59 protein-coding genes (2 of these 59 only partly in view) are annotated in these 56,322 nt (G+C 39.3%); 39 read left to right on the forward strand and 20 right to left on the reverse strand.

The window, feature by feature from the left end; genetic code table 11:
• Positions 1-389, reverse strand: partial view of a DMT family transporter gene (locus AC59HZ_RS14300; protein WP_496546474.1) — the 5' portion only. It extends 37 nt beyond the left edge of the window; 389 of the gene's 426 nt are visible here — the first part of the coding sequence; the start codon lies at positions 387-389; its stop codon lies off the left edge, out of view.
• Between the two features lie 216 nt (positions 390-605).
• Here AC59HZ_RS14300 and AC59HZ_RS14305 point away from each other — a divergent pair, with 216 nt between their 5' ends.
• The 3 genes from AC59HZ_RS14305 (at position 606) to AC59HZ_RS14315 (ending at position 1,678) form a co-directional block, all read left to right on the forward strand.
• On the forward strand, positions 606-866 hold the full coding sequence (locus AC59HZ_RS14305; protein WP_496546475.1) for a hypothetical protein: 261 nt from the start codon (positions 606-608) through the stop codon (positions 864-866).
• A gap of 204 nt (positions 867-1,070) precedes the next feature.
• Complete coding sequence (locus AC59HZ_RS14310) at positions 1,071-1,202, forward strand: hypothetical protein (protein WP_496546476.1); 132 nt, start codon at positions 1,071-1,073, stop codon at positions 1,200-1,202.
• Between the two features lie 146 nt (positions 1,203-1,348).
• A complete protein-coding gene (locus AC59HZ_RS14315; RefSeq protein WP_496546477.1) occupies positions 1,349-1,678 on the forward strand; it encodes a hypothetical protein in 330 nt (109 codons plus the stop codon).
• A 172-nt stretch (positions 1,679-1,850) separates the two neighbouring features.
• Here the strand turns inward: AC59HZ_RS14315 and AC59HZ_RS14320 are convergent, their stop codons facing one another.
• Positions 1,851-2,036 carry a hypothetical protein gene (locus AC59HZ_RS14320; RefSeq protein WP_496546478.1) on the reverse strand — a complete coding sequence of 62 codons (186 nt, stop codon included), beginning with the start codon at positions 2,034-2,036 and terminating at the stop codon, positions 1,851-1,853.
• Between the two features lie 120 nt (positions 2,037-2,156).
• A complete protein-coding gene (locus AC59HZ_RS14325) occupies positions 2,157-2,474 on the reverse strand; it encodes a hypothetical protein (protein ID WP_496546479.1) in 318 nt (105 codons plus the stop codon).
• A 371-nt stretch (positions 2,475-2,845) separates the two neighbouring features.
• Between AC59HZ_RS14325 and AC59HZ_RS14330 the strand changes: the two genes are divergently transcribed.
• The 6 genes from AC59HZ_RS14330 (at position 2,846) to AC59HZ_RS14355 (ending at position 5,824) form a co-directional block, all read left to right on the forward strand.
• A complete protein-coding gene (locus AC59HZ_RS14330; protein WP_496546480.1) occupies positions 2,846-3,388 on the forward strand; it encodes a GNAT family N-acetyltransferase in 543 nt (180 codons plus the stop codon).
• A gap of 154 nt (positions 3,389-3,542) precedes the next feature.
• Entirely contained in the window at positions 3,543-3,977 is a 435-nt protein-coding gene (locus AC59HZ_RS14335) for an SRPBCC family protein (RefSeq protein ID WP_496546481.1), read from the forward strand.
• Positions 3,978-4,087: 110 nt separating this feature from the next.
• Positions 4,088-4,909: a pentapeptide repeat-containing protein gene (locus AC59HZ_RS14340; RefSeq protein WP_496546482.1), complete on the forward strand. Its 822-nt coding sequence runs from the start codon at positions 4,088-4,090 to the stop codon at positions 4,907-4,909.
• Between the two features lie 110 nt (positions 4,910-5,019).
• Complete coding sequence (locus tag AC59HZ_RS14345) at positions 5,020-5,220, forward strand: hypothetical protein (protein ID WP_496546483.1); 201 nt, start codon at positions 5,020-5,022, stop codon at positions 5,218-5,220.
• Positions 5,221-5,388: 168 nt separating this feature from the next.
• Positions 5,389-5,613: a hypothetical protein gene (locus AC59HZ_RS14350; protein WP_496546484.1), complete on the forward strand. Its 225-nt coding sequence runs from the start codon at positions 5,389-5,391 to the stop codon at positions 5,611-5,613.
• 79 nt (positions 5,614-5,692) lie between these two features.
• Positions 5,693-5,824, forward strand: a complete 132-nt coding sequence (locus tag AC59HZ_RS14355) for a hypothetical protein (protein ID WP_496546485.1) — start codon at positions 5,693-5,695, stop codon at positions 5,822-5,824.
• A 14-nt stretch (positions 5,825-5,838) separates the two neighbouring features.
• On the opposite strand, the gene AC59HZ_RS14360 is transcribed toward AC59HZ_RS14355, so the two are convergent.
• Entirely contained in the window at positions 5,839-6,348 is a 510-nt protein-coding gene (locus AC59HZ_RS14360) for a DoxX family membrane protein (protein ID WP_496546486.1), read from the reverse strand.
• Between the two features lie 189 nt (positions 6,349-6,537).
• Between AC59HZ_RS14360 and AC59HZ_RS14365 the strand changes: the two genes are divergently transcribed.
• Genes AC59HZ_RS14365 through AC59HZ_RS14375 form a run of 3 tightly spaced genes read left to right on the forward strand, consistent with a single transcriptional unit; the run spans position 6,538 to position 8,906 of the window.
• On the forward strand, positions 6,538-7,494 hold the full coding sequence (locus tag AC59HZ_RS14365; protein ID WP_496546487.1) for a heme-dependent oxidative N-demethylase family protein: 957 nt from the start codon (positions 6,538-6,540) through the stop codon (positions 7,492-7,494).
• On the forward strand, positions 7,491-7,937 hold the full coding sequence (locus tag AC59HZ_RS14370; protein ID WP_496546488.1) for a hypothetical protein: 447 nt from the start codon (positions 7,491-7,493) through the stop codon (positions 7,935-7,937). The genes AC59HZ_RS14365 and AC59HZ_RS14370 overlap by 4 nt, the downstream gene beginning before the upstream one ends.
• A 12-nt stretch (positions 7,938-7,949) precedes the next feature.
• Entirely contained in the window at positions 7,950-8,906 is a 957-nt protein-coding gene (locus tag AC59HZ_RS14375) for a PDR/VanB family oxidoreductase (protein WP_496546489.1), read from the forward strand.
• 216 nt (positions 8,907-9,122) lie between these two features.
• Here AC59HZ_RS14375 and AC59HZ_RS14380 read toward each other — a convergent pair whose 3' ends face one another.
• From AC59HZ_RS14380 to AC59HZ_RS14390, 3 genes are read right to left on the reverse strand one after another with little or no spacing between them, the layout of a single operon-like run.
• Positions 9,123-9,512, reverse strand: coding sequence for an SRPBCC family protein (locus AC59HZ_RS14380; RefSeq protein WP_496546490.1), 390 nt, complete (start codon positions 9,510-9,512; stop codon positions 9,123-9,125).
• Between the two features lie 31 nt (positions 9,513-9,543).
• Positions 9,544-9,999 (reverse strand): SRPBCC family protein, encoded by a 456-nt coding sequence (locus AC59HZ_RS14385; RefSeq protein ID WP_496546491.1) that lies wholly within the window; start codon positions 9,997-9,999, stop codon positions 9,544-9,546.
• Positions 9,980-10,306 (reverse strand): ArsR/SmtB family transcription factor, encoded by a 327-nt coding sequence (locus AC59HZ_RS14390; RefSeq protein ID WP_430064325.1) that lies wholly within the window; start codon positions 10,304-10,306, stop codon positions 9,980-9,982. The genes AC59HZ_RS14385 and AC59HZ_RS14390 overlap by 20 nt, the downstream gene beginning before the upstream one ends.
• Positions 10,307-10,485: 179 nt before the next feature.
• Between AC59HZ_RS14390 and AC59HZ_RS14395 the strand changes: the two genes are divergently transcribed.
• The 3 genes from AC59HZ_RS14395 to AC59HZ_RS14405 all read left to right on the forward strand — a co-directional run bounded on the left by AC59HZ_RS14395 (position 10,486) and on the right by AC59HZ_RS14405 (position 12,480).
• Entirely contained in the window at positions 10,486-11,193 is a 708-nt protein-coding gene (locus AC59HZ_RS14395) for an MBL fold metallo-hydrolase (protein WP_496546492.1), read from the forward strand.
• 13 nt (positions 11,194-11,206) lie between these two features.
• Positions 11,207-11,773 (forward strand): TetR/AcrR family transcriptional regulator, encoded by a 567-nt coding sequence (locus AC59HZ_RS14400; protein WP_496546601.1) that lies wholly within the window; start codon positions 11,207-11,209, stop codon positions 11,771-11,773.
• A gap of 89 nt (positions 11,774-11,862) precedes the next feature.
• On the forward strand, positions 11,863-12,480 hold the full coding sequence (locus tag AC59HZ_RS14405) for an exonuclease domain-containing protein (protein ID WP_496546493.1): 618 nt from the start codon (positions 11,863-11,865) through the stop codon (positions 12,478-12,480).
• Between the two features lie 326 nt (positions 12,481-12,806).
• On the opposite strand, the gene AC59HZ_RS14410 is transcribed toward AC59HZ_RS14405, so the two are convergent.
• Positions 12,807-13,898, reverse strand: a complete 1,092-nt coding sequence (locus AC59HZ_RS14410) for a citrate synthase/methylcitrate synthase (protein WP_496546494.1) — start codon at positions 13,896-13,898, stop codon at positions 12,807-12,809.
• 108 nt (positions 13,899-14,006) lie between these two features.
• Between AC59HZ_RS14410 and AC59HZ_RS14415 the strand changes: the two genes are divergently transcribed.
• Positions 14,007-14,885 carry a LysR family transcriptional regulator gene (locus tag AC59HZ_RS14415; protein ID WP_496546495.1) on the forward strand — a complete coding sequence of 293 codons (879 nt, stop codon included), beginning with the start codon at positions 14,007-14,009 and terminating at the stop codon, positions 14,883-14,885.
• 69 nt (positions 14,886-14,954) lie between these two features.
• Here the strand turns inward: AC59HZ_RS14415 and AC59HZ_RS14420 are convergent, their stop codons facing one another.
• From AC59HZ_RS14420 to AC59HZ_RS14430, 3 genes are all read right to left on the reverse strand, one after another.
• Positions 14,955-15,383 carry a VOC family protein gene (locus AC59HZ_RS14420; protein WP_496546496.1) on the reverse strand — a complete coding sequence of 143 codons (429 nt, stop codon included), beginning with the start codon at positions 15,381-15,383 and terminating at the stop codon, positions 14,955-14,957.
• A gap of 221 nt (positions 15,384-15,604) precedes the next feature.
• Entirely contained in the window at positions 15,605-16,132 is a 528-nt protein-coding gene (locus tag AC59HZ_RS14425) for a DinB family protein (protein WP_496546497.1), read from the reverse strand.
• Between the two features lie 112 nt (positions 16,133-16,244).
• Entirely contained in the window at positions 16,245-16,616 is a 372-nt protein-coding gene (locus AC59HZ_RS14430) for a VOC family protein (protein WP_496546498.1), read from the reverse strand.
• A 162-nt stretch (positions 16,617-16,778) separates the two neighbouring features.
• Between AC59HZ_RS14430 and AC59HZ_RS14435 the strand changes: the two genes are divergently transcribed.
• The 6 genes from AC59HZ_RS14435 to AC59HZ_RS14460 all read left to right on the forward strand — a co-directional run bounded on the left by AC59HZ_RS14435 (position 16,779) and on the right by AC59HZ_RS14460 (position 23,877).
• Positions 16,779-17,267: a hypothetical protein gene (locus tag AC59HZ_RS14435; RefSeq protein ID WP_496546499.1), complete on the forward strand. Its 489-nt coding sequence runs from the start codon at positions 16,779-16,781 to the stop codon at positions 17,265-17,267.
• An 84-nt stretch (positions 17,268-17,351) separates the two neighbouring features.
• On the forward strand, positions 17,352-17,618 hold the full coding sequence (locus AC59HZ_RS14440; RefSeq protein ID WP_496546500.1) for a hypothetical protein: 267 nt from the start codon (positions 17,352-17,354) through the stop codon (positions 17,616-17,618).
• A gap of 154 nt (positions 17,619-17,772) precedes the next feature.
• On the forward strand, positions 17,773-18,606 hold the full coding sequence (licT, locus tag AC59HZ_RS14445) for a BglG family transcription antiterminator LicT (protein WP_496546501.1): 834 nt from the start codon (positions 17,773-17,775) through the stop codon (positions 18,604-18,606).
• A gap of 352 nt (positions 18,607-18,958) precedes the next feature.
• Positions 18,959-20,818, forward strand: coding sequence for a beta-glucoside-specific PTS transporter subunit IIABC (locus AC59HZ_RS14450; RefSeq protein ID WP_496546502.1), 1,860 nt, complete (start codon positions 18,959-18,961; stop codon positions 20,816-20,818).
• 72 nt (positions 20,819-20,890) lie between these two features.
• Positions 20,891-22,330 carry a glycoside hydrolase family 1 protein gene (locus AC59HZ_RS14455; RefSeq protein ID WP_496546503.1) on the forward strand — a complete coding sequence of 480 codons (1,440 nt, stop codon included), beginning with the start codon at positions 20,891-20,893 and terminating at the stop codon, positions 22,328-22,330.
• 92 nt (positions 22,331-22,422) lie between these two features.
• A complete protein-coding gene (locus tag AC59HZ_RS14460) occupies positions 22,423-23,877 on the forward strand; it encodes a glycoside hydrolase family 1 protein (protein ID WP_496546504.1) in 1,455 nt (484 codons plus the stop codon).
• Between the two features lie 46 nt (positions 23,878-23,923).
• On the opposite strand, the gene AC59HZ_RS14465 is transcribed toward AC59HZ_RS14460, so the two are convergent.
• Both AC59HZ_RS14465 and AC59HZ_RS14470 read right to left on the reverse strand, forming a co-directional pair.
• Positions 23,924-24,238, reverse strand: a complete 315-nt coding sequence (locus AC59HZ_RS14465; RefSeq protein ID WP_496546505.1) for a DMT family transporter — start codon at positions 24,236-24,238, stop codon at positions 23,924-23,926.
• Position 24,239: 1 nt separating this feature from the next.
• On the reverse strand, positions 24,240-24,620 hold the full coding sequence (locus AC59HZ_RS14470) for a DMT family transporter (protein ID WP_496546506.1): 381 nt from the start codon (positions 24,618-24,620) through the stop codon (positions 24,240-24,242).
• 159 nt (positions 24,621-24,779) lie between these two features.
• Between AC59HZ_RS14470 and AC59HZ_RS14475 the strand changes: the two genes are divergently transcribed.
• The gene (locus tag AC59HZ_RS14475) at positions 24,780-25,169 is read left to right on the forward strand and encodes a globin domain-containing protein (protein ID WP_496546507.1); all 390 of its coding nucleotides are present in this window, start codon (positions 24,780-24,782) and stop codon (positions 25,167-25,169) included.
• A 529-nt stretch (positions 25,170-25,698) separates the two neighbouring features.
• Positions 25,699-27,135 carry a GntP family permease gene (locus tag AC59HZ_RS14480; protein WP_496546508.1) on the forward strand — a complete coding sequence of 479 codons (1,437 nt, stop codon included), beginning with the start codon at positions 25,699-25,701 and terminating at the stop codon, positions 27,133-27,135.
• 1 nt (position 27,136) lies between these two features.
• On the opposite strand, the gene AC59HZ_RS14485 is transcribed toward AC59HZ_RS14480, so the two are convergent.
• Entirely contained in the window at positions 27,137-27,424 is a 288-nt protein-coding gene (locus AC59HZ_RS14485) for a hypothetical protein (protein ID WP_496546509.1), read from the reverse strand.
• Here AC59HZ_RS14485 and AC59HZ_RS14490 point away from each other — a divergent pair.
• From AC59HZ_RS14490 to AC59HZ_RS14505, 4 genes are all read left to right on the forward strand, one after another.
• Positions 27,397-28,098, forward strand: coding sequence for a CoA transferase subunit A (locus AC59HZ_RS14490; protein WP_496546510.1), 702 nt, complete (start codon positions 27,397-27,399; stop codon positions 28,096-28,098). The genes AC59HZ_RS14485 and AC59HZ_RS14490 overlap by 28 nt on opposite strands.
• 15 nt (positions 28,099-28,113) lie before the next feature.
• Positions 28,114-28,767 (forward strand): 3-oxoacid CoA-transferase subunit B, encoded by a 654-nt coding sequence (locus tag AC59HZ_RS14495; RefSeq protein WP_496546511.1) that lies wholly within the window; start codon positions 28,114-28,116, stop codon positions 28,765-28,767.
• 18 nt (positions 28,768-28,785) lie between these two features.
• Entirely contained in the window at positions 28,786-29,571 is a 786-nt protein-coding gene (locus AC59HZ_RS14500; protein WP_496546512.1) for a 3-hydroxybutyrate dehydrogenase, read from the forward strand.
• Positions 29,572-29,837: 266 nt separating this feature from the next.
• The gene (locus AC59HZ_RS14505) at positions 29,838-31,223 is read left to right on the forward strand and encodes a sigma-54 interaction domain-containing protein (protein WP_496546513.1); all 1,386 of its coding nucleotides are present in this window, start codon (positions 29,838-29,840) and stop codon (positions 31,221-31,223) included.
• Positions 31,224-31,266: 43 nt separating this feature from the next.
• Here the strand turns inward: AC59HZ_RS14505 and AC59HZ_RS14510 are convergent, their stop codons facing one another.
• From AC59HZ_RS14510 to AC59HZ_RS14520, 3 genes are all read right to left on the reverse strand, one after another.
• Positions 31,267-32,565: an ABC transporter substrate-binding protein gene (locus tag AC59HZ_RS14510; protein WP_496546514.1), complete on the reverse strand. Its 1,299-nt coding sequence runs from the start codon at positions 32,563-32,565 to the stop codon at positions 31,267-31,269.
• Between the two features lie 89 nt (positions 32,566-32,654).
• Positions 32,655-33,482: a carbohydrate ABC transporter permease gene (locus AC59HZ_RS14515; RefSeq protein WP_430064379.1), complete on the reverse strand. Its 828-nt coding sequence runs from the start codon at positions 33,480-33,482 to the stop codon at positions 32,655-32,657.
• Entirely contained in the window at positions 33,482-34,450 is a 969-nt protein-coding gene (locus AC59HZ_RS14520) for a carbohydrate ABC transporter permease (RefSeq protein ID WP_496546515.1), read from the reverse strand. The genes AC59HZ_RS14515 and AC59HZ_RS14520 overlap by 1 nt, the downstream gene beginning before the upstream one ends.
• 203 nt (positions 34,451-34,653) lie before the next feature.
• Here AC59HZ_RS14520 and AC59HZ_RS14525 point away from each other — a divergent pair, with 203 nt between their 5' ends.
• A complete protein-coding gene (locus tag AC59HZ_RS14525; RefSeq protein WP_496546516.1) occupies positions 34,654-36,474 on the forward strand; it encodes a sensor histidine kinase in 1,821 nt (606 codons plus the stop codon).
• Positions 36,471-38,054 (forward strand): response regulator, encoded by a 1,584-nt coding sequence (locus tag AC59HZ_RS14530; protein ID WP_496546517.1) that lies wholly within the window; start codon positions 36,471-36,473, stop codon positions 38,052-38,054. Before AC59HZ_RS14525 ends, AC59HZ_RS14530 begins: the two co-directional genes overlap by 4 nt.
• A gap of 182 nt (positions 38,055-38,236) precedes the next feature.
• On the opposite strand, the gene AC59HZ_RS14535 is transcribed toward AC59HZ_RS14530, so the two are convergent.
• Entirely contained in the window at positions 38,237-42,661 is a 4,425-nt protein-coding gene (locus AC59HZ_RS14535; RefSeq protein ID WP_496546518.1) for a pullulanase X25 domain-containing protein, read from the reverse strand.
• Between the two features lie 365 nt (positions 42,662-43,026).
• Here AC59HZ_RS14535 and AC59HZ_RS14540 point away from each other — a divergent pair, with 365 nt between their 5' ends.
• On the forward strand, positions 43,027-44,055 hold the full coding sequence (locus AC59HZ_RS14540) for a LacI family DNA-binding transcriptional regulator (protein ID WP_496546519.1): 1,029 nt from the start codon (positions 43,027-43,029) through the stop codon (positions 44,053-44,055).
• Between the two features lie 132 nt (positions 44,056-44,187).
• Here the strand turns inward: AC59HZ_RS14540 and AC59HZ_RS14545 are convergent, their stop codons facing one another.
• Entirely contained in the window at positions 44,188-44,961 is a 774-nt protein-coding gene (locus tag AC59HZ_RS14545; RefSeq protein WP_496546520.1) for an AraC family transcriptional regulator, read from the reverse strand.
• A gap of 124 nt (positions 44,962-45,085) precedes the next feature.
• Here AC59HZ_RS14545 and AC59HZ_RS14550 point away from each other — a divergent pair, with 124 nt between their 5' ends.
• The 7 genes from AC59HZ_RS14550 to AC59HZ_RS14580 all read left to right on the forward strand — a co-directional run bounded on the left by AC59HZ_RS14550 (position 45,086) and on the right by AC59HZ_RS14580 (position 53,820).
• Positions 45,086-45,847: a sugar phosphate isomerase/epimerase family protein gene (locus AC59HZ_RS14550; protein WP_496546521.1), complete on the forward strand. Its 762-nt coding sequence runs from the start codon at positions 45,086-45,088 to the stop codon at positions 45,845-45,847.
• Between the two features lie 99 nt (positions 45,848-45,946).
• The gene (locus AC59HZ_RS14555) at positions 45,947-46,672 is read left to right on the forward strand and encodes a ThuA domain-containing protein (RefSeq protein ID WP_496546522.1); all 726 of its coding nucleotides are present in this window, start codon (positions 45,947-45,949) and stop codon (positions 46,670-46,672) included.
• Between the two features lie 2 nt (positions 46,673-46,674).
• Complete coding sequence (locus tag AC59HZ_RS14560; protein ID WP_496546523.1) at positions 46,675-47,709, forward strand: Gfo/Idh/MocA family protein; 1,035 nt, start codon at positions 46,675-46,677, stop codon at positions 47,707-47,709.
• Positions 47,706-48,725: a Gfo/Idh/MocA family protein gene (locus AC59HZ_RS14565; protein ID WP_496546524.1), complete on the forward strand. Its 1,020-nt coding sequence runs from the start codon at positions 47,706-47,708 to the stop codon at positions 48,723-48,725. Before AC59HZ_RS14560 ends, AC59HZ_RS14565 begins: the two co-directional genes overlap by 4 nt.
• Positions 48,722-49,690, forward strand: a complete 969-nt coding sequence (locus tag AC59HZ_RS14570) for a sugar phosphate isomerase/epimerase family protein (protein WP_496546525.1) — start codon at positions 48,722-48,724, stop codon at positions 49,688-49,690. The genes AC59HZ_RS14565 and AC59HZ_RS14570 overlap by 4 nt, the downstream gene beginning before the upstream one ends.
• A gap of 43 nt (positions 49,691-49,733) precedes the next feature.
• Entirely contained in the window at positions 49,734-51,413 is a 1,680-nt protein-coding gene (locus tag AC59HZ_RS14575; protein WP_496546526.1) for a glycoside hydrolase family 13 protein, read from the forward strand.
• Between the two features lie 166 nt (positions 51,414-51,579).
• Positions 51,580-53,820: an EAL domain-containing protein gene (locus AC59HZ_RS14580; protein ID WP_496546527.1), complete on the forward strand. Its 2,241-nt coding sequence runs from the start codon at positions 51,580-51,582 to the stop codon at positions 53,818-53,820.
• Between the two features lie 55 nt (positions 53,821-53,875).
• Here the strand turns inward: AC59HZ_RS14580 and AC59HZ_RS14585 are convergent, their stop codons facing one another.
• Positions 53,876-55,093, reverse strand: a complete 1,218-nt coding sequence (locus AC59HZ_RS14585) for an MFS transporter (RefSeq protein ID WP_496546528.1) — start codon at positions 55,091-55,093, stop codon at positions 53,876-53,878.
• Positions 55,094-55,582: 489 nt separating this feature from the next.
• On the opposite strand from AC59HZ_RS14585, the gene AC59HZ_RS14590 reads away from it, so the two are divergent.
• Positions 55,583-56,322 carry the 5' portion of an amidohydrolase family protein gene (locus tag AC59HZ_RS14590; protein WP_496546602.1) on the forward strand. Its footprint extends 706 nt past the window's final position, so only the first 740 of its 1,446 coding nucleotides appear in the window; its start codon is at positions 55,583-55,585; its stop codon lies off the right edge, out of view.

Consider the following 56,322-nt stretch of genomic DNA (forward strand, 5'->3'; position numbering starts at 1 on the left):
CCGATGCCGATAAATTGTGGCAGCTTTATCTTCTGCTTAACTGTGCCAAACCATCCGTTACTATCAATGATGTAGGTCAGCACCAGCTGGGCAATCAGGAGTGCGGATATCGAAAGAGTAACTCCTATTCTTTGAATTGCAGTGACATTACTGAAGATAACAATGGCACCAAATGCTCCACCGACCAAATATAAAGGTTTCACTTGTCTAAATCTTTTCCACTTTCGGTCCCGAACGAATATTAGAATCACCAAGGCCATGATAAATCCAGTTAACTGGGTAATAGTCGCTGCCTGCCATGTACCAATATCCTGACTAATTCTAGTATTGGCAACCCCTTGGAGTGTAATAAAGGCTCCGCCTAAGAAAGCAAATAATATCCCTTTCATTTTTCTTCACCTCAATCTGTTTCTCTCCTTTATTTAAAAACAGATGCAATATCTTGGAAAGGACATATGTCCTGAATTTTTAAAAATGGGTATCATTTGCTCAGCAAATATTAAAATCAGAATCCATTAAAAATTTGGACAAAGTTAGGGTAATTGCCTGTACACATAAAGGACATCCTTCATACATTAAAGTAGTTCAAATAAGGAGGAATCTTGATGCAATTAAATTATGAGCAAGCACTGCATTTAGAGGGTAAAATGATTCAGTTTAAAAATAATAAAGGTGAATGGTCAGTAGGAAGGGTTGTAAAGGTAAGGAAAGATGGTCTTGAGATTGAAGAATTAGATTCTTCTAGTTCGAATGATGGTTATGGATTTGGCTTCTTTGGTCCAAGAGCGTTCTTTAGACCGCGCTTTTTTAGACCACCCGGTTTCTTCCCGTTTGCTGGATTTGGTTTCTCTCCATTCTTTTTTTAACAAAGAAGGTTAATACAAAAAGTATTAATAGGCACCAAAAAAGAGCATTGGAATTTCTCAATGCTCTTATTATTTTACATGAAAATATTGGTAAATGGATTAGAAGTAGATAGTAACAAAACATAATTTCCAGTAAAAAGCACCTGACAAATGAAACCGCTTACATTAAAATAAAGGTAACAAATAGGAGAGGGGATACAAACTATGGAACTATTATTAGAACAATGTGAACATAACCAATCAGATGAAGCTTGTGAAAAGTGTACCCCAAAAATAGAAACAGAAGAGAATTACGATATCCCAGAATATGATTATTATAAAAGATTGTGGTTTTAATATTGTTAAATTTGTAAAAAGACAATAAGCCCTAACTTAGAAGGGCTTTTTTATATGCAATGAATTTTACGCCGCAAAGTTCATCGATATTATTTTTAATGGTAATACTAAAAGGCATAATTTAAATAAAAAAGGCAAGGAGGGAAATGATGCCCCGAAAAGCAGCACCCACTGTTAATGAGGATACGGATGAGGAAACAAAGGATGTATCGCCAGAAATAGAAGAAGATGAAGATGAAATTGCTAACCTTAATCGCATGTTGGCAGCTACATTGAATTACTTGTCAGACGATGAAGTGGAAGAGATAGATATCGAATACCTCTTGGATCATACAGAAGGCCTACGGGAATGGTGGAATCGATATCGAGAGAGCAACAGAAAAGAGATTGAAGAGGAAATAAAAAAATCCCTTGGTGAACTTTCCTTAAAAGAACTAGAAATGATTCGCGAACAAATTAAAGAAAAACAGGGTTGAAATTTAATCTCTTCACATGTTGTGAAGGGATGTTTTTCGTTATTGTTGTATCGAAGAAGCTGGTCAAAGAAGGAATTTAATCAAGAGATAACGAAAATTAGTAAAAAATAAAAGAGAGAGTAATTTAAATAAGAAAAGCACCCATATAGAGCGCTTTTCCCACTTAACCTATTTACTTACTGAACAAACCTTTGACTCCCTTATAAACTAAAACGAGTGAGAAGACGATAACAGTCAATATGCCAATGATATCTGTAACAGGTGAAATGCCATCAAGAAAAGAATCAGCTAAAGGAACTCTAATAAGTGCAAACCCCGATAAAATAGCAGCAAGGAACAAGAAAATCCGATTATCCATTGGTTCTCCTCCTTCCTATTGGATTGATAAATTATATGTCTTGAATGTTACGAATATGACGATTGTGTAATAAAGGAATAAAAAAATAACACCCTATATGGGGTGCTACGTGGATAGATATTATCTTTCGATTTCATTATGATTGAAGCCGCTTTGGGTAGCAAACACTTCATACCACTTGTATTTTGGGGATTTGAACCACTCGTAATGCGGCAAATAGACCAAATAGCCAAAATTGCCATCTGCGTCAAGGATAGATTTGAAAATCTTGACAGCCCCAAATCCAAACGTTCTATCCAAGTATCCTTCGATTCCTTCTCTGACAATATTTTTTTTATCTTCTTCATCTTTCTTATGTAACTCCATCAGCCCATCAATAAAAATACCCAACAAGACCAAAGTAATTGAGATTAATACAAAAACCAGCAAATTGAACAAAAGAACAGCCCCTTCTCATTTGATTAATTCACTTCGATTGTACAACCGCTAGTTAACAAAAAGTGTGATGTAAACCACAAATCCCATTTAATATTCTGACATTTTTGTGGCTAAAAATTGATAGCTATTTTGTTAATGGGGTAAAGTTTTTATTGTTTTTTATGGTGCTATAAATGTAATAATTTTAAAAAAATGGGGGGGATTTCATGATATAATCAAGAAGATATGGACGACACCTATTATGAAGAGGATAGTAAAGGGAAAAAGGAAAAATTGGATATTTAATGATGCAAGAGGTTAAATATGAGTTGAGCATCAACTCTTTTTTTATTCAACAATCCTGTAAAGAGAGGAATTTGGAGTGGTAATTAATGCTAAATGTTGAGATAAGAAGGCCAAAAATTGAGGAGATGAATGAGTTAAATCAATTTTTTAGAAGGGTGATTACGGACACTTTTATTAAAGAAGGTATAGGGGAAAAGCTGGATGATATTGAAAATGAAATCGAAATGAAGAAAAAATATTTGGTAAGTGATTTTGAAAGTCATGGCACGGAACGATATTTTTTGATAGGTGTAAAAGCGGATCAAATTATCGGTACAATTGAATTCGGTCCAGCAAGTGATCTTATATGTGATTGTACAAACAATGCTTTTAAAGGGCTGATGGAATTAGGTACAGTATTTGTTCACCCTGACTACCAAAAAATGGGGATAGGGAACCAGTTATTGAAAGCAATGTATTTTGCCATGCAAAATAAAGGGATAGAAGTGTTTTGTTTAGATAGTGGATATAAAAGCGCGCAAAGAATCTGGGAAAATAAATTTGGGAATCCTGATTACTTGTTAAAGGATTATTGGGATGAAGGATTTGATCATATGATTTGGAAAATCAAGGTCAGCGCTTGGATATAAGGTGCACCTAATCATGTCCAAACTTTCAATTATCAAGTTTGAAAACCATTTATCGGCGGCAAAATGAAATATATCAGAGGAAATTTCAGATTTATCTGCGAAACCTCCAAATCCATGCCCCAATCAAATTATTGAAAGAGAGTCGATCCAGTAAATGAACAACCTTACAAAAATGAAAATATTAGCACCTGCTAATGAAGTATTTGAAGCATTCGTTGATCCAGCAAAAATTGGAAACTTTTGGTTTTCATCAAGTTCTGAGAGATGGGAAGCTGGCAAAACGGTTACTTTGAGATATGATGAATACAATGCCGAAGGAGATATAGAAATTAAAGTAGTAGATGTAAATAAGAAAATCGTGTTCCAGTGGGGATCCAATGGAGAAGGTCATACCGTGACCATGTTGCTGGAAGAGCAAAATGATTCGAGTACTATTATTGAAGTAACTGAAGAAGGCTTTAATGAAAATGATACCGATTTTATCGATCAAATCATTGATAATAAAGAAGGCTGGGTTTATATGCTGACCTGTTTAAAAGGATATTTGGAGTTCGGCATTAAAAGTTTAAGAGCTGGGTTAGTTAAATAAAATTACCGCTTGAGCCATATGGCTCGTTTTTTTATGGAAATTGATAATTGAATTTTTTTCCTGCTCCTATTATTGTAGAGGTATTACGATCTTTAGAGGAAGTGTAAGTATTGTCAACTCAAGTAATAAATAAGTTAAAAGCTGACTGTGAAAATTGTTTTGGTTTGTGCTGTGTGGCTTTGCCTTATGCGAAATCCGCCGATTTTGCTTTCGATAAGGAAGGTGGTACCCCTTGTCGAAATTTGCAATCCGATTATCGCTGCGGTATTCATAAAAATCTTAGAAATAAAGGGTTTCGAGGCTGTGCTGTCTATGAATGCTTTGGTGCAGGTCAAAAGGTATCACAAGTCACCTATGATGGGAACGATTGGCGTGATCACCCAGAGCTGACTAAAGAAATGTTTGAGGTCTTTCCTATTATGCAGCAACTTCATGAAATGCTTTGTTATTTAAATGAAGCGCTTGGATTGGAAGATGCAAAGCCTATATATGAAGAATTGCAAAATGCTCTAGAAAAAACAGAATCTCTCACTAATTTGAATCCAAAATCTATCGTAGAACTTGATATACCAGCTCATAGAGCAGTCGTTAATGATTTACTTCTCCGCACAAGTGAACTTGTACGATCAAAGGTTTTTCAAAAGATGAACAAAAAAATAAGTAAGGGACGAGACTTTTTAGGTGCAAAGTTAAAAGGTGCAGACCTTAGAGGTGCTAACTTGAGAGGAGCCTTGCTCATTGCAGCCGATCTCAGGGAAGCCGACATGAGAGGAATCGATTTTATTGGTGCAGACTTAAGAGACGCGGATTTAAGCGGTGCTAATTTAACCGGAAGCTTCTTTTTAACACAAGCACAAGTTAACTCGGCCAAAGGCGATATTCATACAAAATTACCTGATTCATTAATGATTCCTGAACATTGGGTTAAATAGTCTTAGGAATTCACGGAATACCTCTTACAAAATTGTCCCCATTTGTAACAAAAGATTATGAAATTAATGTATAATAATGGAATAGTTTTACAAAATTGGAGGGCTTTTTGATGATGAATAATGGCAATATATTTGGTCTTTTTGCAATCATTCCTATTTTACTTTATTTGGCGATTTTAGTTTTTAGCATATACTTTGTTGTACGAACAATTAAGTTCATGAATGAAAAAACAAAGTTGGATCAGGAGAGAAATGAGAAATTAGATTTATTAATAAAGGTCCTGGGTAATAATGATAGAAATGTTGATTAATATAATTTAAAGTTTCAGGGGAGAAGCTGCGGCGGCTTCTCTTTTTCATTTATTTTTAAGGTTTTGATTCATTAAAAAATGAAATATAATAAGAGTAAGCTGTTCAAAAAATTGTTGAAAATCCAACGTAATAAATGTTGATATAGAATAAATTTAGGAGGGAATTCAATGATTAGGGCGGGAATTGCAGGTGTGGTTGGGTTTATTCTTATTTTTGTAGAATCCTTAATAATAATGAAGTTAAAAGGCTATGAAACGATTGAATTTGGCGGCCTAACACCTTTTATTAATGTCTGGGCAATGAATTTCTTTGTTGTATTTGCTATCCTAACACAGGTTACAAATTGGTTCGAAAATAGAGCAGATTTGGAAAAAAGTGAAGATAGTTATTAATAAAGGCTCTTTTCGTAAACTATGTTACTTTTGGGGCTTAATTAAGTGCATTTACTAAGTTTGTAGGCAATTTTCGCAAATGTTCTTACGAAAAGATACCACGAAGCATCTAGTTATACGGGTTGATGAACTTTTACGAAAAACAACACTCTTTGCGAAAATAGCCTTAATAAAAAGCGCCTATGTCACGGATAGAAAGCCGATTGCATAGGCGCTTTTTTTGAACTAAGCATTATGGTTAACTGTTCGATTACCTTTGAATGCTGCTCTGCGAATAAATGGAATTATCCAGCGGTCAAGACCAAAGCGGCCTGCGTTAAAGCCAGCAAATAAGATAATTGCACCGATGAATAAGTCAGTTGGAATATGAGATACAGTACCAGCTAAGAAGAACGCGAAGTTCATCACTAAACCAAAGAACATTGCTGCAGTAGTTAAGCAGCCAAGAATAAGCCCAAGCCCTACTAAAAATTCACCAACAGGTACGAGTGTATTGAAAATATCTACGTTTGGTAAAGCGAAGTGCTTTAAGAAGTCGACGTACCAGCCGTAAACGATACTGCCATCAGGACCTTTTACTGGATTCGCAATTACTCCTTTTAAAAATCCAGAAGCATCAAACCCGTCTGCTAATTTGTGATATCCAGCTGTGATCCAAGAATATCCGATATATAAGCGAAGAACTGTTAAAATACCAGCGGCAACTTTGTTTTCTCTTAACCAATTGACTAACATTTGAAACACTCCTTTTAAAAATAAGTTTTATATATTGATTACACTGTTAATATATCATTTTTATTTTGAATTGAGAGTAATTTGTTCACTTTTTCACAATTTCGTAAAAAAGATTTGAACAATTTATTAACATGGTCATTTGTTTTTATTAAAATAAAAGTAAAGAATTTTCTGTAAAGTAGGGATGTTATGCAACAAGCCGTTGATTTAGAAACATTTCCGTATCCATTTAAGGGAGAAGTGTATCGATACTCTAACAACTCCGTCCCGTTGGATTGTCCAAGCGGCATCGAAATTACACCGAGTTACATAAATGAAATGAACCTAAAGCGGGGTCTTCTTAAAGAGCATCCTGAACGATGTTATCAGTCACTGCCTCATACACTTCGCGGACAGTGGGAAATCCTTGAAATGATAATGAGTCATCTAGCAGCCTATTATCCAGATAAATTTTCACTTGATAAACAAAATGATGAATGGACGTTTCATAATAAAATTTTTCAAGAAAAGCATAGCTTTATTTTGGGTGATGAAACTACATTACCATATGAGCCGCTAGATTTTATTGGAAGACATGTGCAAGAAGACCTGATTTTCATAATGCAGCGAGATGGGGATTTATTTTTAGATTCCGGTCAATTATGCTTTCCCGCTAATTGGTCACTGGCCTTTGATTTAGGGATGAGCTTTAGAGAAATTCATCATCCGATTCCTGGCTTTAAGGAGGAAGGATTAGATGAGCGAATCCTGCAGTTTTTGTTGCAGTTGGAAGCGGGAAATCCATGGTGGCGGAAAAACTGGTCGTTAATGGCCGGGAATCGTCTCGATACTTCACTAGAAACCTTTGATGTTTGGGGAAAAGGCCGAAAAGAGGTAACATTGGAGAACGCTGGAGAATTCGTCCATTTACGAGTGGAGGTACAGAAACTATTCCGTTTGCCGCGATCAGAGGGCATCCTGTTTACCATTCATACCCATCTTATTTCATTAGAAAAATTTGCTTCAAAAACGGAATGGGCTGAGCAATTTTACCATATTCTCTGTGAGCTGCCAGATAATATTGTGGATTATAAAGGCCTTTCTCGTTTCAAGAATCAAGTACTCGAATACTTGAAGGACCGGCTGGAAAGCAGAGGAGTTTTATGATGCAGAAAGCTTTGTTTGTTTCTGGAAAAAGAAAATATTTATTTTATGCGGATCAGAACGGGATGGAGATTTTACAACCAGTTATCGATTTGGCAATTGAAAAGAATGCAGCCTATGAGATCTACAGCGAAGAACAATCGTTTTTTGAATGGTTGAATAGGCAGAAGATGGGGTGTTACCTATACATTGCAGCGAAATGGGATAAACTGTATTCTCTGAAAAAGCTCACTGAAGAGGCTGGCTTTTCAGAGGGAGAAGCACAGTACATTGGTTATGGTGAGCGATTGGTCAATGTGTTTTGCTGCAGGTGCCATGGGATTTCAAAGGTAATTTTGCAGGGAAATCTTGAAAGCGTTTGCAATGATTGTGATTTGCAGCTTGAGGTTTCCGATCATTATTCTTCACTGAAAAATGCCTATCTTGGCTATGTGGCAAAACTTTAGAGGGGGGATTGAATGGATAAGGAAAAAACAATACCTGTAGTGGTAAAAGAAATTCATCAGGAGACCCTGAATGTAAAAAGCTTTACACTAGCCCATATCGATGGGGAGGAACTGCCGGCTTTTAGCGGAGGATCCCATATCACTACATATATTGAGGGTAGCTTTGGCTTACTCGAGAGGCATTATTCCTTAACAAGCCATCCAGATAATCGGTTGTTCTACCAAATTGCCATTCATCTTAGTGATATCTCAGCAGGCGGTTCTTCTTATTGGCATCACCAGGTAAAAGTCGGGGACAGGCTGCGTATTAGTTATCCCAAAAATCATTTTCCATTGAGCTTCAAGGCAAAACATCATGTTTTTTATGCGGCAGGGATTGGCATCACACCCTTTTTATCAATGATAGCTGACCTGGATGATTCCTTCGAACTGCATTACGCGGCAAAATCAAAGGAGCTTTGTGCATTCTTCGACTTTTTGCAGCAAAATTACCCACGGCAATGTAAGTTTTATTTTTCACAGGGAGTAGGGGCAGAGCGACTTAGTGTTGATTCGCTTTTGGAACATAAGATTGGAAGCCATGTATATTTTTGCGGACCTGAGGCCTTTATATCTAGTTTTACAGACTTTGCCCTCCAAAATGGTTACCCGCGTTCGAGTGTTCATTACGAACGGTTTACACCACCGCGGCCTAAAAAGGCTAATTGTTTTCAGGCTCAAGTTTCAAACGGGAAGACTGTAAAGGTTTTAAAAGAAAAGACCCTGTTGGATGCGCTGCTTGAAGCAGGGATCAAGGCTCCATATTCTTGCCGAGTAGGCCGATGCGGGACGTGTGAGCTGAAGGTGGTTGAAGGCGAAGTTGATCACTACGATTCCTTTTTAAGCGAAAAACAAAGAAATGCCCAAAATGTGATTTTATCCTGTGTTTCTCGAGCAAAGTCAGAGAAATTGGTGATTGAAATTAAATAAAGGCTATTTTCTCATAAATTGTTGTTTTTCGTATTAGCTTATCAACCCGTATAACTAGAAACGTCGTGGCATCTTTTCGTAAACACTTTTGCGAAAATTGCCTACTAACTAAGTAAATGAACCTTATTAGGTTCGAAAAACAACAAAGTTTACGAAAAGAGCCTTAATAAAAAAATCACATTATTCCATAACGAAATAGTGTGATTTTTTTAGATTCTAGCCTAAATATTTTTCAATTGGACTCCAATAATTCGCTCCCCAGCCTGCTGCAAGATGCTGGCCTTCCGCTTCAGGGAAACCAACATGGTCAAAAACCAACTTAGTCTTTGAACCTTGCTCTTTAAGTTCGAACTTAGCAATTGAATATAAGCCTTCTGGCCAGTTCTTTACACGCCATGCTTGAACGACGCGCACACCCGGAACAAGTTCAATGTTTCTGCCTAAAATCATCCCGCCGAAACAAGAGAACGTACCGCCAGCCTCTGCGTTAATATCTGTTGGTGCTCCACCTGTAACTTCACTGAACTGTTTAGAGTCAGTCAAAATTTCATAAATTCGTTCAGAAGATGCATTGAATTCCACTTCTTGATGAATGGTATTTCCCATTATTAAATTCCCCCAATTTTATTCTTTTAAATTAATGCATGGCCAGTTCGGTCCATGGATCTATGCCAGGGTCTCTGCCTTCAGCAAATTCCTTAATTCGCGGCATGTAGTGAGACCAGCCTTGCTGATGTGACGGGATTTCTGAGGCCGGCAAGTCGTAATGTGTTAAGACTAGGTTTGTTCCATTTTCTTTAGGAGTTAAACGGAACTCAACTTTACTTGATCCCGGAGGAACAATTTTTGATTTTTCCCAGCCCCAGGACATGACGATTTTTTCATAAGGTACAATTTCCACATATTCTCCCATGGCAATATCGCTGCCATTGACATCTATCCGATACTTTCCGCCAATCTTTGGCTCAAGCAGGATTTGTCTGCCCATCCAGCGGACCATTTTATCAGCATCGGTAAAAAACGAAAATAAAGTCTCCGGACGTGCTTCAATAAAGATTTCTTTTACGATGGTATCACTGTTTGTTTGTGTCATTTTTTCTCCTTTCTTCCTCTTCGGCAGCTTCTTTCAGGCGGAGTAAACTATCATCCCAAAAACGGTCAATGTATTGCTTTAATTCAGCAAATCCATCCCTTCTGATACCATAGTACCGTTTTGTTCCGTCTCTCCGGACGACTACAAGGCCGGATTGTTCGAGAACTTTGAGATGCTGTGAAACTGCGGGAGCCGATATTTCAAAATGTGAGGCTATCGCGCTGGAGGTAAGCTCTCCATCACGAACGAGATAAAGAATATCTCTGCGTCTAGGTTCTGCTAATGCATGAAGGACTTTTTCAATCATGATGTTATTTTAGTCTATACTTAATTAAGTGTCAACTTAATTAGTTATTTTTCATATTAGTATCATTTGGAAAATACGTATAAAATATAAATCAAATTTTTTCTAAAAATTACTTGATAAAACTAATATCATTAGTTAAAATAAAACTAATGATATTAGTTAAAGGGGGATGGGCAATAATGAGAATGATTAAAAAGGGGTTTTTGTATCAAGTAACGTTTATGGCCAAAGTATTTCCAGTGAACTGTTATTTGGTAGAGGAAGAGGACGGCTTGACTTTGGTGGATGCAGCGCTTGGATTTTGTGCAAAAGGGATTTTGCAGGCTGCTGAAAGAATTGGAAAGCCGATTACGAAAATCGTGTTGACCCATGCACATGAGGATCATGTCGGGGCCTTAGATTTAATAAAAGAAACCCTCCCCGAAGTACCTGTTTATATTTCAGTGCGAGATAACAAATTAATGAACGGTGACCGTTCACTCGATCAGGATGAAGACCAAACGCCCATTAAAGGCGGAGTTCCTAAAAAGTTAAAAACAAGAGCCACTATTGTTTTGAGTGAAGGCGACCAAGTCGGATCTTTAACCGCAATTGCCTCACCTGGCCATACACCAGGTTCTATGGCCTTTTTAGACAACCGCACTAAAGCGTTAATTGCTGGTGATGCCTTTCAAACCAGAGGCGGAATCGCAGTGGCAGGGGATATAAAGCCATGGTTCCCTTTTCCGGCGTTTGGTACATGGAGTAAGAAAACATCTTTAAAGAGTGCGAAGAAATTAGTGGGGGTTGAACCTAGTCTGCTTGCGGTAGGACACGGAGAGATGGTGGAGAATCCTGTAAGGATAATGGAACAAGCAATTAACAGTTTTGAGCAGAAATTGAAGTAAAGGAGCATTGATGATGTCACCCAGACCTAAAATTGGACTCGATTTAACGTACATTCTAGAAGCAGCAGGGGAGCTCGCTGATCAATACGGTATGCAGGAGGTAACTTTGGCGAACCTGGCAAAAAAACTCAATATTCGCCCGCCATCATTGTACAATCACTTTGATGGCCTAGGAGGTTTACGCAAGAAGTTAGCCATTTATGGAATTGAAAAACTTTACAAAGAATTAGCCGATGCAGCTATTGGGGTGTCAGGCATCGATGCAGTCCTTGTTCTAAGTAAGGCTTATGTCCATTTTGCCAGGCAGCATCCTGGTATTTATGAAGCTACTTTAATGGCACCAGATCCGGAAGACACGGAAGTCCAGCAAGCTGGGGCGAAAATCGTTGAGCTAACAGTAAGGGTCTTACAGGCATTTGAGCTGAATGGAGACCAGGCTTTACATGCCGTAAGAGGCCTTCGTAGTATATTACACGGATTTTCGTCTTTAGAGCAAAAGGGCGGTTTTAAAATGGCGTTAGATTTGGATGAGAGCTTGTTTTTGGTAATCAGTGCGTTCTTAAAAGGGATGACTGCCTAAAAAGAAGAAGGACAATTCATAAAGGGACTTTTTGGAGATAGGATAGCGGGATAAGCTTTGATATAATGAGAGAAACATTACATTAAGGAATGATTATATTGCTTAAAAAAGAGAAATTGGGTTTGATACTAGACGTAGAGACAACTGGTTTAGGACCAACAACTGATGAAGTAATTGAACTCGCGTTAAAACTCTTTTCATATCGAACGGATACCGGTGAGATCATCGAAATTATTGAGGAGGACTCCTTTTTAAGAGAGCCTCTTAAGAATACAGCTCTGAGAAATTATGACCGTGCCTATAGAGTCCATGGAATTCCTTACGAGATGGTCAAGGGGAAGAGCTTCCAAGATGGAAAAATCAAAACCTACTTCCATCGCGCTGATTCTGTTTTTGCTCATAACGCTTCCTTCGACCGCAGCTTTTTATTCCACATGTATCCGGAAGTCAATGATTTGAAGTGGTATTGCACAATGAGAAATGTCCCTTGGAAAAGCTACGGTTTCCCAAATGGCAAACTCCTGACTCTTTTGGAAGCTCATGAAATCACAAACTATCAGACACATAGAGCAATGGATGATATTACATACCTAATGGAGCTACTAAAAAAATCCAGCCCAAATGGGAATCTCTATTTGCAAGAAGTGCTTGATTCTGGTCCGATGAGAAAATACCAGCCTGCATCATCACGTACTAAAATGGGGTAAAAGCTTCTTGGAATGGTAGACTTCCGCATGAGGTGCTCATGAGGACAAAAATCACTTTAGAAAAGTAAAAATGTCCTCATGGAGCGTTCATGAGGACAAATACTAGTGGTAGAAAAGCGAAAGCTGTCCTCATAGCGCGTTCATGAGGACAAAAACCAGCGTAGAAAAGCGAAAGCTGTCCTCATAGCGCGTTCATGAGGACAAAAAACAGTGTAGAAAAGCGAAAACTGTCCTCATAGAATTTAGTGTCCGTGCTCCGTGGACAAAAAGGCGGATTTGTCCACGGACGGTGCCTGACACCCCACTAAAAACCCATTAATACCCCACTATTTCAATGCCCCAATATACTTCGATTGCGGCCGAAAGATGGTGTTGTTTTCTGCTTGTTCTAGGATGTGCGCGGTCCAGCCGACCATGCGGCTTGCGGTGAAGGTTGGGGTGAATAGGTCTGTATCCATGTTGATGGCTTTCATGATGGCAGCCGCATAGAACTCTACGTTTGTGTACAGAGAACGGCCGGGCTTCAAATCATCGAGTACTCTTATGGCAATTTCTTCTACTTTCATTGCTAAATCAAGCCACGCATCTTCACCAACTAGTTCCAGCAGTTTTGTCTTTAAAGCGATGGCTCTTGGATCACGGGTTTTATAAACCCTATGGCCAAACCCCATCAATTTTTCCCCGCGCATAACTTTCTCTCTAATTACTTTTTCGGCATCCCCGGCAAGGGCAATCTCATTAAGCAGATCAATTACTCCTGATGGCGCCCCGCCATGAAGCGGTCCTTTCATCGTACCGATGGCAGATGTCACCCCAGACACCATATCTGATTCAGTAGATACTGTAACCCTGGCTGAAAAGGTAGACGCATTCATCCCATGCTCAAGTGTCAGGATCATATACGTTTCAAGAGCCTCCACATGTGCCTCCAGTGGAACCTCTCCAGTAAGCATATAAAGGTAATTTGAAACATGGTCTAAATCATCCCGAGGATGCGTAAACAATCGGCCATCTATTTGACTTTTCCGATAGGCAATAATGGTGGGAACAAGGGAAGTTAGCCGAATCGCCTGTGAAATGGTCGCCATCTCCCCGTATTCGGGATTACCCCCTTCAGTAGAAATTACCGTCCGAATTACACTCATCATATCCATGCTTGGCGGGAGCAAATCAATAATTTTTATCATATACTCCGGCAGCTCACGATTACGATTCAACTCGTCTTTCAACCCCTGTAGTTGTCCCGCATCAGGCAAATAACCATACCAGAGAAGATATACAACCTCTTCAAAAGAAAAGCTTTTTGTTAGTTCTCTAATTTCATATCCCCGATAAATTAATTGACCGTTTTCTCCGTCCACATGACCGATCAATGTTTCCGCAGCGACAATTCCTTTTAACCCCTTTTGAACTTTCATAAAACTCGCTCCTTTCCTTATTTAGTATTATTTTATAGAATAAACATGATTAAGAGTATTGAATATTATTAAACTAATTGATTAATAAAATTAATCAGAGGTGGAGAAATGGAATTTGACTGGCTTAACACTTTTATAACAGCTGCCGAGTGCGGAAATTTTCGAAGAGCATCAGAAATCCTGTATATCTCACAGCCCTCCGTAACCGTCCATATTAAGCAACTGGAAAAAGAGCTAGGGATACATTTGTTTGATCGGGAGGGCAAAAGGATAAAGCTGACGGAAGCGGGGAAGAGGTATTTGGTTCACGCTAAGCGATTGCTGGAGGTTTATCAAGGCGGGCTGGAGGATTTACACTCCTTTACTCAGGGGTATACATCTCAATTAACACTAGCCATTTCACCGCTGATTGCAGATACCATCCTGCCATATGTTTTAAAAAGCTATACGAAGCAGCATCCGGAAGTAGAGATTACAATCAAAATAATTGAATCTACCGAAATTGAACAGGCAGTTTTTAAAGAAGAAGTTGACCTTGGCCTGTCATGTCTTAGTACCACAAACCAAGATTTAATTTGTGAACTATTATATAAAGATAGTGTCATATTTGTTGCCCCACACGATGGCAGGGATGCTGAAACAGCCCCGCCGTTAGATGAGGAGGAGGTTTTAGCTTCGAACTATTTATTAACCCATAATCATCCAGGCTACTGGGATCGTCTTTCAAGGGAGGTAAAAAGTAAATATCCATATGTACGAATGATGAAGGTATCACAAGTCCATATAACAAAACGTTTTATTATAGAGGGTTTGGGTGTTTCATTCCTGCCGACGTCCACGGTCAGAAGGGAATTGTTAGAGGGAAGTTTGTTGGAAGTGGATTGCCATACTATTCATTTGCCTGAAGCAAACACGTATGCGATCATGAAATATGATCATTCAAAACAAAAAGAATTTCTAAAATTCATCTCAAACTATCGACTATAAAGTTCATAAAAACAAAGAACGGCTCTCTCGAAAAAAATCGACAGAGCCGTTTTTCCCTATGTAGGAAAATTAATGTTGTTTGCCTTCAGTGAAAATTTGGAAGTTAACACCGAACTTGTCAGTTACAATGCCATAAGCCGGGCTAAAGAAAGTTTCCTGAAGAGGCATGTTCACTTGACCACCATCTTGTAGTGCATCGAAAAATTTACGGGATTTCTCAGCATCATTAGTAGAAACACAGATGGTTACTTGATTTCCTCTTTGATGTTCTTGTCCTGGGAAGGCATCAGAGAACATCATCTCGCTCTCACCAATTTTGATTGTAGCATGACTCACAAGTTCCTTAGCTTCCGCTGGAAGTGTAAATTCCGGATTTTCCGGCATATCTCCGAAAGATTGGCTGAAAAGAACTTGCGCCTCCAATGCGTTTTGATAAAACTGGATGGCTTCCTTTGCGTTTCCGTTCATTACTAAATAGGGAATCAATTTTACTGTCATGATAAATCTCTCCTTGGCCCAAATGTATTTTTTCTTACTATGCTCGATAACATAGTGATTAGGCAGCCTGATTAATAGCAGGCCCACATCTCATTATTACCGATATTTCAATTATAAAACAAAGAACGTTTGTTCGTAAATAAAATTTTGGCTAAAAAGGAAAATTTTTTTAAAAAAGAGCAGTGTGTAAATAGTTACGCACATGCTCGGTATTTTCCCCATTAAAGAGCGGCTATATATCTATCAATAATAATTTTTCGATGGTGGATTTCGTGTCCGGCAATGATGAAGGCGACAGCCTGGGCAGTGACTTCTGTGTTATTGGCAAATCCTACATTGGCCCACGCTGAATCCGGCATATTCTCAATCAGGGTAATTGTTGCTTTTCTTGTTGCAATAAAGTCCTCAAGGATATTTTTAACAGGGAGTCTGTTGATTTGTGAACCTGAAACATAATCATTTTCCTCAAAGCCAGCTAAAGCTGTTTGATCCCCGCGGCCAATTCGCAGCAATCGATAGCTCATAATTCTTTCCGTATCTGTCATATGACCGAGAACTTCTTTGATACTCCATTTTCCAGAGGCATAGCGAAATTCTGCATCTACTTCCGAAATATTTTCAAAAAGCTCCGTAACCTTTACAAGATTTTCTTTTAAAAGTGTCGATAAATCTCCTTCAGGAACTGAATTTACATAAGGAACATAATACTCAGGATACTCACTTGAATTTGGACGTTGAAGCATCATCATTCTCTCCCCTCTAATTTCACAATTACACCTCAATCCTACCATAATTTTCATGCAAATTGAATTAATGGAATCATTGCTAAAAAAGGATACCTGATTAGGGTATCCCCAACTCTTAAATATGTACTTCACTGATTAATGCATGCGTGTTGTCCTCTGAATCTTTAAAAAACGTCATCCATGTCTCCGTTTGGCCCATTTTTACCACAATATGAGGTTCATCAATAAAGGCAACCCCATTTTCCTGCAATTTTTCGTAGCTTTCTTTGATATTTTCCACCTGGAAATAAATCACCGAACTTGGATGGGCAAATTGCTTGTTTTCCGGCAGACTGAGCAGGATGCGTAAGCCATTGCATTCAAAAAAGGCCATCGTATCCATGCTAAATAATAAGGGCAGCTCTAACAAATTTTTATAAAAGTGTACCGCCCTTTCTACATCCATAACAGGTACCCCAATTTGTCCCACACTTTGAATTTTCGTCATCTGGAATTCTCCCTATATAATAATTTATCTATCTCATTTTATTCTAAATTGTTCCATTTTTCGAAAAATAAGCAGAAATTCAGAAGGTATATTTTCTCAAAAAATGATAAATAATATTCTTCCAATTTGTGTATATTAAAAAGAAAAAAGGAATGTCCTTAGATGAAACATAATAAGATGTTAATGCTCATTTTACTGATATTACCATGGCTGACCGTGCCTTTTTTAGGTACGCGGACGTTTAAACGCTTTTATCCAGGTGCCCTTTTCATGGGGGCATGGGTAACAGTTGAAAGTATTTTAGCTAAAAAAAGAGTCTGGTGGCGGTTCACCGAGAAACTGATTCCAGGTGTAATGGGAGAAATTCCTTTTATAGTTGGACCCTTCTTTGTGGGGACATTATGGATTTTCAAATTGACCTTTGGTAACTTTTTTCGCTATTTAATAGTGAATCTAATAACAGATGTCCTTTTTACATTTTTTGGGATGCGTTTTTTACGCAAACTCGGAATAGTATCTCTCGTTCGAATGAAGCATTACCAAATGAGCCTTTTATTTATGGCAAAATCAGTATTAATGTACGTGTTCCAAAACTCGATTGAAAAATTACGAAAAAAACCTAAATCGCTTTTACAAAGGATATTTTCATAAATAACAACACCGCAAGTTAAATCAGTTAACTTGTGGTGTTTTATTTTTAAAGGAGATTCTCATCCATAATCAACTGTGCATACGATGAATAGACAAATAGATAATGTAACAGGGGGGAGAATGTTGAATTTCTTCTTGGTGGGAATTGTTTATTGGCTATTGATCGGCGCATCCATATTGCTGTTTATATGGGGACTTCTGAAAAAATCCTGGAAAGCCTTTTTGTGGAGCGGAATTGCCCTTTTATTACCAAGCATAGCCATGTTTGCAGGTGATGCAGAGGGATTGTTTAGATGGATTGGAGTCCTTTCTTTAATTTTGTTCGGATTAGCTTACTGGACGAAAAAATAAATTGCTAGCTTTTCGAAAAGATGCTAATATTTTATTAATTATTCTTTCATAAAATAGGATTGTTACTGTTCAATCAGGCAAAACCTAAGACTAATGTACTTATCATTAGTTTTAGGTTTTTTTTATTAAATTTTCCTAAAAAAAGGTGATTGAGATGAAAATCGCAAAGGTAATTAATAACAATGTGATTAGTATCCTGGACAGTCAAAATAAAGAGTTAGTTATCATGGGCAGGGGGATTGCTTTTCAAAAAAGGCCAGGTGACTTGGTGGATGAGTCTAAGATTGAAAAGATTTTTAAATTAGAAAATAAGGATGTCTCCGAAAAATTTAAAACATTATTATACGACATTCCTTTAGAATACATGGATATTTCAGAAAGAATCATCTCCTACGCGAAAGAAAAGCTTGGAAAAAAATTAAATGATAGCATTTATGTATCATTAACGGATCATATAAATTTTGCAATCGAGAGAAATAAAAAAGGTTTATTAATCTCAAATGCCTTGCTCTGGGAAATTAAAAGAATTTATAGTGAAGAATTTGCCATTGGTTTAAAGGCGATCAAAAAGATTGAAGAAGTGATTGGGATTACACTTCCCGAAGACGAAGCCGGCTTTATTGCTATGCATATTGTCAATGCTGAGCTAAATGAAGAAATGCCGAACGTCGTCAATATCACCAAGCTCATCCATGATATCTTAAACATTGTTAAATATCATTTTAAAATTGAGATTGATGAGGAATCATTGAATTATTTTCGTTTTCTGACTCATTTAAAGTTTTTTGCCCAGCGGCTGTTTAGTGAAAGCAATTTGGACAGCCCTGATGATTATCTTTATGATATGGTGAAGCAGAAGTATAAAGAAGCCTTTCTTTGTACGAAAAAGATTGAGGATTATATTGAAAAAACTCATAAATATCATCTAACCAAGGAAGAAATGGCCTATTTAACGATTCATATTGAAAGAGTTGTAAATAGAAGCTAGATAATTTTTTAAAAAAGAAAGCGTTGACAGATTATGAAAGCGCATGCTATTCTCTATTTACAAATTAATATTAATTTATTAGGATTGTTACTGATCATGCAGGCAAAACCTAAATTGTAATGTCATAGTTTTTATGGCTTGCAATTTAGGTTTTTTTTATTCCCATTGCAGAGTGATTTCGTAAGAAATGGCCATATCTTACGAATATCTTCACTGCAAAAACTAAATATTATTTGATAACAGGATTGTTACTGGTAAGGCAGGCAAAACCTGAGCAACTCGAGTTCCGTTAATTATTGCGGGCTCCTGCAGCTCAGGTTATTTTTTTACAAAAAATGGGGAGGCTAACTCAATGGATTTCAACAAAACAGCAAAAAGCATTCTTGAGCTTGTCGGTGGCGAAGAAAATGTCCAGCATGTGATTCACTGTATGACAAGATTACGTTTTAACCTTCATGATAACAAAAAAGTAGATCGTAAAAAATTAGAAAAAGTTCCTGGTGTCATGGGCACAAATGTCAGTGGTGACCAATTCCAGGTTATTATCGGAAACGACGTTCCGAAAGTATATAACGCTATCTTAGAAAACAGTTCCATTAAATCAGACGGCAATAGCAAGAAGTCTGGAAAAAGCAAAAACCCGCTAAGTGCAGTTTTTGATGTAATCTCCGGCACATTCACGCCAATCCTGCCAGCGATCGCCGGTGCAGGTATGATCAAAGGATTATTAGCCATCGCACTTTCTATGGGCTGGATCTCAGATAAAAGCCAAGTATACACAATCTTAAACGCCATTGGCGATGGAGCATTTTATTTCTTGCCAATTTTGCTGGCAGTCAGCGCAGCAAGAAAATTCGGCAGCAACGTTTATGTTGCAGCGACAATTGGGGCAGCGCTTTTACACCCAACCTTAACAGCTTTATTGAGTACAGGTAAACCGATTTCTTTCCTTGGATTGCCAGTAACTGCGGTTACGTATTCTTCAACAGTTATCCCAATATTATTAGCTATCTGGATTGCCGCTTATGTTGAAAAATGGATTGATCGTATCATTCCAAGTATGTTTAAACTGATTCTAGTTCCAACCCTTACAATGTTGATTGTTGTGCCAGTTACATTAATTGCAGTAGGACCATTAGGTTCTATCATTGGAGGCTGGCTATCAGCTGGTGTAGGAGCATTATTTGATCACGCAGGAATTTTTGCAGGTTTCATCTTAGGCGGAACTTTTTCATTGATTATTATGACAGGTATGCACTATGCATTCCTTCCAATTGTAATGAACAATCTTTCAACAAAAGGCTACGATGTTATATTGCCTTCCATGTTCTCGGCTAATATGGGGCAGGCAGGAGCGACTTTTGCGGTTGCATTACGTTCTAAAAACAAGTCATTCAAATCATTGGCCATGACAACTAGTATTACCGCCTTAATGGGTATCACAGAACCAGCGATGTATGGTGTGAACATGCGCTTGAAAAAGCCATTTATTGGTGCCTTAGTGGGTGGAGCAGTTGGTGGAGCTTATTACAGTGCAGTTGGAGTAAAATACTTTATTCTCGGTGGTAATGTAGGGTTGCCAGGGATCGCTTCTTTTATTGGTGACACCTTTGTATTGGCAGTAATAGGTTTACCAATTGCCTTTGTTGCTGGAGCTATCGCCGCTTTCATTATGGGCTTTGAAGATGTAGAAAGTGAAGAAGAGCAAGATTCACCAGTTTCTGAAATAGTAGAAGATACTAAATCTGATGTAATCGTAGCTGCTGAAAAATTATACAGTCCTATAAAAGGTGAAGTGAAGCCTTTAAGCGAAGTGAATGATGCCACTTTTTCAAGCGGGATCATGGGTAAAGGCTTTGCCATTCAGCCGGAAGAAGGGAAAGTAGTTTCTCCTGTAACCGGTAAAGTAACGACTATTTTTAAAACGAAACATGCGATTGGCATCACAAGTGATAATGGCGCGGAAATTCTCATCCACGTTGGAATTGATACTGTAAAGCTTAACGGTAAACATTTCACAGCACACGTTGAAGATGGAGCGTTTGTTGAAATGGGTCAAACACTTGTAACCTTTGATATGGATGCAATTAAGGCAGAAGGCTATGACTTAATCACACCTGTATTAATTACAAACCCAGACCGTTATCAATCTATCAGCCCTGTAAAAGAAGGCAAAGTAAATACCCGCGATGCGTTTATCGCATTACAGTAGGCTAATTATAAAGGGGGATACACTTTAATCCCCCTACATATTTTTGAAAAAATAATTTTTGAGGTGAAAGCAATGAATAGCAAAAGATTCCCAGAAGGATTTTTATGGGGCGGTGCCACGGCTGCCAACCAAATGGAAGGCGGATTTTATGAAGGCAATAAAGGATTAAATATCGCAGATGTACTTCCTGGTGGTAAGGAACGTCTTCAAATATTGCAATCTCCAGGTTTTAATTTTGAAATTGAAAACGATAAATACTTCTATCCAAATCATGAAGGCATTGACTTCTACCACCGTTATAAGGAAGATATTGCCTTATTTGCTGAAATGGGCTTTAAAGCTTTCAGGATGTCAATTGCCTGGACAAGGATTTTCCCTAATGGTGATGAACTTGAACCTAATGAAGAAGGCTTAGCATTTTATGACCGTGTATTTGATGAATTGCACAAGCAAGGCATTGAACCGGTTGTGACCATCTCCCACTATGAAATGCCTGTTCACCTTGTCAAAGAATATGGAGGCTGGAGAAATCGCCAGGTAGTTACTTTCTTTGAACGATACGTAAATGCTATTTTTAATCGCTACAAAGATAAAGTGAAATATTGGATGACCTTTAATGAAATTAATAGTGGATTAGTCATGCCAATTATGGGGCTAGGATTTGCGATTCATAAGGAAGAAGACAAATATCAGCCAACATTCCAAGCTTTCCATCACCAGTTTGTGGCTAGCGCACTTGCGGTTAAAGCTTGTCATAAAATCATTCCAGATTCCAAAATTGGCTGTATGATTCTCTTCGCACCGGTTTACTCTTATGATTCCAATCCGGAAAGCGTCATGTATGCCCATCAAGAAGAACGTTTCTTCAATTTCTTCTGTGGAGATGTACAGGTACGCGGTGAATATCCGACCTTTATTAAAAGCTTCTTTAAGAAGCATAATATTGAATTGAAGATACAAGAAGGCGACCTGGAAGTAATTAAAGAGGGTACTGTTGATTATATTGGTTTCAGCTATTACATGTCTCGGACTGAGAAAAAAGTAAAGACAGCTGAGGAAGCAGCCCAAGGTAATATTATTGGCGGAGTGAAAAACCCATTCTTAAAGGCGAGTGACTGGGGCTGGGAAATTGACCCGACTGGGTTACGCATTAGCTTAAACAAGTTTTATGACAGATATGAGCTTCCGCTGTTTGTAGTTGAAAATGGATTAGGGGCCTATGACAAGGTGGAGGAAGACGGTTCCATCAATGACGACTACCGTATCGATTATTTACGTGAGCACATCAAGGCAATGGGAGATGCGATTGAAGATGGAGTCGACCTAATGGGCTATACAAGCTGGGGCTGTATCGATCTTGTCAGCGCCTCAACAGGTGAAATGTCGAAGCGTTATGGCTTCATCTATGTCGACAGGAACGATGATGGCAGCGGTACATTAGAACGAAGCAAGAAAAAGTCCTTCTTCTGGTATAAAGATGTGATTTCAACGAATGGGGAAAAATTAGACTAATAATAGAAGGAACTCATAATTTTGCTTATGAGTTCCTATATTTTTGACTAATCTAGAAACTATTATTTGGGGAAATTTGAGGAGGAATTCAAATGAAAAATAGACGGTTTCCTGAAGGTTTTTTATGGGGCGGAGCAACAGCGGCCAATCAATTAGAAGGTGCTTATAATGAAGGCGGCAAAGGATTATCGATTTTTGATATGGTTACATTTATCCCTAAAGAAGAGCGCAAAAACGACATTGAGATGGATGTCAGAAGTGAAGAAGAATTAGAAGCATTACTAGCAGGAAAAGAAGGAGATAACTTCCCAAAACGCCGTGGGATTGACTTTTATCACCGTTATCAAGAAGATATTGCTCTATTTGCTGAAATGGGCTTTAAAACTTTCCGCATGTCTATTTCCTGGCCGCGCATTTTTCCTAACGGGGATGAATTGGTGCCGAATGAAGAGGGACTTATTTTCTATGACAAAGTGTTCGATGAATTATTAAAGTATGGAATTGAGCCCTTGGTCACTTTATCTCACTATGAAATGCCGCTTCACTTGGTTCAAAAATATAATGGCTGGACCGACCGCCGCTTAGTAGAATACTTTGTTCATTATGCGAAAACTGTATTTAATCGTTATAAAGGCAAGGTAAAATATTGGTTAACGTTTAATGAAATTAATATATCAACCGTTTCACCGTATATTGGCGGCGGGATTCTTTTGGACCGTGTCAAGCATAAGGAACAAGCTGTTTATCAAGCACTTCACCATCAATTTGTGGCAAGTGCACGGGCGGTGAAGGCGTGTCATGAAATCATTCCAGAGGCCATGATCGGCTGTATGCTGGCGCGTATGGAAGTATATCCGGAAACATGCAGTCCAGATGATGTGTTAGCGGCATTAGAAGAAGATCAAAAGAATCTATTCTTCACGGACGTTCAAGTACGCGGCTGTTATCCAAGCTATATGTTAAGCTATTTTGAAAACAATAATATCAAAATTGAGATGTTACCTGGTGATGAAGAAATCCTGCTGCAGCATCCAGTAGACTTCTTATCATTTAGCTACTATATGACAATGGTGACAAGTGGTAACAAAGATCGTTTAAAAGAAAAAGGAAACTTTTTCAGTGGAATTAAAAATCCTTATTTAGAAGCATCTGATTGGGGCTGGCAAATTGACCCTAAAGGATTACGGATTACATTGAAGAAAATGTACGATCGCTATCAAGTGCCATTATTTATCGTAGAAAATGGATTAGGAGCCTACGATAAGGTAGAGGAAGATGGCTCAATAAATGATGATTATCGGATTGATTATTTACGGGCCCATATTGAACAAATGGGAGAAGCTATCAAGGATGGAGTAGAAGTAATGGGCTACACAAGCTGGGGCTGTATTGATTTAATTAGTGCAAGCACCTCAGAAATGTCTAAACGTTATGGATTTATTTATGTAGATCAGGATGACTATGGTAATGGTACATTAGCTAGAAGCAAGAAAAAATCCTTCTACTGGTATAAAGATGTCATCGCCTCAAATGGAGAACAATTATAATTTGAAAAGAGCCTGCTAATGCGGCAGGCTCTTTGCTTATTGCAGGTTAGGAAAACGACTTTAACCCTATCACACCAATGATTATCAAGATAACACTAATAACACGTCCCATGCTCTTTGATTCTCCAAAAAGTACCATATTAACTGCAACCGCTCCAGCCGTTCCAATTCCTATCCATACTGCATAGGCGATACTTACCTGTAAATAGTGGAAAGATGCATATAAGAAACCAAACGATGCCCCAAATCCCCCAATATAGAGGATTCCATTGCGAATGGATTCCCGTTTACTATATAATTTTAGCCCGGCTGCACCGATAATCTCGCATGCTGCCGCTAAAACAACCAATACCCAGCCCATATCAGACCGTTCCCTTTAAAGCTTCTTTTTCCTGTTGATTGTCTGCTAGGTTTAAGCCAATTACACCTAAGATAATAACAACAACAAATAGAAGTTTCGCTCCACTAAATTGTTCACCAAAAAGGAAGACATCCATTAATACCGTTCCAATGGTTCCTACTCCTGAAAAAATAGCATAAACAGTGCCAGTTGGGAGGCTTTGGCAAGCTTTGGGCAGAAAATGAAAATCGGTTAAAATAATTCCAATAATGATTGCCCACTGCCACCAGCTTTCGGCAACATTGAAGCCATATACCCACATTAATTCAAACATACAAGTTAAAGCTACATATATCCATGCTTTATTCAATAAAACCCACCTCTTAAGTACTATCTTCTTCATGTTAATTTATTTTGAAGTTAATCTATTTTAGAATACCATATCTATCTAAAAAAATAATTTCAATCTGGTATAAAGCGTGATTTACATCACAAAAGACCTATATTTTTACGATTATAATTATGGGAATAAGAAATACATTAAAAAGGAGAGTGAAGTAAATTGGAATACGCATTTAAAACTCTTTATAGTGAAATTGGCGGACAAGAAACAATCGATAAGCTTGTCGATGCTTTTTATCCACGTGTATATGCTGATCCGGAATTAAGACCGTTATTTGAAGGGGATATGGAAGAAATCAAGCGAAAGCAGCGGATGTTCCTGCCGCAATTCTTAGGGGGACCGGCTCTTTACAGCCAGGAATTTGGCCCGCCGGCGATGCGAGAACGTCATTTGCCATTTGAGGTGACTCCTAGAAGGGCACAATGCTGGCTTCGCTGTATGAAGGAAGCCTTTGAGGAAATCAGTCTTGATCAAAATCCAGCCGGATTAGCTTTTTATGATCGCTTAACCCAAGTAGCCGGAATTATGGTGAATAGTCCGGATAAATGAAACATGTTCAGATTAACTGGGCATGTTTTTTTAATGGAAGGGGAGTAATTAGAATTTTGTAGAATGTCCGTTGAATTTTGTAGAATGCCCTTTGAATTTTGTAGAATACTCCATTGAATTTGTAGAATGCCTTTGAAATTGTAGAATTTCCTCTGAAATTTGTAGAATACTCCATTGAATTTGTAGAATGCCTTTGAAATTGTAGAATTTCCTCTGAAATTTGTAGAATGTCCCATCAATTTTGTAGAAACCCCCATTAATATTGTAGAATCCCTTCTGAAATTTGAAGAATATCCTCTCACTGTTCCGCAAAAACGGAATTTTCCCGATTTCCGGAATTCGTAAACTAACATTTTTTCCGCAAAAACGGAATCCCCCCCCCGCAAATTCTCTAAAAAGCTTAATTTTCAAATTATTATAAAAATGGCACGGAACTTGCAATGAAATTATAGTGCAAGGGGAATTTTCGTAAAGGAGGATTAAAATTTTTTGTAACCGCTTTCTATAAAAACGAACAAGGGGGATTTTCATGGATTTAATCGTTATACTCTTAGCCTTAGGCCTATTAATGTTTGTTGCCTACAGAGGTTTTTCCGTAATCTTATTTGCACCAATCTGCGCACTATTTGCGGTTTTATTAACTGAACCAAGTTATGTATTGCCATTCTTTTCGAATGTTTTTATGGAGAAGATGGTCGGCTTTATTAAAAACTATTTTCCTGTCTTTTTATTAGGGGCTATTTTTGGAAAGGTTGTTGAAATGTCAGGGCTTGCAGAGTCCATCGCCAAAACAATCGTGAAGCTGATAGGTGCAAAGCGTGCCATCTTAACGATCGTGTTGTTAGGAGCGATTTTAACGTATAGCGGCGTAAGTTTGTTCGTTGTCGTGTTTGCCGTTTTCCCGTTTGCTGCCCATCTTTTCAGGGAAGCAAATATTCCAAAACGGTTGATTCCAGGAACGATTGCATTAGGTTCCTTTACGTTTACAATGGATGCTTTGCCGGGTACGCCGCAAATTCAAAACGTTATTCCGATTGCTTTCTTTAAAACGGATATTTATGCCGCACCAATGTTAGGGATCATTGGCGGAGTATTCGTCTTGATCCTTGGACTTTTATACTTAGAATCCAGAAGGAAAAAGGCCGAAAAAGCTGGAGAGGGCTATTTCGGATTTGGTACTGAAATGGCATCTGCTGCTGAAAAGCTCACTAAAAAAGAGGAACCAAAAGCCAACTTCTCGACGGAGCAGTCAGCAGCAAGACAAATTTTAGCGTTTGTTCCGCTTATTCTTGTAGGAGTTATGAACAAAGTTTTTGTCACAAATATACCGAAATGGTATCCAAATGGATTTGATTTTTCCCAGATTGGCTTAAAAGCTTTTGGTGTTGTTGATGTTGGGGCGGTAGCGGCGATTTGGGCAGTTGAAATGGCATTAGTGGTTGGAATTATTTCTACTATTTTATTTGACTGGAAGCGAGTCACACAAAACTTTAAAGAGGGACTGAACACAAGCATCGGTGGTTCCTTGCTTGCTACGATGAATACGGGTGCTGAATATGGCTTCGGCGGTGTCATTGCGGCATTGCCAGGTTTTACAGCCATCAGTGACGGGATTTCGAATACCTTTACAAACCCGCTCGTTAATGGTGCTGTTACTACCTCCACCCTTGCAGGGATCACTGGATCTGCCTCAGGGGGAATGGGAATTGCCCTAAGTGCGATGGCTGAAAAATATAATCAAGCAATCGCAGCAGCCAATATTCCGCCTGAAGTTATGCACCGAGTTATTTCGATGGCATCCGGCGGTATGGATACCCTTCCGCACAACGGAGCGGTTATTACATTACTTGCTGTAACGGGACTTACCCATCGTCAGTCCTATCGTGATATTTTTGCCGTTACGATTATCAAAACACTGGCAGTATTCTTTATCATTGCTGTCTATTCATTAACAGGCATTGTCTAAATCAAAATGCTTTCGAAATAAGCGGCCGCTTGTTTCGAAAGTTTAAATCTATAACTGTGTTAAACTTGTCTGTTGATATCCGCTCCAGGCGCTTCGCTTTCCGCGGGCGTGCCGGGGAGCCTCCTCGGCGCTTTACGCCTGTGGGGTCTCCCCAGCCCCGTACTCCCGCAGGAGTCTTCGCGCCTTCCACTCCAATCAACAGAGTGTCAATATCAACAATAACCTTTAACACAGCCAGTTCTATAAAAGGGGGATAACGGAATGAGTAAGGGAAAAGTAATCGATTCATTTGAAAAAGCCATCGACGATATTCATGACGGAGCCACCATCATTGTAGGCGGGTTCGGTCTTTGCGGTATACCGGAAAAGGCAATTTTAGCTTTAAGAGATAAAGGAGTTAAGGACCTGACCATTGTCAGCAATAACTGTGGTGTCGACGATTGGGGCCTCGGCCTATTACTAGCCAATAAGCAAATTAAAAAAATGATTTCTTCCTATGTAGGGGAAAACAAGATTTTCGAACGACAATTTTTAAGCGGTGAATTAGAGGTGGAGCTTGTGCCCCAAGGTACACTCGCTGAACGTATCCGTGCAGGAGGTGCCGGCATCCCAGGGTTTTATACGGCTACAGGAGTCGGAACACCGATTGCGGATGGAAAGGAACTTAAAGAATTTGACGGCAAAACCTATCTTCTTGAAAAAGCGATTGTTGGTGACTTTGCATTAGTGAAGGCTGGGAAAGGGGATCTGTTAGGGAATTTAGTGTATCACAAAACGGCAAGAAATTTTAACCCGCTGGCTGCAATGGCTGGAAAGATAACAATTGCAGAGGTAGAAGAAATCGTCGGTGCTGGTGAACTCAATCCTGACCACATTCATACCCCAAGCATTTATGTCCAACGTGTACTGGCAGGGGAATTATACGAAAAGAGAATTGAAAGAAGGACGGTTATTCAAGCATAGAGAGGAGAATCATTTATGGATGTTCGCCATAAAATTATTAGACGGGCAGTGCAGGAAATTGAGGATGGCATGAATGTTAATTTGGGTATTGGGATGCCGACACTGCTGGCCAATGAAATCCCGCCGGAATACAGTGTTTTACTGCAATCAGAAAATGGCTTATTAGGTATAGGACCCTATCCGGACGAGGAACATGTCGATCCCGATTTAATCAACGCAGGAAAAGAAACAGTAACTGCTGTACAGGGGGCCTCTTACTTTGAAAGTGCCGAATCCTTTGCGATGATCCGCGGCGGCCATATAGATTTAGCCATTCTTGGCGGCATGGAGGTATCAGAAAATGGGGACCTTGCCAATTGGATGATACCAGGGAAAATGATAAAAGGCATGGGCGGGGCCATGGATCTTGTTAACGGGGCGAAGCGGGTAGTTGTGATTATGGAACATGTAAATAAATACGGTGAATCGAAAATAAAAAAGGAATGTACACTTCCTTTGACTGGTCAAAAAGTTGTCCATCGCCTTATTACCGAGTTAGCCGTATTTGATTTCAATAAAGAACGAATGGTGTTAACGGAATTGCAGGAAGGAACCACCATAAAAGAAGTGCAGGAAAAAACGGAAGCAATTTTTAGTGTAAGCCCGCAGCTTATGTCAAACCAACAATAAACAGGGAGAGTGCACGAAATGGGGAAGCAATTAGAGGGAAAAACCGCCTTTATAACCGGTTCTGCAAGCGGCATTGGGCTGGAAATTGCAAAAGCTTTTGCGCAAGAAGGAGCAAAAGTGGTAATTTCAGATTTGAATAAGGAATCATGTCATAAAGTAGCAGATGAGTTGAACAATCAAGGATTTAATGCCCTATCTGCACCTTGTGATGTGACAGATGAGGAGGCCTATAAAAATAGTATCGATAAAGCCTGCCAATCTTTTGGTAGTATCGATATTTTAATCAATAATGCTGGGCTTCAATACGTTTCACCTATCGAGGAATTCCCAACAGAAAAATTTAAGCTGTTGGTGGATGTAATGCTGACGGCGCCATTTATCGGCATTAAAAATGTTTTTCCGCTCATGAAGAAACAGGGCTATGGAAGAATCATCAATATGGCTTCCATAAACGGGCTGATTGGCTTTGCTGGTAAGGCGGCCTATAACAGTGCGAAACACGGAGTGATCGGCTTAACAAAAGTGGCAGCATTAGAAGGGGCTGAATATGGAATAACTGTCAATGCCCTTTGTCCTGGCTATGTCGATACGCCGCTCGTTCAGAACCAGCTGCAGGACCTGGCGAAAACAAGAAATGTCCCGTTTGAGAGGGTCATTGAAGAAGTCATTTATCCGTTGGTTCCGCAAAAAAGGCTATTATCCGTTTCGGAAATTGCCGACTATGCTGTCTTTTTAGCAAGTGAAAAAGCAAGGGGAGTTACCGGGCAAGCCGTGGCACTTGATGGAGGATATACTGTTCAATAGAAGAACCTATACTGGGTTCTTTTCTTATGGCTATTTTCGCAAAAATTGTTGTTTTTCGTATAAGGTTATCAACCCGCATAACTAGTAGCTTCGGGGCATCTTTTCGTAAGAACATTTGCGAAAATTGCCCAGAAACTTAGTAAATGAACCTAATTAAGTTCCAAAAGCAACAAAGTTTACGAAAAGAGCCTTTCTTATTTTTTGAAAGTTTCTGGAAAGTCTTTTGCTATAATAGAATTAACACTATCAAAAAGGTGAGAATGTGAATGAAGGTAGGAATTGAGCAAATTCCCTATAACTGGCTTGAGGAAGTTATTAATCTTGCAGCGGAACGGATTGTCATTGTTGATAGTCAGGGGATTATCAAATATATAAATACCGCCTATTGTGAATTTATTGGAACTACGGTAGAAAATGCGATTGGAAGACATGTTAATGAAGTAATTGAAAATACCCGCATGCATATCGTCGCGAAAACAGGTCAGGCTGAATTGGCGGCTGTTCAACGGATTAATGGAAGTGAAATGATCGCGAACCGCTTCCCGCTTGTCGTCGAAGGGGAACTAGTCGGGGCACTTGGAACGGTGATGTTTCGCAACCCCGAGGAATGGCGGCAATACCAGTCCAAAATCCAGTCACTTGTAGAAGAACTGAAATATTATAAGAATCGATTCGAAAAAGAAAGTAAATATAACTTTGATAATCTAATCGGCAGCAGTCCTGCATTTTTAGCTTCAAAAAGACTTGCTGAAAGAATATCCAGCAGTCATTCATCCGTTTTATTACTAGGAGAATCAGGTACGGGCAAGGAATTGTTTGCGCATGCCATCCATAATGGCAGCAGCCGCTCCGCCTTTCCATTTGTTCCAATAAATTGTGCTTCGATTCCAGAGCACCTGCTAGAATCAGAATTATTCGGATATGAAGATGGGGCATTTACTGGGGCGAAAAAAGGCGGAAGAAAGGGAAAATTTCAGGCAGCCCACCATGGGACGATTTTTCTTGATGAAATCGGTGATATGCCTCTTTCGATGCAAAGTAAGCTTCTTCGCGTACTGCAGGAAAAAGAAGTCCAGAGAATAGGCGGACAAAAATCCATTCCGGTTGATGTACGGGTGATTGCCGCTACCCATAGAGATTTGGACAAAATGGTACAGGAAGGAACATTCCGGCAGGATTTATATTATCGATTAAATGTGATAAAAATCGAAATTCCACCGCTGAAAAAGCGAACGGAAGATATCCCGTTCATTTCTGAAAGCTTGTTAACAAAGCTTGGAAGGAGATTCCACCGGCAAAGCACAAAACTGTCTGCAGATGTAATCGCTAGACTGCAAAAGCATAAGTGGCCTGGTAATATCCGTGAGTTAGAGAATGTCTTGGAGCGGGCCATCAATGTTTTAGATGGAGAAACAATTGAGATACATCATCTCCCGCTTTATCTCCGCGACCTTGAAGTGGATCACTATATCCAGCCACAACAAAAGCCCGATATTCCAGTAAGGCCATTGAAGGAAACACTAGCCTTAGTTGAAAAACAAGCGATTCTCCATGCCTTAGGAGTTACAGAAGGTAATAAGTTAGAGGCAGCAAAACTCTTAGAAATTGGTAAAACAAGCTTTTATGAAAAATGCAAATTGTACAATATATAGGAAAGGCTCCTTACTCAATGTAAGGAGCCTTTCTTCTGTACTATTACTTCTTCAATTTAGCCCATGTTGCATCTAAAGCTTTCATCGCTTCTTCTTTAGACTTTTGGCCGCCCACATATGCTTGAAGGGTTGCACCGAATTCTTGACCTGCACCATCAGGATATTTCATAAATTGCCAAGAGTAAGTCTTGCCGTCCTTAGAATATTTCTGAATATCTGCGCCTAGAGGACCAATATCTTCTGCTTTTGCTTCAATTGTTTTAAAGGCAGGGATATATTTGAATTCTTTTACTAATGCCGACTTGCCTTCTTCAGATGAAACCATCCAATTTAAGAAATCTTTTGCTGCTTTTTTGTCTGCATCAGGTGCTTTGTTATAAACTACCCAGTTAGTTGGCACGTCAGCCATAAGCTTATCTGCTTGAGCAGCATCATCTGTAAGAGCCAGTGGAATGAAACCAACTTCCATGCCAGGGTTTAATTTATCAAGCATTGGCTGAATCCAGTTACCTTGTTGGATCATGGCTGTTTCGCCGTTAGCAAATTGGGTAACTTCTGTATTATAGTCTGTTGTTAATGGATTCTTGTTACCGTATTTCACTGTTAAATCAACAAGCTTGAAGTAGTCTTCAAAGTATTTGTTGCCTTCAATTTTAGATTTACCTTCGTTTAACCCAGGGATGAAGTTTTCGTCATCAGCTTGTTCGTAAGCAAAAGGAACGTTCAGTCCATGGTTCGCTAAAACCCACCATTCTGCATAACCGACTGAGAAAGGAGTTATGCCGGCAGCTTTAAGCTTTTTAGAAGCTGCTTCAAGCTCTGAATATGTTTTTGGAAGTTCTGTGATTCCGGCTTTTGCAAATAACTTTTTGTTATAAGCAAAACCATAACCTTCCATGTTAACTGGCTGGCCGTAAATTTTTCCGTCGATAGTCATTGGTTTTAATGCATCTGGATAAGCATCTTTAACCCATGGCTGATCTGATAAATCTTCGAATTTGTCTTTCCATGTCTGAGCTTCTTGGTAGCCGCCGTTACCAAAGATATCAGGTGCTTTGTTAGAGGCAAACTTTGCTTTTAGAGCTGCTGCACCATCTGCACCACCGCCTACTGATTCAATATTAAACGTTACATTTGGATGCTCTTTCGTATATTTATCTGTTAACGCTTTCAATTGATCGGCGATTTCAACCTTTCCGTTAAAGATATCAACAACTACTTTTCCATCTTTGCTGCCGCTGTCTTTTTTAGTTCCGGATGCACTGTCAGAATTACCGCATGCCCCTAAAAGAAGTGATGCCGATAAAATCCCCGCTGCTATTGAATATTTTTTGAAAGCCATTTGGTTTCCCTCCGAAAAATAAATTTTATTTTTATAAATCTCTACTGTCTGAGATTCAGACAGTAGAGGTTGTTACCACTTGAAGAAATTTATTTAATAGAACCGCTAGTGATTCCCTTGATAATGTGTTTTTGCATCGAAAAGAAGAAAATTAACAAAGGTATAATACCAAGAACCAATGCTGCCAGCGCTAAATCCCATTGCTTTGTGTACTGGCCAAAGAAGAAGAAGGTCGCTAAAGGAATCGTTCTTAAACCAGGATCCTGAAGAACCAGGGATGGTAATAGATAGTCATTCCATATCCATAAGCTGTTTAGGATGATAATCGTTACGGTAATCGGTTTTAATAAAGGGAACACGATTCTCCAGAATACTCCAAACCTTGAACAACCGTCGATAATCGCTGCTTCTTCAAGTTCAACCGGAATCCCTTTAATAAATCCGTGGTATAAGAAGATCGTCATCCCAGAGCCAAAACCTAAGTACATGATGACAAGTCCCCAGATGGTATTAAGCATGCCAAGGGTACCAGCTGTTTTGATGAGCGGAATCATAATCGATTGAAAGGGAATTATCATCGCTGCAACAAGGGTCATGAAAATCACATTGCTGATTTTCTTCTTTGTCCGTACCAGCATGTAGGCTGCCATCGAACAAAAGACTACTAGAACGACATTACTCACAACCGTAATAAATACAGAGTTTGTAAATACCCTTAAATAGTCCAATTTTTCAAAGGCATTCACATAGTTATCGAACATGAACACTTTAGGTAAAGCCGATGTATTACTTAAAATCTCCGCAAACGGTTTTAAGGAGTTTGAAATCAAATAATAGAATGGAATTAAGAAGACAAGGCCAAGCAAGATGGCGAAAATTTCGCCGATAAAAGTCTTTCCTGTATACTTGTTTCCCATTATGATTCAACCTCCCTCTTCTTCGAAATGGTTACTTGAAGGATCGTAATCGCTGCAACAACGATGAAGAAAATTAATGCCTTTGCTTCCCCAATACCATAGCGGTTATTGACGAAGGCCTCTGTATAAATGTTTAGTGCTAACATTTCGGTTGATTTGAACGGACCGCCGTTTGTTAATGAAAGGTTCGCGTCAAAAATCTTAAACGATGAAGCAGTGGTTAAAAATAAACAGATCGTAACCGCTGGTGCTACAAGTGGCATCGTGATATGGCGGAGAATCTGCCATCTATTTGCTCCGTCAATTTTCGCCGCTTCGATTAATTCCTGCGGAACGTTTTGCAAGGCAGCTATATAGATGATCATGATATAACCCGCACCCTGCCACACACTAACAATCACAATTCCCCAAAATGCCGTATTAGCATCCCCTAACCATGCTAACTCGAAAAAAGGAATCCCCGTCAACTGTCCGAGAGAAGCAAACCCTTTTACAAAAATAAATTGCCAGATGAATCCAAGTAAAAGGCCGCCAACCATATTTGGCATAAAGAAAACGGTTCGTAAAATGTTTCTTGTTTTTAACATTTGAGTGACTAGCAGTGCTAACCCAAATCCAATAATATTCGTTAAAATAATCGCCACAACTGTATATTTGGTCGTCAGCAGGAAGGACTGTTGGAATTGTTTGTCCTCGGTAAATAAGTATTTAAAATTATCCAATCCAACCCATTTTATATTACCTGTAATCCCATTCCAGTCAGTAAAGGCATAGTAAATACCTGTAAAGAAAGGGATTAAGACAATAATGGCAAAAGCTAAAAAGGCTGGTCCGACAAATAAAGCATATAACCCTGCATCCTTTAGCTTTTTCTTATTTCTTAATGAAACTGATTCCGAAACTTTCGTGTTTGCCTTACTGTTAAAGGCTGCGCCCTTTACGTTTTCTAACTTACTTTCGTTATTCACTGACTGCACCTCCTATAACTTCATTTTAGAGATTCCATAAAATTATGAAACGGCTTACATTGACCACTAGGGTGGAAAATATTGAACAGTCCAAAAATAAGATGAAAATTCCACTATAAAAGATTAAATAGAAGTATGCTAAAATGAGAGCAAATATTTTACTGGAGTCTTAATGAAGCGATCCGCGGGAGGTGGAACAGATAATGCAATGGAGTATCCGTAAAAAGCTTATTGTCACATTAATGGCTGTCATAATTCTCCCATTCGGAATCGCAAATGCATTTACATACAATCAAACAACGAAGTCACTCAATGAACGTTTTGTTTCCACTAATCATGACCTTATTGTAAAAGGAGAGCAAGAACTGTCTACATATTTAGAAGATGTGGCGCAAATGTCAACGGTTCTTTATCGTTACACTCCCTTTATGAATGTAATGAGAGATGGGATTTCTCGAAACTTAACCTATAATCAGGAAGAAGTACGCAGAGCTTTAGCGTATTTATTTAATTCAAGGCCTGAAATTGAACAAATGCATCTTTATATTGATAAGGAAAAAGATTCTTATACCAACTATCACTCTACAATAAGCGGCCGGGGGACCTACGAACATATCTTTTCTCATCCTTATTATGCCCGGTTAAATCGCTTGGGCAGCTTTTCGGTTATTGAGCCGCCACATGAGATTTATAGTTATAATAATATATCCGTTATTCCTAATTCCCAAAAGGTGGATGTATTAAGCTTTCATAATATCCTCCGGGATGTCCCATCGGACAAGTTTTTAGGCTTTTTGTCGATTGATATTAACCTTTCAAAAATTGGTGATATTGCCGGCAGATTATATACGGAAAATACAGAAGACCTTTATATCATGAATGAAAATGGAGTTATTATTTACTCTTCAAATAAAGATGAAATTGGAAAGGAAAATAAAGAAAAGTGGTTTCAGCAAGTAAAAAAGAAACCCAGGGCGGGTAAAAGTCTCGAATGGAAGGATAAACAATTCTCCGGGGTAATCGTTTATGAGAATTTCTCTAACTCCTTTAAGAATTGGTATATAGTTAAACGAATTCCCTATGATGTACTTTATCAAAGTGCCAGACAAACGGCACTCACTAATATTTTGATTGCTTTTATCACGCTTTTTATTGTTTTAATGGCTACATTATTCATTTCCTTTAGGCTTACGGCTCCGATAAAAGTATTAATTGCCAATATGAAAAAAGTAGAGAACGGTGAATTTGAGGCTGACTTTGAATCGCTTGGAAACGATGAAATTGGTATGCTTGGCAGGCACTTCAAATTAATGATTTCCAAAATCAATGAATTGATCGAACGGGAATATAAATTGGAAATTGAAAATAAATCCTCCCAGCTAAGGGTGCTTCAATCACAAATCAATCCGCATTTTTTATATAATGCTTTTCAGTCTATTGGTACCTTAGCACTAAAATTGAAAGCAGTGCCGGTGTATTCCCTGCTAACTTCATTGTCCAATATCATGAGATACAGCATGAACATGAAGGAGGATATTGTTCCGTTTGTTTCCGAGTTAAAGCATGTGAAAGCTTATTTATCCTTACAAAAACAACGATTTGATGAACAATTTGAGTTTAACCTGAGTATCCAGCAGGAAGTAGAAGATATTCCTGTTCCGAAAATGATTTTGCAGCCGATTGTCGAGAACTGTTTTAAGCATGGATTTGACCAGAAGGTTGAAAAAACAATCATTCATATTGAAGGATATTTGCTGAATGATGATTCTGTTTGTATAAAAGTAAAAGATAATGGCATTGGCGTTAATGAAGAGCAGTTAAAAAAGATTAAACATGAATTAGTTCATGGGGTACCAAAAGAAGAAAAGCAAAGAGAAGCAATCGGCTTAAAAAATATTTATGACCGCTTGCAGATTTATTACAATAATAAGGCTACAATGGTCGTTTCCAGTGGTGAAGAACGTGGATTTACAGTTACCATCGAGATTCCAAAGGTAATGTCAAAAGAGGTGGAGCTTCAATGAAAGTCTTAATTGTCGATGACGAAAAACATGTGCGTGATGGTATTAAGCTGCTGGGTGAATGGGAACAGAATGGGATTAACGAAATTTTTGAGGCGGGAAACGGAGAGGAAGCCATTCAGCTGATCCAAACGATTAAGCCTGAGATTATTTTTTCCGATATGAAGATGCCTAAAATGGACGGAACCCAGCTGCTCGAATGGATTAAAGACAATCAGCCAACCAGTAAAACGATTGTGGTAACAGGATATGATGATTACCACTACATGAGAAAAGCGATTCATTTCGGAAGCATGGACTATTTATTAAAGCCGATTGATCCAGAAATCCTAAATCAGACACTGGAAAAAGCGGTAAAAGAATGGAAAAAAGAAGAAGCGGACAGGCAGAGTAAAGAAAGCAGCACGCAATTAATAAATGAAATGAAGCCTGTGTATCGTGATAGAAAGTTAACCCAGCTATTGAATAGCGAAAGCATGAAAGAAAATTTGTATAAAGAATTTGGCTTTCACTTATCGCAAAATTATCTTGTCGCTTTAGTCAGAATTAATGGCAGGACTATTGAGGCATTTCAAGGAGATCGTGATCTAGCCTATTTTACAATCTTAAATGTTATTAATGAAATATTAATGGAACATGAATGCGGAATAGGATTTCGATATTTATCCAATAAGGGTGAAATCGTGATTATCTTCTGGAACAAGTTTGAGCAAATAAACGAACTATCAGTTCAGATATATAAGTCGATAAAAAGTGTCTTGGATATTTCTTGTCCTATTGCGGTTGGAAATCCTGTAAATAAAAGCTTCAAATTGATTGATTCCTATCAGCATGCGAAGCAGGTTTTATTAAATAGTAATATTTTAGATAAAACAAAAAGAGTTCATTGGCAGAATGTTGATCGACCTGATGCTTTACGGAATCTAATGGTCTATTCATCTATTATAGAACTAGCTGTACAAGCTGGTGAAATAGAGGCGTTTGATGACGTAATCAATCAAATCGTCAACGACTATACAGAGAAAGGATATTTATCGTTAAATCAGCTGATGCATTTTGAAAACGAATATTTAGTCATTAGCCGCAAATGGTATAAGACTTATAACCTCCATTTCAAAGCAACAGACAATATTGAGAAACGAGTCGATTTGTTTTTTGACAAAAACGGTTCCTTTCAGTTAGATGAATATATTGAAAGAAAGAAGAGGGAGATTTCTGTTTTCTTAAAAAAAGTTAAAAGGATCACGCAGCAAAAAAATAGTAACATTATTTATGACATCGAAAAATACCTGCAGGCAAACTTCGATCGGGATGTGAAACTGCAGGAGATTTCTGAGCATTTTTATATCAGCCGTGAATATATTTCGAGGAAATTTAAGCAAGAATTTAATGTAAACATCACCGATTACATTGTGAAAATCCGTATGGAGAGGGCAAAATCGCTCCTGAAAAACAGCCAGTTAAAAATCTATGAAATTGCGAACATGATTGGCTACCAGGATGATAAATATTTTCGGAAGGTGTTTAAAAAGGTTGTGGGTGTCACACCGAATGAGTACCGTGCGGAATATGTTAAACAATAGTTTAACGTTAGCGGAAATCGGTAATAATCTGTTTCTCCTCAATTTTTTATTGCAATAGAAAAAGTACGACTTTTTTGTAAATTTATGAATGAGTATTTGACTAGTAATACCTAAAAAAGGGATCCAAAAAGTAAGTACTTTTGGACCCTCTTTTTTTCTTGGCAGACCTTTTCGATTTCTGCTTATTTGGTTTCGCTAATCGTTTTTGTCATTACGTCGATTACGTAGTTCTTTGTATTCTTGGTAATGGACCCGCCGTCTCCTTTAAAGATGGTGGACTTGGTTGTATCAGTTGGTTCAATGTGAACAGGTACTTGTGTCTGTCCTTCTTTTAGAGTAAAGGAATGAGTGAAAATCATATCATTTCCGACCGTCACTTTTTCCCCGTTGATGGTGAGGTCAGCGCCCTTAATGGCATTCCCCTTAACGGTCATAGTTGAACCATTCACCTCGATTTGGCTGACTACTAACGGCTTATCAATCCAGCGTAGGATCGTATCCTGGACAACCATCTTGTTGTTGCCTTGGTTAGTGACGATAATTTTCATATCGGTTCCTTGGGCACCATAGCCGTAATAGCTGATATCGTCATCTGATGAATCAGAAGGGGTATGGTCCGCCAGCCCTTCCTGATCCCAAGAATTGTCCCTCGTATATTTATAGGTTAACTCAGTTCCTTCCTCTAGTTCTACAGTGTATTCCCAATCAGGAGTTACAGCACCGTTGCGGCTCATTTCCCAGGCGCTTGTATTCCAGCCATTTAGGGTGCCTGGTATATTTAATTTTGCCGACAAAGCTGTGTAATCTGGTGCATGCACCTTAAAAGTGACCTGTACCATGACGATTTCCGGCGTCACACTTACCGTGTTCGAATCCACCTTATTTCCAGCCTGATCATAGACGCGAATTTGGTATTTATACGTGGTACCATTTGCTACCTGATAATCACGGAAGGTTATGGTATCGCCGTCCAGTGTTGAAAGAATTTGGCCGTCACGGTAAATGACCGTTTTAAATGGCTTATCTGGCTCAGTGAGTTTCCAATTTAAGTTAACCTGACCGGATTCTTTTATCGGTGTCTCCAGAGTGATATCATTGGCAGGCGGGGTAGTATCTATCGTACTCCGAGAATAGGTCACTTCTCCTGTCGTTGAGTAAACAAAAGTATTTCCTAGATCCGGCGTAAAGGCCATACGGTATTCATATATGCCCGCATCATATGCTGTAAAGCTCCCCTGAAACTCATTTGCTTGGTCGCTCTGGGATTGTCCACTATATTGGGCTGGATAAGAAGACCATGTGGTTTGTCCTTTTAGTCTTACTTGAAGTTCGGCAGTGATTCCTTCTGCTGCACCGGATTCTGTCGCACCTGGCAGGTAAAAAGCGGCATTAACATTAGAAGTCTGTGCCAAATTCAACTCTCCGTTGTCTAATACAGTCAAGTCCTTAACACTGGCTTTACTTACATCATAATGGGGCACCAGTTCAGCTGTGGAAGCAGGTGCAGATTCGTTACCGCTTTTGTCTACGGCTGTTACTTCAAAATAATAAGTGCGACCATTATTTAAATCGGAAATATTCACAGTAGTATCTGTGGTTTCCTTCACTTTTGTCCATAATCCCCCCGCAACAGTAGACTGATAGACATAGAATTTTGTGCCACTTCCTGCCCAGCTTAAAGTAATCCCTTTAGAACCTGCTGTACCAGTTAATTTTTTAACAGATTCTGGTTTTTTCACTTCATTTACGTTGATTAACATTCTTCCTGATTCAGCTGGCACTGTTAATGACATTTTTCCGTCCTTCGTTTCAGCCGCATACTTCGGGTCCAATTGATCCACAAAACGAAGACCATTTCCCAGCAGTGATTTTGTATCGATTTCAACAGTTTGTGCTGCAGTACCTCTGTTAATAATAACAATGCCAGATTTTGATCCTTTTGTCCGGATATAGGCTAACACATCACCCTTTGCGTAGACGTGGTGCAAATCGCCATAGGCGAAAAGGTCAGCATTTTCCTTACGAATTTGACCTATCTTTTGATAGTGTGCAATTAAATCTTTGTTTTCGTTCCCCCACGGATATGTGCGGCGGTCATCTGGATCTTTGGATCCAGTTTGACCTGCTTCGTCGCCATAATAGATGGTCGGCGCTCCGGGGTAACCCATTTGAAGTAGGGATGCCAGCTTTAACCGTTTTACACCTTCATTGTAATTGTAGTTCGGATCCTGTTCTGCTCTGTTATACGTATCAGTGCCGTTGCCCAGAAGAAATATTGCACGTGCCGTGTCATGTGAACCCATCAGGTTCATGAGGGCATAAAAAGCTTCCTTCGGATAGTCCTCCTGTACAGCCATTAGCGCGTTTTGTGCATTAACGGCATTACCGTTCTTTAGGTAATCTAAAATGGCCCCGCGAAAACGGTAATTCATAACGGAATCATATTGATCACCTAAAAAGTACTTGGAGGCATCATCCCAAATTTCTCCCAGTATGAGAGGCTGTTCGCCCTCTTTAAGGGTCTTCCCGGCTCCTGTCATGGTTTTGGATTTCAATTGCTTGCGGAACTCCTGCCAGAATGAGCTGTCCACTTCATTGGCTACATCCAGGCGCCAGCCTGAAGAGCCTCGGTTAATCCATATTTTTCCTACTGAATCCTTTTCATACATTAAATAATTTGACAATGATGAGTTGTTCAGTTCACTTGGATGGTCGACCTTTGTGCCGTTAACGGATTCGAATACAGGGAGACTATCATAGCCCCACCAGCCTTCATACTTATAATGCTCTCCAGATGAAACACCGTTTACTTTTTCATTGGGAACTTTTATGTTTTCTATTTTGAACCAGTTTTCAAAGCCATATGGGCTAAAGGTTTGCCCTTCTGCTATTAGTTGTTCCTTGGCCTTAGACTTAGCAGCCGATTCGGACAAATTTTCTTTATTCATCAAATCGTAAATTCGAGACCAGTATTCATAAGCGCCTACAGTTTGATATTTGTTATAACGGTCAAAATAGATGGAATCGTCGGATACATGATTGAAAACTCCGTCCAAAATAAGGTGCATGTGACGTTTTGATAATTCTTTGGCGAAATCCTCAAATTCTTTTTCGGAGCCAAACATCGGATCCACCTGTTTATAGTCTGTTGCATCATACTTATGGTTGGATGGTGCACTGGCGATTGGATTTAAATAAAGTGTATTGACACCAAGAGATTGCAGATAATTAAGTTTTTCCTTGATACCGGCAATGTCTCCGCCAAAGAAGTCGTTGCTAAATTCTCCATCTCCAGTATAGGAATCGGTGCCTTGTTCAGATGGATTGTCAGGCAGGGAAGACCAGGAAGCGGGATGTTCAATCGGCTGGCTTCCGCGAGCTCCAATCTTGTCCTTTAGCTGGTCATTTGCTTTGTTTCCGTTATAAAAGCGATCAGGAAAGATTTGATAGACAACAGCTTCCTTCATCCAATCCGGTGTTTGATAACCTGGGTCGAAAACTGTCAATTGGAAGAGTCCTGCATTTTTATCTTCAGCTTTACCGGTGTGCCCTTCCTGTGTGTCTTCTCCGTATTCCGCTGTTTTATCTTGGTCTCCGGCGATGAATTTATAGCCGTGAACTCCTTTGTCAGATGGTGTAAAAGTGGTTTCCCAGTACTCAATGGCACCTTTGTCTTTAGTGTCTGCCCAACCAACATTTTTCATAGAAAGGACCTTTGTTGTGCCTGTATTATAATTTTTTACATATAGGCTCGCTTTGGTCAGGTCACCCTTTTTAGCCGATAACCGTAATGTGACCGGTTGTCTTGCAGGAACCGCTCCAAAAGGTGAACGGTAAACTTGATCCCATGAATCATGATATAGAGCATTTTTATCAATCAATCCATCAGCTCCAGTAGGTTTATAATCTGTAGAAACTTCTTTTGTTTGGTTGTTATAGAAAAATGTGATTGTCGTTTCAGAAAGTACATTCAGCTTTACATTGGAAGCAGGGTAAGACTCTGTCCAGTCCTTACCCAAGACAACTTTGTATTCGTAGTTTCCTTTTGGAACCTTTGCAGTAAAGGAATAGACGTTGTTAAAGTGGGTGTCCTCCATCAACGCTGTTGAATCTGACGGGCTCCATGCAGGCCCTGCCTGAATTGCAGGTTGAATGGTTCCCGCTAGACGTGGCTGCTTGTCTCCTGACAAGAGTGTATAGTGGGTACTATCAGCAATGGCGTGGGTATTGTCATTGTAGTAGAAGGTGACTTCTTTTTGTTCGGTCAGAGTTAGTTTTATGTTAGCCCCATCAGGCACTCCTTCTGCTCCGTAATTTTCGGACCAGCTTCCTCCCAGGGCAATTTTGTATTCATAATCACCTGCAGGCAATGTGCCAGAAAAAGAATACAACCCATTTCCCTTGGAGGTCATTTGTGTTTTAGTGGAAGCTGGTTCCCAATCTCCTAAACTTCCTAACTCTGTTTGCAGGCTGCCAACGAGTACAACTTGCTTTGGCGTTGTTTCTGCAGCTTTTGCTGTTTGACTCATCGCAAGCCCAGAAAACAATTGAAGAATTAACCCCACTGCGGTAACAAGTGACAGAAGTGCTTTGTGCTTTCTTTTCATGTAAAATCTCCTTTCCCTTACTCTATTAATCTAAAAATCGTTTGCATGAAATTGCACAAAAAAACATATGTAAGAAGCTTAGGGGACAAGTTGTTTGTGCAAACGTTTGCGCAAACGTTTGCGCAAACGATTTCAAAATTTATTATATCTATTTCTTAATACAAATCAATAGGAAATCGGTAATAAAATCGAAATTTTCTGAAATATTTTTAAGGAAATTTTGATTTTACCCTTTACCAGAAGGAATTATCACTTCAATAATTCATAATTGAAGTGTCTTTATTTTTAGCTGTATAAATGATTGTCTACACTTTATAATAAAGATAGTTTGCGCAACCGTTTTCTTAATGGAGAGGAGGGAAGAAATGTCCGTTACTATTAAGGATGTGGCAAAGCTTGCAGAGGTCGCTCCATCAACTGTTTCAAGAGTAATTGCCAATAATTCAAGAATTAGTGAAGAAACGAAACGTAAGGTTAAAAAGGCAATGAAACAGCTAGGGTATCATCCTAACCAAAATGCCAGAAGTCTTGCAAGTCAGTCAACACAAACAATAGGTCTTGTCTTGCCAAGCTCTAGTGATGTGGTGTTTCAGAATCCTTTTTTTCCAATGGTGTTACAGGGAATCAGTGAAGGATCCCATAAAAATAAATATGCCATGCATTTGACGTCTGGAAAATCAGACGCGGAAATATTTGAGGCAGTTGTCCGCATGGTTCAAGGAAAACGAGTAGATGGCATTATTCTTCTTAATTCCAAGGTGGAGGATAAAGTCATCTCGTACTTAAGAGGAATGGTATTTCCTTTTGTCGTTATTGGAAAACCTTTTAAGGATGCGGAAGAAATCACACATGTTGATAATGATAATGTTCGGGCAATGAGAGAAACTACTGAATACTTAATAGACTATGGGCATCGAAAAATCGCTTTTATTGGAGGGAGTCTAGAACTAATGGTCACTGTTGACCGTTTGAATGGGTATAAGCAGGCTTTAAATAACGCAAACATTCCCATTAAAAATGAATATATCCTTCATGGGGAATTCCTGCGCGAGGGCGGTCAAGAAGCGGTGAGTGAGTTAATGGCACTTGAACAACGCCCAACTGCGCTTGTTGTTGTTGACGACCTAATGGCACTAGGCGTCCTAAGCACGTTAGATGAACTGGGGGTCAAGGTTCCGGAAGAGATTTCTGCTGTTAGCTTTAATAACGTCCTCTTATCAGAAATGTCAAAACCACCCTTAACATCAATGGATATTAATATTTTTGATCTTGGATATCAAGCAACAAGGAGTTTAATTGAAATAATTGAAAATAGGACAGAACCAACCAAGCGCATAGTCATTCCTCATAAATTGGTTGAACGTCAATCATGCAGTCAACAAGTTTACCATTAGATGAATAAAATGCAGATGGTTTCGAGAATCTTTAAAAGATTCCACGCTAAACCGTCTGCTTTTCATATAAAAATTATGGTTTCAACTATAAATCGTTAATCAAAGGTTATTTAGGCATCTTAATAAGAAATATTATCCTTTACGTCTGTACGCACCTGGAGCAATCCCGTATTTCTTTTTAAATACCTTATGAAAATAAGGATAGCTGCCAAAACCGCAATCTACTGCAATCTGCTCAAGTGAAATGGAAGTGTATTTCATTCGCTCCATTGCAGCAGAAAGCCGGATTTCCTGAGCGTATTCCATCATCGTTTTCCCAAAGCTACTTTTAAAGAGATGGACCGACCGTGAGACACTAAGACCGGTATACTGCGCTACATCCTCGATTTTAAAGGTGGTTGTGGCATGCTCTTCAATGTATCGCATCATCCGTGTTACCGTGTACGGATGACTAAAGGATTGAACCGTTTCGTTAACAGCCCGTTCCAAAGATAAACAAAGTGCTCGCAGTAAATAGCTGACGAGTTCCTCGTTTTGGATTGATGCTGGTCGCCGTTTTTCGATCATGATATGGCGCCATAAAGACACCACCCTTTCATCCAGGTCAATTCGGGATACAGCTGGCTTTTCAGATCGGCTCCACCATTCGTCCACCCAGGCCCCTTCACACACTAAGTGATAGTCCCCGCTGTTTTGCCCCGCTTTGACAAGCAGTTCATAATGATCTCCGGGTTTTATTAACATCAGGTCCCCTTTTTCTATTTTCATATTTTTTCCCTTAACGACTACCTCACAGTGTCCTTCTGTTTGAAGTCGGAAAAGATACGACGGATAACCTGATTTATGTTGTGAGTGATAACCATTAATATGATACGAATAACCGCAAAAATATATATTTGTCATCATAAGCCCCTTTAGTCTAATAAAATAGCAAAATAGTATATGTTTTAATTATATCATCTATGTTTATTTGCAGACACACCCTATAAGATGTAATCAAATAAGTAAGGTTTGAAAATGGGAGGTAAGGATGAAAAACATTCCAATAGCTGTACAACTGTATACTTTACGAGAAGAATGCGAAAAGGATTTTGCAGGCACTTTAAAAAAAGTGGCAGCGTTAGGCTTTCATGGTGTTGAATTTGCCGGATATGGCGGATTGACCACAAAAGATGTAAGAGCATTAATAGATGACCTTGGTCTTCTCGCAGCAGCCAGCCATGTGCCGCTTGAACAATTGGAAAACAATCTGTATCAAGTCATTGAAGATCAGAAAATCCTAGGCAGCAACTATCTAGTCTGCCCTTACTTAATGCCAGAACGACGCAGCAAGGAAGATTACCAAAATCTCATATCGTTATTAAATCATGCTGGTGAAACATGCCGCCGAGAAGGTATCACTCTTTGCTATCATAATCATGATTTTGAACTAGAGCGCTTGTCCAATGGCAGAACGTACCTTGAAGCAATATTTGATAAAACTAACGCTCATAATCTGAAGGCAGAACTAGACGTGTATTGGTTGACCAAAGCAGACGAAAAGCCAATTGAATGGATGGAGCGTTACAAAAATCGAGTCCCCCTCATTCATTTAAAAGACATGACAACAGATGGAGAGCAATTTTTTGCAGAGCTTGGAACAGGCGGGGTTGATATCGAAGCCATTCTTCAAAAGGGGGAAGAAGCAGGTGTTAAGTGGTGGGTGGTTGAGCAAGATGTAAGCCGCCGGACGTCATTTGAGAGTATTGAAATCAGCATGAATTACTTAAAATCGTTTTATAAATCTTTCTAGTTCAATATATTCCACCCCAAAAGTCAATGTAAGCCGTTTCATTAAATCTCATATTCTATAAAATTGTAGGTAAAGTGAAAATAAAAGGAGAGTTAGGTCATGTTGAAAGTAACAGTATGGAATGAAAACCGTCACGAGCAAAAAAATCCGGTTGTAAGGGATATCTACCCAAAAGGCATCCACGGGACAATCGCTGAATTTCTAAAAACGGAAGGATTCGACACAAGAACAGCTACCCTTGATGAGCCGGAACATGGCTTAACAGATGAAATACTAGCAGACACGGATGTATTAGTTTGGTGGGGACATCTCGCTCATGGTGAAGTAAAGGATGAAATTGTGCAAAAGGTCCAGCAGCGAGTTCTTGATGGCATGGGGCTGATTGTTCTTCACTCAGGCCATTTTTCAAAAATCTTTAAGACGTTAATGGGAACAAGCTGTGATTTGAAGTGGCGCGAAGCAGATGAAAAAGAACGATTATGGGTTGTAAGCCCTGCTCATCCGATTACAGAAGGAATCTCTGAATATATTGAATTGGAAAAAGAAGAAATGTACGGGGAGCATTTTGATATCCCGCAGCCTGATGAGCTTATTTTTACAAGCTGGTTCGAAGGCGGGGAAGTATTCCGCAGTGGAATCACCTACAAGCGCGGAAACGGAAAGGTATTTTACTTCCGCCCTGGTCATGAAACATATCCGACCTATCATAACAAAGACATTCAACGTGTAATAATTAATGCGGTGAAATGGGCAAAGCCTGTTAAACGAGAACGCCCAGTCTACGGAAATGCGAAGCCATTAGAAGAACTTAAGGGAGGAAAATAATCATGGAAAAGCTAAAAGTTGGAGTCATCGGATGCGGCAGTATTGCTCAACACCGTCATCTACCAGAATATACAGCTAATAAAAATGTAGAGCTTGTGGCGGTTTGTGATATTAATGAAGAACGCGCTTCAGAAGTTGCGGAGAAATACGGTGTTAAAGCTTTTACAAGTTATGAAGAGTTATTGAGAAGTGGTACGGTAGATGTTGTCAGCGTTTGTACACCAAACTATCTTCATGCTCCGATTTCGATTGCAGCATTAGAGGCAGGTATTCACGTGTTATGTGAAAAACCAATGGCAACCTCGAAACAAGAAGCAGAGGCGATGACCGCAGCAGCTGAGAAAAGCGGCAAAAAATTAATGATTGCCCATAATCAGCGCTTTGTCCCTTCTCATCAAAAAGCTCGCCAGTTAATTGCCAGCGGAGAAGTCGGCAAAATTTACAGCTTCCGTACCGCGTTTGGTCATGGCGGTCCTGAAGGCTGGAGTGTCGAAGGAAAAGAAGGCTGGTTTTTCCAAAAAGAAAAAGCATTTGTGGGGGCAATGGGTGATTTAGGTGTCCATAAGACGGATTTACTACGATATATTTTAGGAGAAGAAATCGTTGAGGTTGGCGCCTTTGTTGAAACAAGCGCTAAGGATTTTGCGGATGTTGATGATAATGCAGTTTGTGTTCTAAAAACAGAGAGCGGCATCATTGGTACTCTTGCCGCAAGCTGGGCTTATGTAAGCAAAGAAGATAATTCTACTATTATCTATGGAGAAAAGGCGATTCTTCGTTTAGAAGATGACCCAACCAATTCCCTAGTTGTTCAATATCTGAACGGTGAAGTGGTTAAATATGAGCTTGGAAAAATCCAATCGAATGATGAGGGCGGTCAACAAAATTCTCATGTGATTGAAAAGTTTGTGGATTCTGTTCTTCATGATCAAGAACCGCCTGTACCAGGTGAAGAGGGCATGAAATCACTGGAAGTTATTTTAGCAGCCCTTCAATCAAATGAAACAAAGCAAATTGTAAGAGTGACAGAGCGATGAAAAAACTTCGTATCGGGATTATCGGTGTAGGGGGCATTGCCCAGGACCGCCATATCCCGGCCTTTCTAGAGTTGAGTGATATATGTGAAATTACGGCTTTGAGTGATGTAAATAGAGAGCGGGCTCGCGAGGCTGCTGAAAAATATCAAATCCAGTATGTGTTTGATGATTATCATCAGCTATTTACCGAGGTGGATGCCGTTAGTATCTGTACGCCAAATAAATTCCATGCTGAGATTACTATTGCTGCCCTTCAGGCCGGAGTTCATGTTCTTTGTGAGAAGCCGATGGCGTTGAACTCGGAAGAGTGTGAGGCGATGATTGCCGCTTCCAAAAAAGCAGGAAAAGTCCTGGCGATTGCTTATCATTACCGTTTCATGAAGGAAGCTCAAGCAGCAAAAAAAGCGATGAGCGAAGTGGGAACCCCACTGGTGACAAGAGTCCAAGCTTTAAGGCGCCGTAAAGTACCAGGCTGGGGCGTTTTTACCAATAAAGACCTTCAAGGCGGCGGAAGCCTCATCGATTTTGGCTGCCATCTCCTTGATTTAGCGTTGTGGCTAATGGGGAATCCAAAGGAAATTGCGGTGTTAGGCACCACCTATAACGCGTTAAGTAAAATCCCGAGTCAAGTGAATCAATGGGGTACGTTTGATCATAAAACTTTTAATGTCGATGACCATGTCACTGCCTATATTAAATTTGAAAATGGGGCATCGATGTTGTTTGAAACGTCATGGGCTGCGAATATCAAGGAAGACCAGGCGAATGTTAGCATTTCAGGAGTAGATGGCGGTTTGAACATCTTCCCGTTAGAGCTTTACACAACAAAGAACGGAATGCTGGTAAACAGTGAGGTCGCCTGGCTTCCAGGAGAGGAAGATCCGGGTGTGCCGCAGGCGAAGAATTTTATCGATGCATGTCTAGGTGTGGATGAGCTGGTGGTAAAGCCGGAGGAAGCACTTCAAGTCTCACAAATTATTGATCGAATCTATGAGAGTGGAGGAAATTCATTATGAAACTAGGTGTTTTTACTGTTTTATTTGCGGATAAATCATTTGAAGATATGTTGGATACTGTAAAAGAAGCAGGACTACAAGCAGTAGAAATTGGAACTGGCTGCTACCCTGGGAATAGCCATTGTGATTTAGATGCATTATTAGAAAGTGAAGAAGCACGCCGGGAGTACATTCAAAAGGTGGAGCAGCGCGGCCTCGTCATTAGCGCCTTCAGCTGTCATGGCAATCCGATTTCTCCTGAAAACGAATTTGCCTCTCAGTCTCACGATACCCTTTTGAAAACGATTAAGCTTGCATCATTATTAGGTGTGCCGGTGGTCAATTGTTTTTCCGGTACGGCGGGTGATCATGAAGGAGCGAAATATCCTAACTGGCCGGTTACACCTTGGCCTAACGAATACGGTGACGTGTTAAAGTGGCAGTGGGAAGAAAAGCTGATTCCTTACTGGAAGGAAGTCGGTGGGTATGCAAAAGAGCATAATGTAAAAATCGGTCTTGAGCTTCACGGTGGATTTTTAGTTCATACACCATATACGTTGTTGAAATTACGCGAGGAAACCTGTGACGCCATTGGAGCCAATTTAGACCCAAGCCATTTATGGTGGCAGGGAATCGACCCGGTCGCGGCAATTAAAATTTTGGCCAAGGAAGGGGCGATTCACCATTTCCATGCGAAAGACACATACATTGATCAGGAAAATGTGAATATGTATGGATTAACGGATATGCAGCCATATGGGGAAGTGCGCACGCGTGCCTGGACGTTCCGTTCGGTTGGCTGCGGTCATAGTTTAAAAGAATGGTCTGACATGATGAGCGCCCTACGTACCTATGGTTATGACTATGTGGTCAGCATCGAGCATGAAGACCCAATCATGTCGATTGATGAAGGCTTTAGACGTGCGGTTGTTAATTTGAAATCCGTATTGATTGAGGACCCGGTTTCGCAGATGTGGTGGGTGTAGCGAGGAAACTTCAGAGTTAATTTTTTCAAAAATGAGGTGCCAAATGAACAAAAAATGGTGGAAAGAAGCCGTCGCTTATCAAGTTTATCCGCGCAGCTTCATGGATAGCAATGGCGACGGGATTGGTGACCTAAAAGGTGTTACTTCCAAATTAGACTATCTCAAAGAATTAGGAATTGACGTCATTTGGCTGTCGCCGATGTTCAAATCCCCGAATGATGATAATGGCTACGATATATCGGATTACCAGGAGATTATGGATGAATTCGGAACGATGGCTGATTTTGACGAGCTTTTACTAGGTGTTCATCAGCGAGGCATGAAATTAATATTAGACTTGGTCATTAATCATACAAGTGATGAGCATCCTTGGTTTATTGAATCCCGCTCATCAAAAGACAATCCAAAGCGTGATTGGTATATTTGGCGGGACGGCAAGGACGGTAAAGAACCAAACAACTGGGAATCAATTTTTAGCGGTCCCGCTTGGAAATATGATGAAGAAACTGATCAATATTTTATGCACATCTTCTCAACACGGCAGCCTGATCTTAACTGGGAGAACCCAGATGTAAGAAACGCACTCCATAACATGGTGAATTGGTGGCTGGATAAAGGTATTGACGGTTTCCGTGTGGATGCAATCTCTCATATTAAAAAGGAACCAGGTTTCCCGAAAATGCCGAACCCAGAAAACTTAGATTATGTACCATGCTTTCCATATATGATGAATGTGGACGGAATCGATGATTTCCTTACCGAATTCGCTGAGAAAACAATTAAAAACTATGACATTATGACTGTAGGAGAAGCTAACGGTGTCGGGCTTGATGATGCAGATAAGTGGGTCGGCGAAGAAAACGGCTATTTCAATATGATTTTTCAATTTGAATTTCTAGACCTTTGGGATAAAGATACAGACGGATCCATTGACGTTCGTAAATTAAAAAAGGTGTTAACAAAATGGCAAAAAGGCCTGGAGGGCAGAGGCTGGAATGCATTGTTTATTGAAAACCATGATCAGCCGCGCCGTGTATCAAGCTGGGGAAATGACCAAGAATTTTGGAAGGAAAGTGCGAAAATGCTGGGCGCTCTCTATTTCTTAATGAAGGGCACGCCGTTTATTTATCAGGGTCAGGAGATCGGCATGACCAATGTTCAGTTCACGTCTATCGATAAGTATAATGATGTCGGCATGATTAATTATTACAAGATTGAAACCGCAAAAGGCCGATCCCATGATGAGGTCATGAAGGTGATTTGGGAAAAAGGCCGCGACAATTCCCGTACCCCGATGCAGTGGAGTTCTGGGAACATGGGCGGATTTACGGCCGGGGATCAATCATGGCTTGGTGTAAATCCAAATTACAAGGAAATTAACGTTGCGGCACAGTTAGAAGACCCGGACTCGATTCTTTCTTTTTATAAAAAATTAATCCGCTTAAGAAAAGAAAATCCGCTTTTTGTTTACGGCACCTATGAATTATTGCTGGCCAACCATCCGAAACTGTTTGTCTATTCGCGTCAATTAGGAAGCCAGAAGGCAATTGTCATTAATAATTTTAGTAAAAAAGAGACTAGGTTTAAATTGCCATCCAATGTTTCATATTCTACTTCTGATCTGGTTTTACACAACTATGATGTCTCTGGACAAAGATTACGAAAAGAATTCACATTAAAGCCTTATGAAACTAGGGTGTATTTATTAAAAGCAAAAGTATAAGCCCTATTGGCCAAAGACGATCCGGAATGTTCCGAGTCGTCTTTTTGTCACGGAAAAGTAAAAGGGGTGAAACCGCTTACATATTTGTCGAATTAGCAATTGTTATGTCGATGGATTTTTGTTATTTTAAAGATAATAGTATTTTTATAAGGTAAGGGAGGTTAGCATGAGAAATAAGATCGCGAATAGTAAACCTAATTGGATATTGATATTTTTTTCTATTATTTTTACAGAGATCCTGAGTTTGTTTGCAAGCTTCCTTTTCCCGTCCTTAATGCTGATAAAATTTGCAACTATATTATTACTTTTAGGGATTTTTCCATTTGTTATTGGTTCTTTAAAAGCAATGAGGAACAATGAAAAAGAACTGAGGCAAAGTAAACAAAAGTTGAAAAATATTTTTGATACGCTTGACGTGGCGATTTGGTCACATGATTTAAAATCAGATACACTTTTAATTACTCCAGGGATTGAAAAATTGTACGGGTATTCCTATACCGATTTCTATAAAGATCTAAACCTTTGGAAAAAAGTAATCTATCCAGAGGATTTACATGTTTTATCAGAAAGGGAAAAAAAGGTTACCGCAGGTGAGACTGTTACCAGTGAATATCGGATTATCCGTCCTGACGGTGAAGTACGCTGGATTCAGGATAGGGGGGTTCCGACACTAGATGGTAAAGGGAATTTTGTCGATTTTAATAGTGTATTATTTGATATCACAGACCGAAAAGAAAGTGAAGACCGGTACCGTAGTTTAGTAGAAATGTCACCTGACATTATTGCAGTTGTTAGCCGATTTAAGATTGAATATATTAACGAAGCAGGCTGGAAGCTAGTGGGCGCCAGCAGTCCAGATGAATTAATAGGTAAATCGCCTTTGAGGTTTGTCCCTCCAAACATAATCGAAAGGTTTTCCAATAAATCAGGAAACACTGGTAACCGTGATCAAGAGAGAATTAGACTTGAATTTCAAGTAAAAAGGCTCGATGGCGAGACGATTGATGTGGAAATGGCTTCAACTCCAATTCTCTATGAAGGCAGATTTGCGGTTCAGGTTGTAGGCAGAGATATCACTGAGCGAAAGAAAGCAGAGAAAACTATTAAGACGATGGCCTATTTTGATACATTGACAGGACTGCCAAATCGAAATCGGTTTAGGCAACAGTTGAATAAAGTCTTAAAACAACAAGGGGAAAAAATGCTGGCGGTATTGTTCCTTGATTTAGACCGCTTTAAGATCATTAATGATACAAAAGGACATACGATTGGAGATATCATTCTGCAAAAGGTCTCGGGCAAATTAGAAATGGCGGTTGAAAGCGAAGGTTTTGTTTCGAGACAAGGCGGCGATGAGTTTATTATTTTGCTAGAGGATATCAACAGGGAGAGGGCTTCAGAAATAGCAGGGCGGATTCTGAATGAATTTTCCGAGCCATTAGAGGTAAATAACCAAGAATTTTTTGTCACTCCTAGTATCGGCATCAGCGTTTATCCTGATGACGGAACAGATGAGGAAACACTCATAAAAAATGCGGATATCGCCATGTACAAAGCGAAAGAGCGCGGAAAGAATAACTTTCAATTTTATTCCTCTCAGTTAAATGGGATCTCGATTCGAAAAATGGAGCTGGAAAATGGATTGCGGAAAGCATTGGAGCATGATCAATTGCAGCTTTTTTATCAGCCGCAGCTCACTCTGACGACAGGAGAGATTGTTGGAATCGAAGCATTGCTCCGCTGGCACCATCCTGAACATGGGGTTATTTCGCCTTCTGAATTTATTCCACTGGCGGAGGAAACAGGATTGATTGTCCCGATTGGAAAATGGGTGTTAAAAGAAGCGTGTAAGCAAAGGAAAATGTGGGAGATTGCCGGGCTGCGTGATTTTCCAATAGCGGTTAATGTCTCCGTAAGGCAGTTTGAAGATGATCATCTCATTGAATTTATTTCAACTTTAATTGATGACATTGGGCTGAAGGCCAGCCAGCTGGAGCTTGAAATTACCGAAAGTATCATGCAAAACCTGGACAATTCTACGATTATATTAAACCACTTGAAAGAACTTGGAGTCTTATTATCCATTGATGATTTTGGAACGGGTTACTCTTCGCTTAGTTATTTAAAACATCTTCCAATTGATAAAATCAAGATCGATAAATCCTTTGTCGATGATATTCTTTATCATTCCAATCAAGGAATGATGGTAAAAACCATTATTGATATGGGCCTAAATTTGAACTTTACCGTTATTGCGGAAGGAATTGAAAAAGAAGAACAGGTATCATTTTTAAAGAATAATGCCTGTGATATTGGCCAGGGATATTTATTTAGTAAGCCTTTACCTGCAGACCAACTCGGACAGTTTCTTTTCCGAAAGGATGAAAAAAGTGGTATTCCAATTTAATTGGATACCACTTACTCAATACATGGCTTTTAAACACATTGGGAATGTATTCCCCCTATAGGGCTTGACCCTTTACTCCCCTATTTTCTTTGGGGATTATTCCATTCTTAATCCTTACCCACTTGACTGATATGAAGCTGCTGACAAGTAGCACGACTGCTCCGAATAGATAAGGCAGGTTGATATGAATGTCAAATAACCACCCCGCAAGCACTGGACCAAAAATTTGTCCGAGACTCATATAGGCATTGTTCAACCCTGCTACAAATCCTTGTTCATTTCCAGCTTCCTTCGAAAGCAACGTGTTAATCGTCGGCCGTAATATGTTATTAAATGTGAAAAACAACATTGTAATTATCATTACATAAAAGAAATTGCCCGAGAATAGCAAGAACACAAGAGATACTGCCGATAGCAAGAGCATGCTGCTAATAATTGGCTTTTCCCCAAACCTTTGTGTAAGCCGGTTAGTCAGCATCACTTGGTTGAATGTACCGATCAAGGAACAAACCATAAACAAGATGGAAATATCTCTAGTCGTAAATCCATAGCTTTGAGTAACGAACAACGGGTATATCGCCTCAAAGTGAGTAAGTCCGAATGAAAGAGCGAATATCATTAACAATAGGATAAAATAACGAGATTTAACCGACTGTGCAAGTTGACGAAAAATATTTTCTTTTTTCGGTTTCGATTTCAGATGCATGAGACGAGCCTCTACTGATTGGGATTCCGGTAATAATGGTAAACAACAGACCACCGCCAAAAGACCAATACTTACAGACGCGAAGAAAGGAGCCCTAGTTCCAAACTCAGCAAGCAATCCTCCCAAACCCGGACCAATAATAAAACCGGATGACATCGAAGCGCCTAGAAATGACATCGCTCTAGGCCTCTGTTCTTCTGTCGTGATATCAACGACATAAGCCATAATGGAGGGAACCAAGGCAGCAGAACCCATACCGCCAATTAATCGTGAAACAAGAAAAAGCGAGAAATGATCTGCAGCTGCAGCCAATAAGTTGGAAATAACGAATAAGCTCAGTCCAACGACAATCATTGGCTTACGTCCGTATTTGTCTGAGAATTCACCAGCAATTGGCGAGAACAAAAACTGTGTCAAGCCGAAGGCGGATACTAAATATCCTGCTGCTTTTCCGCCTGCTCCGAAATCTATTAGAAGCTCAGGGAGAATCGGAATAACAAGCCCAATGCCAAGCATCGCAAGAAACATATAAGTCAGTAAAAACGGAAACGCAGATTTTGTTGGCATGGATTTTTCTCCTCTATTACTCGAAAACAGATGTAATTGTTTCTGTTTTAGAAATGATATTATATTCTTTTCTTGATCCAAGAGAGCCTGATACAGCTTGATTATACTTGACAGAACTTAACTCCCCATTTAAAAAACATTACCAAATTATTAACTTTTTAGTTTGAAATATTAAGCAGGGAATACGAAATTGTCGTCGCACTAATCTGGATATTCGCGATGCACATAATATTTCTATTGTCGTTGAAAATATACGTAAGAAGGAACATGGGGTTTATGATGTGCATGTCCCTGTAAAATCCATTGTATAAAATGCCTAATACAATCACTGAATTTTGGTTTAAGTAACCAATGACTTATAAATACATTCCTATTAAAATTATAATTGTTAAAATTTACTAAAACATAAAAATTAAGTAACTTTCATTTTGTTTTCTCAAGCTGTTTATTTTAATTTAATTCAAACATTTCCAAAGGAGGAATTAGTTGATGATACAAGAAAACATAAGCATGTCACGGCGAAAGTTTTTAGGTAACGCTGGAAAAATCGGAGGGGCTTCTGCAATTCTCGGTGTTACCGGAACGATGGAATTATTGGCACCTGAAATGACAAGCGCGGAAGCTGCACCAAATAAGGATGACCATACACATAAAATAAAAAAACCGAATAAAAATAGCTCTTACATGCTTTTGAATGTTCGCTTGGAAAGCGGCTTTAAATATGAAAACGGAGAAGTGGCTGCAACCGAATCTGTATTACGCAACATCCGCGTCGATAAAGGCAGGATTACGAAAATACTAGATGTAAACTCCCCTTTTGAAAAAGATATTGATTGCTATGATGCAAAAAGTATGCTCTTGCTTCCTTCTTTTAGAGATATGCATATTCATTTGGATAAAACCTATTATGGCGGCCCTTGGAAAGCAGCAGCAACAAGAAAAAATGGTATTTTTGACATGATTGCCTTAGAGCAGAAATTGCTTCCGGAATTGCTCCCAACCGTTCAGGAGCGTGCAGAGAAATTAATTGAACTAATTCTCAGCTACGGCTCTACGTATGTTAGAAGTCACTGCAACATTGATCCAGTCGTTGGTCTTAAAAATCTTGAGAAACTAAAGCTCGCCTTAGCAAATTATTCAGATAAAATTTCTCATGAAATCGTTGCTTTCCCGCAACACGGCTTGCTTCGCTCAAATGTAGAGGGACTGTTACGCGATGCCATGAAGCT

This window comes from Neobacillus sp. DZ-9 (assembly GCF_059587065.1).

What these genes read in the sequence shown, in the direction of transcription:
- AC59HZ_RS14485 (WP_496546509.1), bottom strand. Translation starts at nt 27,424, where the DNA reads ATGAATCGATTACTTTTCCCTTACTCATTCCGTTATCCCCCTTTTATA.
- AC59HZ_RS14310 (WP_496546476.1), top strand. Translation starts at nt 1,071, where the DNA reads ATGGAACTATTATTAGAACAATGTGAACATAACCAATCAGATGAAGCT.
- AC59HZ_RS14360 (WP_496546486.1), bottom strand. Translation starts at nt 6,348, where the DNA reads ATGTTAGTCAATTGGTTAAGAGAAAACAAAGTTGCCGCTGGTATTTTA.
- AC59HZ_RS14500 (WP_496546512.1), top strand. Translation starts at nt 28,786, where the DNA reads ATGGGGAAGCAATTAGAGGGAAAAACCGCCTTTATAACCGGTTCTGCA.
- AC59HZ_RS14330 (WP_496546480.1), top strand. Translation starts at nt 2,846, where the DNA reads ATGCTAAATGTTGAGATAAGAAGGCCAAAAATTGAGGAGATGAATGAG.
- AC59HZ_RS14425 (WP_496546497.1), bottom strand. Translation starts at nt 16,132, where the DNA reads ATGATGATGCTTCAACGTCCAAATTCAAGTGAGTATCCTGAGTATTAT.
- AC59HZ_RS14510 (WP_496546514.1), bottom strand. Translation starts at nt 32,565, where the DNA reads ATGGCTTTCAAAAAATATTCAATAGCAGCGGGGATTTTATCGGCATCA.
- AC59HZ_RS14335 (WP_496546481.1), top strand. Translation starts at nt 3,543, where the DNA reads ATGAACAACCTTACAAAAATGAAAATATTAGCACCTGCTAATGAAGTA.
- AC59HZ_RS14365 (WP_496546487.1), top strand. Translation starts at nt 6,538, where the DNA reads ATGCAACAAGCCGTTGATTTAGAAACATTTCCGTATCCATTTAAGGGA.
- AC59HZ_RS14460 (WP_496546504.1), top strand. Translation starts at nt 22,423, where the DNA reads ATGAAAAATAGACGGTTTCCTGAAGGTTTTTTATGGGGCGGAGCAACA.
- AC59HZ_RS14320 (WP_496546478.1), bottom strand. Translation starts at nt 2,036, where the DNA reads ATGGATAATCGGATTTTCTTGTTCCTTGCTGCTATTTTATCGGGGTTT.
- AC59HZ_RS14430 (WP_496546498.1), bottom strand. Translation starts at nt 16,616, where the DNA reads ATGACGAAAATTCAAAGTGTGGGACAAATTGGGGTACCTGTTATGGAT.
- AC59HZ_RS14530 (WP_496546517.1), top strand. Translation starts at nt 36,471, where the DNA reads ATGAAAGTCTTAATTGTCGATGACGAAAAACATGTGCGTGATGGTATT.
- AC59HZ_RS14515 (WP_430064379.1), bottom strand. Translation starts at nt 33,482, where the DNA reads ATGGGAAACAAGTATACAGGAAAGACTTTTATCGGCGAAATTTTCGCC.
- AC59HZ_RS14350 (WP_496546484.1), top strand. Translation starts at nt 5,389, where the DNA reads ATGATTAGGGCGGGAATTGCAGGTGTGGTTGGGTTTATTCTTATTTTT.
- AC59HZ_RS14585 (WP_496546528.1), bottom strand. Translation starts at nt 55,093, where the DNA reads ATGCCAACAAAATCTGCGTTTCCGTTTTTACTGACTTATATGTTTCTT.
- AC59HZ_RS14505 (WP_496546513.1), top strand. Translation starts at nt 29,838, where the DNA reads ATGAAGGTAGGAATTGAGCAAATTCCCTATAACTGGCTTGAGGAAGTT.
- AC59HZ_RS14470 (WP_496546506.1), bottom strand. Translation starts at nt 24,620, where the DNA reads ATGAAGAAGATAGTACTTAAGAGGTGGGTTTTATTGAATAAAGCATGG.
- AC59HZ_RS14490 (WP_496546510.1), top strand. Translation starts at nt 27,397, where the DNA reads ATGAGTAAGGGAAAAGTAATCGATTCATTTGAAAAAGCCATCGACGAT.
- AC59HZ_RS14560 (WP_496546523.1), top strand. Translation starts at nt 46,675, where the DNA reads ATGGAAAAGCTAAAAGTTGGAGTCATCGGATGCGGCAGTATTGCTCAA.
- AC59HZ_RS14575 (WP_496546526.1), top strand. Translation starts at nt 49,734, where the DNA reads ATGAACAAAAAATGGTGGAAAGAAGCCGTCGCTTATCAAGTTTATCCG.
- AC59HZ_RS14395 (WP_496546492.1), top strand. Translation starts at nt 10,486, where the DNA reads ATGAGAATGATTAAAAAGGGGTTTTTGTATCAAGTAACGTTTATGGCC.
- AC59HZ_RS14480 (WP_496546508.1), top strand. Translation starts at nt 25,699, where the DNA reads ATGGATTTAATCGTTATACTCTTAGCCTTAGGCCTATTAATGTTTGTT.
- AC59HZ_RS14405 (WP_496546493.1), top strand. Translation starts at nt 11,863, where the DNA reads ATGATTATATTGCTTAAAAAAGAGAAATTGGGTTTGATACTAGACGTA.
- AC59HZ_RS14400 (WP_496546601.1), top strand. Translation starts at nt 11,207, where the DNA reads ATGTCACCCAGACCTAAAATTGGACTCGATTTAACGTACATTCTAGAA.
- licT (WP_496546501.1), top strand. Translation starts at nt 17,773, where the DNA reads ATGAAAATCGCAAAGGTAATTAATAACAATGTGATTAGTATCCTGGAC.
- AC59HZ_RS14380 (WP_496546490.1), bottom strand. Translation starts at nt 9,512, where the DNA reads ATGGGAAATACCATTCATCAAGAAGTGGAATTCAATGCATCTTCTGAA.
- AC59HZ_RS14570 (WP_496546525.1), top strand. Translation starts at nt 48,722, where the DNA reads ATGAAACTAGGTGTTTTTACTGTTTTATTTGCGGATAAATCATTTGAA.
- AC59HZ_RS14375 (WP_496546489.1), top strand. Translation starts at nt 7,950, where the DNA reads ATGGATAAGGAAAAAACAATACCTGTAGTGGTAAAAGAAATTCATCAG.
- AC59HZ_RS14355 (WP_496546485.1), top strand. Translation starts at nt 5,693, where the DNA reads ATGTTCTTACGAAAAGATACCACGAAGCATCTAGTTATACGGGTTGAT.
- AC59HZ_RS14385 (WP_496546491.1), bottom strand. Translation starts at nt 9,999, where the DNA reads ATGACACAAACAAACAGTGATACCATCGTAAAAGAAATCTTTATTGAA.
- AC59HZ_RS14315 (WP_496546477.1), top strand. Translation starts at nt 1,349, where the DNA reads ATGATGCCCCGAAAAGCAGCACCCACTGTTAATGAGGATACGGATGAG.
- AC59HZ_RS14540 (WP_496546519.1), top strand. Translation starts at nt 43,027, where the DNA reads ATGTCCGTTACTATTAAGGATGTGGCAAAGCTTGCAGAGGTCGCTCCA.
- AC59HZ_RS14415 (WP_496546495.1), top strand. Translation starts at nt 14,007, where the DNA reads ATGGAATTTGACTGGCTTAACACTTTTATAACAGCTGCCGAGTGCGGA.
- AC59HZ_RS14370 (WP_496546488.1), top strand. Translation starts at nt 7,491, where the DNA reads ATGATGCAGAAAGCTTTGTTTGTTTCTGGAAAAAGAAAATATTTATTT.
- AC59HZ_RS14410 (WP_496546494.1), bottom strand. Translation starts at nt 13,898, where the DNA reads ATGAAAGTTCAAAAGGGGTTAAAAGGAATTGTCGCTGCGGAAACATTG.
- AC59HZ_RS14545 (WP_496546520.1), bottom strand. Translation starts at nt 44,961, where the DNA reads ATGATGACAAATATATATTTTTGCGGTTATTCGTATCATATTAATGGT.
- AC59HZ_RS14345 (WP_496546483.1), top strand. Translation starts at nt 5,020, where the DNA reads ATGATGAATAATGGCAATATATTTGGTCTTTTTGCAATCATTCCTATT.
- AC59HZ_RS14455 (WP_496546503.1), top strand. Translation starts at nt 20,891, where the DNA reads ATGAATAGCAAAAGATTCCCAGAAGGATTTTTATGGGGCGGTGCCACG.
- AC59HZ_RS14450 (WP_496546502.1), top strand. Translation starts at nt 18,959, where the DNA reads ATGGATTTCAACAAAACAGCAAAAAGCATTCTTGAGCTTGTCGGTGGC.
- AC59HZ_RS14465 (WP_496546505.1), bottom strand. Translation starts at nt 24,238, where the DNA reads ATGGGCTGGGTATTGGTTGTTTTAGCGGCAGCATGCGAGATTATCGGT.
- AC59HZ_RS14555 (WP_496546522.1), top strand. Translation starts at nt 45,947, where the DNA reads ATGTTGAAAGTAACAGTATGGAATGAAAACCGTCACGAGCAAAAAAAT.
- AC59HZ_RS14525 (WP_496546516.1), top strand. Translation starts at nt 34,654, where the DNA reads ATGCAATGGAGTATCCGTAAAAAGCTTATTGTCACATTAATGGCTGTC.
- AC59HZ_RS14580 (WP_496546527.1), top strand. Translation starts at nt 51,580, where the DNA reads ATGAGAAATAAGATCGCGAATAGTAAACCTAATTGGATATTGATATTT.
- AC59HZ_RS14440 (WP_496546500.1), top strand. Translation starts at nt 17,352, where the DNA reads ATGAATAGACAAATAGATAATGTAACAGGGGGGAGAATGTTGAATTTC.
- AC59HZ_RS14495 (WP_496546511.1), top strand. Translation starts at nt 28,114, where the DNA reads ATGGATGTTCGCCATAAAATTATTAGACGGGCAGTGCAGGAAATTGAG.
- AC59HZ_RS14305 (WP_496546475.1), top strand. Translation starts at nt 606, where the DNA reads ATGCAATTAAATTATGAGCAAGCACTGCATTTAGAGGGTAAAATGATT.
- AC59HZ_RS14435 (WP_496546499.1), top strand. Translation starts at nt 16,779, where the DNA reads ATGAAACATAATAAGATGTTAATGCTCATTTTACTGATATTACCATGG.
- AC59HZ_RS14390 (WP_430064325.1), bottom strand. Translation starts at nt 10,306, where the DNA reads ATGATTGAAAAAGTCCTTCATGCATTAGCAGAACCTAGACGCAGAGAT.
- AC59HZ_RS14550 (WP_496546521.1), top strand. Translation starts at nt 45,086, where the DNA reads ATGAAAAACATTCCAATAGCTGTACAACTGTATACTTTACGAGAAGAA.
- AC59HZ_RS14535 (WP_496546518.1), bottom strand. Translation starts at nt 42,661, where the DNA reads ATGAAAAGAAAGCACAAAGCACTTCTGTCACTTGTTACCGCAGTGGGG.
- AC59HZ_RS14420 (WP_496546496.1), bottom strand. Translation starts at nt 15,383, where the DNA reads ATGACAGTAAAATTGATTCCCTATTTAGTAATGAACGGAAACGCAAAG.
- AC59HZ_RS14565 (WP_496546524.1), top strand. Translation starts at nt 47,706, where the DNA reads ATGAAAAAACTTCGTATCGGGATTATCGGTGTAGGGGGCATTGCCCAG.